A 57671-nucleotide genomic window follows, 5' to 3' on the forward strand; every position below is an offset into this window, starting at 1 on the left:
CTTTGCGCTGCCTCCTTTCCGATCATTTACTCCTTCCTTATTTTCCCCGTTTTTTGGACATCTTTGCATAAAAAATGAGGAAACCCGCAAAACAATCGTGTTTCCTCAAGATATGAAGGAATCGTCTAGCGAAATTTCTCTTCAATGCGCCGCCCGTAGTCGCGCAATGCCTTCGAGTTTGTCTGCCCCCGTTTCTTCATCAGTTCCGCAAACCGAAGCTGTTTTTCCGTCCGCTTTTTCTCCAGCTCCCGTTTTTCCTCATCATCCTCGCAGCAACGAAGCAAGTCCTCGAGCGTCAAAAGTTCTTTGCGCAACTCCGCTTCTTCCCTCACATAGCCGGCGTTTTTCAGCAACAAATACCCGAGCCGCAGCTCCTCTGGAATGCGGGAAAGGTCTTCAATCTCAAGCGGTTTGCCGAAGCCGGGCAAGTTGTCGAACTCGCCGTTTTTCATCGCCTCGCGAATTTTCTCCTCGGCGATGCGCCAAAATCCGTCCATGTTACCTCAGCTCCTGCGCCTGCCGCCTCACGCGCTGCTCGTTTAAGAACCGGACGAGCTCGTCATACGGAAGCGGCGGGGAAAAATAATAGCCTTGCGCCTCATCGCACCGTTTTCCTTGCAAATAAGCCGCTTCGGTCTCCGTTTCGACCCCTTCAGCCAGCACCTTTACACCTATATTATGCCCGAGTCGGATGATCGCCGGCAAGATGACATCTTTTTTTCCTTGAATATGCTGAACAAACGAACGGTCGATCTTCAGCCGATCGATCGGCAAATCCGTCAAGTAGCTGAGCGAACTGTAACCAGTGCCGAAATCATCCATGCTGATCGTCACACCAAGCCCCTTCAGCTTTGACAAAATATCGAGCGCACGCTCCGTATCCATTGTCATTCGTTCCGTAATTTCCAGATCTAAATGGTGCGGCGGCAGCCCGGTGTCGGCGAGCAGGCCGGCGAGCTTATCCACAAATCGGCGGCTTTCAAACTCGTATGGCGACAAATTTACCGAGACAGACAAGTGCGGAAACCGGTCAAGCAGCTGTTTTGTTTGCCGGCAAGCCGTGCGGATGACCCATTCATTGATCGGAATGATCATGCCGGTCTGTTCGGCAACCGGGATAAACAATGACGGCGAAACCATCCCTTTTTCCGGATGGCGCCAGCGAATCAACGCCTCCATGCCGATCACTTGCCGGTCGTGAAGCCGAATTTGCGGCTGATAGTACAATTCAAATTCCTCATGTTCAAGCGCACGCCGCAAGTCGCGTTCCATCGCCATCTTTTCATTGAGACGAATCGCCATCGGCTCCGTGAAAAAGAGAAAATCGCTCGCCGCTTTTTTTCGCGCCTCGTAGCGGGCAATATCCGCCTTGCGAATCAACGTTTTTGCATCCTCCCCATCTTTTGGGTAGACGCTGATGCCGATGTTCACGGTCACATATAGCTCAAGGCCGTTGACAACGATCGGTTCGTCAGCAGCTTCAATCAACCGTTTCGCTGCTTCCTCCGCTTTTTCATTGGCGCTATCCGGCAGCACAGCGATAAATTCATTTCCGCTCCAACGTCCAACCATAATTCCTTTCTGTTCTCGCCAAAGGCGGGCCAGCTGGAGCAAGACCTCATCTCCAACAGCATAGCCGTAAAAATCGTTGATCGTCTTAATGCCGCTCACTTCCAAAAACATGACAGCCGCTTCTTGGCCATTCCGTTTAGCGCCGGCGAGGCATTGTTCGATCTGTTTATACATCGCTTCCTTGTTCGGGAGACCGGTCAGTTCATCATGGCTGGCAAAGTATTGCAGCCGCCTTTCGTTTTGCTTCTGCTCGGTCAAGTCGCGGACGGCAGCAACCATCACATTTTGCCATTCGTAATCGTAACGGCGCTGCAACACTTCCGCCGGAAACACCGTTCCATCCTTTCGGCGCAGTTCGATTTCAAACCGCTTGCGCTCCCCATCCGAGCGAGCTTCTGTCATCGACCCTTGAACTACAAGATCATCTACAGGCAAATGAACCAATTCACTTTCTGTATAACCAAGCAAGCGACACGCCGCCTCATTGACTTCGATAATTTTGCCGCCCGCATAGACGATCAAGCCTTCCGTCGTCATTTCCGCCAGCCTCCGCAGTCGATGCTCGTTGGATGCGAGCGTTTTTTTATAGACAGCCAACGCCTTCCGTTCCATTTGTTGATGCAAAGCGAGCAAATAGGCAACCGCTGACGCCAAAAACATGGCCATCATCGTCCACAGGGCCTTTTTCCGTCCTCGTTGCAAATGTTGCTCATACGTTTTGGCATCAAAATCGATGCCAACAACCGCATCCACTGTCCCGTCCGATTGACGAATCGGCATAAACGCGCTGATGCTCCTTCCCCATTCATCCGTTGTCGGATGCTGTTCCATCGCAAACCGGCCGTGGAACGCCTCTTCGATCTCTGGAAAATGGCGGCGGTAAACTGTCCCAGGTGGAACCGCTTGTTCCTTTTCGCCGTCGATGCGGCCGTTCCGATTGTAGTCAGTCGCTGGCGCTGCCACGAAATATAGCTCACCGTGTTCATTCTTTTTTAACGTATACACGCTCAACACGCGGCCATAATGTTGCCAACGCTCCAGCACCGCCATCACCGTGTGATACGCAGGCAGATGTTCCGCCCTTTCATCGAGCCGTTCGTGCCCCATGGCGGCCAAATCGCCGGCGATCATGCCGGCGATTTGCTTTGTGGCTTCCTCATATTCACGATGTTCTTGTTTTTCAGCATAATGGATATAGATCATCCCTGCCCCTAAAAAAAGCAAGGAAACGGTGGCAAACACAACAGTCAGTCTCGGCGCCGCCAGCCATGGGATGCCTCCCCAGTGCCGTTTTGCCATCCAATGGCCGTATACATAGACACCGCCGACCGTTAAAAAAAGGCCAAAAATATACAAGATATATTCCAGTTGATTCGACATCCTCCATCACCGTCATCGATTCTTCGACGCTTTGCTTTCATTATAAGACGACCATTCTTCGCGCTGCCTCCCTCCACCGTTCCTATTTGTTCGACAGCTTACGACATTCATCTACCGGTCATAGGACTCGGGTATGAGACACCGTTTCCACGCTTACGACCATAAAGCCAGGTCGGCCGAAACGAAAAGATCTATCTATTGGTATAAGCCTTTAGGACGAGGTGCTATATTTGTAACGGCGCTGTAACATTATTTAATCCAACTGTAAAAAACAAGTCTAGTTTCCTCTGCTATACTCTAGTTGAGAGACGTCGAATCGGAAAAGATTTTGTCGGGGGTTAGGGGAAATGAAAAAATGGTATTCTCTCCTGTTCGTATCCATGATCGTTCTATTTTCCTCCTTCTTTGTAAGCACTTCCAGTTCTGACGCAGCCGCCAACAAGACGAGGCTGATCGCCGAGGCCAAAAAACTGGTCGGCACTCCGTATCGGTATGGTGGCACAACGCCAAAAGGATTTGACTGCTCGGGATTTGTTTACTATACCCATAAAAAAGTCGGCGTCACGTTGCCGCGCACGTCCAAAGAAATGTATAAAAAAGGAAAATACGTACATAAATCGAAATTGCAACCAGGGGATTTGGTGTTTTTTGACACTTCGAAACAGACAAAAGGCATCTCCCACGTTGCCATCTACATTGGGAACAATCAAGTCATTCATGCCGTTTCCCGCGGTGTCAAAATCGACAGCTTAAACAGCAGCTATTGGAAAACAAGATATGTCGGAGCCAAGCGTCTGTAGCGGTTCATTGCAAAAGCTCTCTGTCATATTAAGCGCGCTTAATAGGCAGGGGGTTTTTATTATGCCAAAAAAAAAAAGCGGCCCTCCGAAACCGAAGGGCCCAATATATATTCATAGGGGATCGGGGGAATACTTGGAAAACGTTACGCTATTATTCATTTCCTCCCTTTTCGTCTTTTATACATGAAAACAAAAAAATTTTTTATGATCCCCAGCCGCAACAGCTTCTCCCTCTCGTTTCGACAATGTGGACATAAAACCGCCGTTCTTGTCGAATGGTATAGATGATGACTGGTTGTCCGTTCATCGATTTTTGACAAAGGCAGGTGTTTCCGTTGTTCGCTTCCTCACAGCTGGGCGTTGATTTAGGGACGATGAATGTCAGGCTGTTCAGCCAGACGAAAGGGCTTCTGTTTGACGAACCAGCAACAGTCGCCTATAACCGCCAGGCGGACAAGCTCATGGCAATCGGCCAAAAGGCAAAACAAATGATCGGCAAAACTCCGCCCCATGTTGAAGTGACGTATCCATTGCGAAACGGCGTGATCGCTGATTTTGACCGCGCCAAGGCGCTGTTGCAGCAAGTCTTTAAACAATCAAGCAAACAGCTCGGCCTCGCTTTCAAAAAACCAGACGTCGTCATGAGCGTCCCATTCCACGCCACCTCCGTCGAGCGCCGCTCTTTTTACGAAATCGCCAAACATTGCGGAGCAAAGCATATTCAGTTTATTGAGGAACCCGTCGCAGCCGCCATCGGCGCAGACTTGCCGGTCAGCGAGCCGGTCGCCAACGTCGTCGTTCATCTTGGAGCCGGCAAAACGGAAGCGGCGATCATCTCGTTGGGCGGCGTTGTTGCCTGCCGCTCGCTTCGCATCGGCGGCAACCAGCTTGACGAAGACATTATGCAATATGTCCGCCAGCACTACAGTTTGCTAATCGGCGAACAGACGGCCGAACAAGTGAAAATCGAAATCGGCAGCGCCCCGGGAACGGTCATGGAGCAGTCGGTGACGATCCATGGCCGCGATTTTGTCACCGGCTTCCTCAAAGCGGTGTCGTTGAGCCCAACTGAAGTGCAAACGGCCATCAAAGAATCGCTTTGGCAAATCGCCGAAGCCATTCGCGCTGTTCTTGAAGAATGCCCGGCCGAACTGAGCGGCGACATCATCGACCGCGGCGTCGTGCTCACCGGCGGAGGCGCCTTGCTGCATGGCATCGAGCAATGGCTGAGCACGGAACTGCACGTGCCCGTGCATGTCGCGCCCAATCCGGCTGAAGCGGTCGCCATCGGCACAGGGAAGGCGCTTCGGGCGATGCCAAAGCGCCTCGATGCAGCGCTGTAGCTTATTTCCAACTCCCAATCATGGAAGCAACTCAAAGCCCCCGCGTCATCGCGGGGGTTCTTGTTAGACCGGCTATGGACATCCCTGGCGCGCAAGAGGCCGCTCACTGTGGTGTTAGGACGTCTGCCAAATGCGCTCCTCCCCTTGCGCTGCCTGTGCTCCCTCGGCGGCCTCAAGCAGCAAGTCCACAATATGGACGGCGCGGACGCTTCCTGACAGCCCGGCCCGTTCAATGCCAAGTTTCATTTGCAGCAAGCAGCCTGGGTTCGCCGTCACGATCGTCGTCGCTTTCGTTTGTTTCGCCATTTCCATTTTGTAGTCTAAAATTTGCATTGACATCTCCGGTTCCACAAGGTTGTAAATGCCGGCCGATCCACAGCAGCGGTCAGCATCTTTCATCTCGCGGAACTCGACGCCGTCAATCGCCCGCAACAAACGGCGCGGGGCTGCCGCTGTTTTCATAACGTTGCGCAAATGGCACGAATCTTGGTAGGTGACCGTTTGCGGCGCCACGCGGAGCGGCCGTTGATGAAATCCCAGCTCGACAAGCACTTCGGAAATATCTTTCACTTTCGCCGCAAACGCCGCCGCCCGTCCGCGCCATTCGGGATCGTCTTTTAGCAAATGTTCATATTCCAACAAAAACGCCCCGCAGCCGCCGGCGTTCGTCACAATGTAGTCGACGTCGAGCTGCTCAAAAGCGGCAATGTTTCGCTTTGCCAGCTCTTTCGCCATCTCCTTCTCCCCGCCATGCCCATGCAATGCTCCGCAGCACCCTTGGGACGGCGGAATGATGACTTCGCAGCCGGCGAGCTGCAACAGACGCAGCGTCGCATCGTTTGTCACCATAAACATCGTATCCATCAAGCAGCCGGCGAAAAAGGCGACCCGTTTTTTCACCGCATCATCTGGGTTGAAGCGATGCGGCCGGTTTTTCATCTCTTTTGCGGTCGGCACGTCCGGCAACACGCGCTCCATTTGCCGGAACGAGGCCGGAAGCAGGCGAAGCAGCCCGGTTTTGCGGGCAAGCGTCCGCAAGCCGGAGCGCTGATACCAACCGAGAAGCGCCGTCGCCTTCCGCATCCGTTCTTGATGCGGAAACAGTCCGGCAAACACAAGCTTGCGGATGAGGCGAACCGGAAGCGGCATTTTTTTATGCTGGGCGATAATGTCACGCGCCTCTTCCAACAGATGGCCGTAGCGGACGCCGGACGGACAGACTGGTTCGCACGCCCGGCATCCTAAACATAAGTGGAGCGCTCGTTCCACTTCCTCGTCCGGTTCAATCAAACCGTCCACGACCGCTTTCATCAACGCAATCCGCCCGCGCGGCGATTGGGCTTCTTGCCGCCCCGATTCGATGTACGTCGGACATGATGGCAGGCAAAAGCCACAGCGCATACAGTTCATCAGTTCATCCTCATCCATCCGTTCTTGAAACGCTTTCTGAATGAGCGCTCGTTCTATCTTCGTTGTCATCGTGTCACCACCACCCGTTTTCTCGTGCTTTTGGCGAACACTTTGCCCGGATTCATAATATTGTTCGGGTCGAGCGCCTGCTTGACCGCTTTCATGGCAGCGATGCCGGCCGGACCGAGCTTCCATTCCAAATACGGCGCTTTCATCACCCCGACGCCGTGTTCGCCGGTAATCGTGCCACCCAATTCAATCGCTTTGGCGAAAATTTCTTCAAACGCTCGTTCCACCTGCTCCATTTCTTCACGATTGCGGGCGTCGGTCGGACAGGTCGGGTGCAAGTTGCCGTCGCCGGCATGGCCGAACGTACAGATCTTTACTTGATACTTCTCGGCAATTTCGTTGATCGCTTTGACCATTTTGGCGATTTCCGAGCGCGGCACGGTTGCGTCCTCTAAAATCGTCGTCGGTTTCAAACGCGCCAGCGCCGACAGCGCCGCCCGCCGCGCCGTCCGCAGCGCCTCTGCTTCTTCCTCCGAGCGGGCGAGCTGAACGGACACCGCCTGCTCGGCCCGGCAAATATCGGCCATCTTTTTCATATCGCGCTCTACCACTTCCTTCGGTCCATCCTGCTCAATCAGCAGCACGGCCTTGACATTGGTCGGCAAGCCGATGCGGGCAAAATCTTCGACCACTTCCAATGTCGGCTGGTCCAAAAACTCGAGCGTCGCTGGAATGATCTTGTTGGCGATGATTTTCGACACCGAACGGGCGGCCGCCTCCAAATCTTGATAAAGAGCGAGCATCGTCTGCTTCGTCTCTGGCATCGGAATAAGTTTTAACGTCGCTTCGGTGACAATGCCAAGCGTTCCTTCCGATCCGACAAACAGACGGGTTAAGTCATAGCCAGCTACATCTTTTGCCAGCTTGCCACCGGTGCGGATAACATCGCCGTTCGCTAGGACGACTTCCAACCCGAGCACATAGTCGCGCGTCACCCCGTATTTCAGACCGCGCAAGCCGCCTGAGTTTTCGCTGATGTTGCCGCCAATCGTTGAAATTTTCATCGACCCCGGGTCCGGCGGATAAAACAATCCTTTTTCTTCAACGGCTTTCGCCAAATCAAGCGTCACCACTCCCGGCTGAACAGTCGCGGTTAAGTTTTCCTCATCAATTTCCAAAATGCGGTTCATATGGTTAAACAGAAGAACGATCCCGCCTTCGACCGGACACGTGCCGGCGCAAAGGTTCGTGCCCGACCCGCGCGGCACGATCGGGATGCGATACTCGTTGCAAATTTTCGCGATTTCCGCCACTTCCTGGGTAGTTCGCGGCGCAATGACCGCATCGGGGAGCGACTGAAACTGCGGCGTGGCATCATACGAATAGACGAGCCGCCCCGTTTTCGTGTCATCGTAGTTTTCAGCTCCCACGACTTGAATCAACCGTTTTTTCGCCTCATTTGGAATCAATGGTCTCACCCTTTCCACATCGTCTGCATTCGTCGACAGTGGAAAAGGGGCCGGGCTTGGCGCCCGTTTCCATCCCGGCCAAGCCTCGTCCCCCCTTCGTTGCCGTTACGGAATCATCCACGACAATACCGTCGATTGCAAGTAAACAAGAATGCCAATCAAGATGATTAAGAACACGCTATGTTTGACCGTGAAGCGGAACAAGTCGGATTCTTTGCCGGTCAAACCGACGGCCGCACAGGCGACCGCGATCGATTGCGGCGAAATCATTTTCCCGACAACGCCGCCTGATGAGTTGGCCGCCAACGCCAGCACCGGATCCATGCCGATCGATGCCGCCGTCACTTTTTGCAGGTTGCCGAACAACAAGTTCGACGACGTGTCGGAACCGGTGATAAACACGCCGAGCCAGCCTAAAATCGGCGAGAAGAACGGGAACAACGGGCCTGTTTTGGCCAACGCCATCCCAAGCGTCGTGCTCATGCCTGACGAGTTGGCAATGTAGGCAAAGCCGACGACCGAAGCGATCGTCACAATCGGATATTTCAATTCGTTAAGCGTTTCCACAAACGTGCGGCCCCACTCTTTCCACGAGATGCCGATGATGAACTTGGTGACGACCGCCGCCAGCAAAATCGCCGTCCCAGCCGCGCCGAGCAGCTCAAGCTTATACACCGCAGCGATCGGTTGGCCGCTTGGGTTCAAAATTTGGTTGTTGAGCCCCGGCACCGGCGGCATAAACGTCAAGTGGACGCCGATAGCGTTGACCAACTTCAACAAGCCGTTTGTCCCTTCATAATGGCCGGTGAGCGCCGCTTTCACTTGCGGGATGCCCCAAAGCGAGATCAAGGCCGTCAGCACAAGAAACGGCGACCAAGCGCGGAATACTTCCCCGCCGCGATGCGAAATGCGAGCCATTTGACCAGCGGCCGCCACTTCCGACTCCGTTGCAAAGCGGAATGTGCTTTTCGGCTTCCAATATTTCAAAAAGACAGCCAACGCGACGATCGAAACGAGCGAGGACAAAATGTCCGGCAGCTCCGGTCCTAAAAAGTTCGAGGTGAAATATTGCGTCAGCGCAAACGAAACGCCGGAGACGATAATGGCCGGCAACACTTCGACTGTCTTTTTCCATCCTGCCATAATCAAGACAAGATAGAACGGAATGAACACCGATAAAAACGGCAGCTGCCGCCCGACCATTTTCGAAATTTCCATCGCCGGCACACCGGTCGGCCCTTCCATCGAGATGATCGGAATCCCGACCGCCCCGAACGCCACCGGCGCTGTGTTGGCGATCAAACAGATGCCTGCGGCGTACAGCGGGTTAAACCCCAACCCGGCCAGAAGCGCCGCTGAAATCGCCACCGGCGCGCCAAACCCGGCCGCCCCTTCCAAAAACGCTCCGAACGAAAAGGCAATGAGCAGCGCCTGCAGCCGCCGGTCTTCGGTGAGCGAGACAACCGAATTGCGGATAATGTCAAAATGGCCGGTCTTCACCGTCAGCTTATATAAAAAGACGGACGTAATGATGATCCAGCCGATCGGGAGCAGCCCGTACACCGCCCCTTGCGTCACCGACATGACCGCTTTGCCGGCCGGCATCCTGTAAGCGATTACAGCCAACACCAAAGCAAGCAGCAACGTCGTCAGCCCGGCGACATGCCCTTTCATCCGCTTGACAGCCAGCGCCCAAAAGAAATACAAAATCGGAATGAGTGCAACAATGGCCGATAACCAAAGCTGGTCGGCGATTGGCGTGAAGTCCTGCTTCCACATGCGGTTTTCTCCTCCCCTTTGCGCCTGACTTCGCGGCGTTTGCGAGATCGTCCGCCCATCCTTTTCATTCTAGTCTTCTAGTCATCAGATGACCGGATAAGAAACGCCGTCTGTCTCACATTATAAAAGTACTCAACAAAAAAGACAATAGTATTTTTTCATTTTTCTAACTTTTTCTCTTATCCCCTTCTCCTTTCCGTCCGCAAAAAAGCGCTTGTCCTTCCCCTTTATGCTGTATCATAATAGACAGTGCGGATGCATTGCTTTTGAAAACGGGAAATCCATTCTTCCGAACATTGAGGTGGAACCATTGGCATTTAAACGAATCAAAACGAAAAAAATCTATGAAGAAGTGGCCGAAGCGATTTTTGATATGATCAAAAACGGCGAGCTGAAACCCGGTGACAAACTTGATTCCGTCCAGCAGCTCGCTGAGCAATTTCAAGTTGGGCGCGCCGCCATTCGCGAGGCGCTCACTGCCTTGAAAGCAATGGGGTTGATCGAACTGCGGCAAGGAGAGGGGACGTACGTCCGTGAGTTCGATCCGACGATGATGACGTTTCCGTTATCCATGGCGGTCTTAATGAACAAAGAAGATATTTGGCATTTGCTTGAAGTGCGCAAGCTGCTTGAGGCAGGAGCCGCCTCGCTCGCCGCCTCCAAACGGACAGAGCGCGACCTTGAGGCGATGGCACAAGCGCTTCGGCAAATGAAAGAAGGCATCGGCAGCGGTGAGCTTGGGGAGAAGGCCGATTGGGCGTTTCATATGGCCATCGCCGAGGCGTCGCAAAATCCGATGCTCACAAGCATCATGAACAGCGTCTCCGGCATGATCGTTGAAACGATGCGGGAAACGCGCCGCATTTGGCTGTTTTCGAAACAAACGACGACCGAAAAGCTGCTTGCCGAACACCAAGCGATTTTCGAAGCCATTCGCGACCAAAATCCGGACGCCGCCCGGGCGCGCATGCTTGAACATTTGACCAATGTCGAAAACGTATTGCGCCGCTACATTCGCACTCAGCAGCCAAACTGAGTGCGTTTTTTGCAAAAAAGAGCTACGAATCTGAAAAAATGGTTTATAATAGACATATAGTCATCAGATGACCTGCTCACCCATCCCCAAAAAACAGGAGGGAGAAGAAGTGAAAGTATCGTTGTTTGTCACTTGCCTCATCGACCTCTTTTACACGAATGCCGGCAAAGCGACCGTCGAACTGCTCGAGCGGCTCGGCTGCGAGGTTGATTTTCCGGAGGCGCAAACGTGCTGCGGCCAGCCCGCGTATAACAGCGGTTATGTCAAAGAGTCAAAAGAAGCCATGAAACAGATGATGCGCGCGTTCGCCCACGCTGATTACGTCGTCACCCCATCCGGCTCGTGCGCGGCGATGTTAAAAGAATATCCGCACATTTTCCACGGCGACCCGGAATGGGAAGCGGAGGCGAAACGGCTCGCAGCGAAAACGTACGAGCTGACGCAATTTCTCGTTGACGTCCTGAAAGTCGAAGATGTCGGCGCCTCGCTTCACGGGCGGGCGACGTACCATACGTCTTGCCATATGACCCGCCTTCTTGGCGTGAAAGACGCACCGCTCCGGCTGTTGGAACATGTCAAAGGGCTTGAGCTCGTTCCGCTGCCGAACGCCCACCAGTGCTGCGGGTTTGGCGGCACATTTTCTGTCAAAATGGGGCCGATTTCCGAACAAATGGTCGATGAAAAGATCGGGCATATCGAAGAGGTGGAAGCAGACTATTTAATCGGCGCCGACTGCGGCTGTTTAATGAACATCGGCGGCCGCATCGGGCGGCTTGGCAAACCGATTCGCGTCATGCATATCGCCGAAGTGCTCAATCAACAAAAGTAAGAGAGGGGGACTCGGACATGCCGATGAAAATTGAAAACGGTCCGTTTTGGAAGCGGGTCGAGGAAAACTTGCAAAATGATTTTATGCGCGGGGCGGTCGCCGGCATGCAAGACCGCGGCTATGTGCGGCGGCTTGGCGTCATCGAAGAGCTCGGCCATTGGGAGGAGTGGCGCTCGCTCGCCGAACAAATCCGAAAGCATACGCTGGAAAACTTGGACTATTATTTAATGCAGCTCAGTGAAAACGTTGCCAAACGAGGCGGCCACGTTTTTTTCGCCCAGACGGCTGAAGAAGCGAACGACTACATCCGCCGCATCGCCTTGGAAAAACAGGCGAAAAAAATCGTCAAATCAAAATCGATGGTGACCGAAGAAATCAACTTAAACCCGGTGCTCGAAGCCATCGGCTGCCAAGTGGTCGAAACGGACCTTGGCGAATACATTTTGCAAATCGATGACCATGACCCGCCGTCGCATATCGTGGGTCCAGCGCTCCATAAAAACAAAGAGCAAATCCGCGACGTCTTCCGCCGCAAGCTCGGCTATACGAAGTCGTCCGATCCGGTTGAACTCGCCCGCCATGCCCGTGAGATGCTGCGGCGCGACTATTTGACCGCTGACATCGGCATCACCGGGTGCAACTTCGCCATCGCCGAATCGGGCTCGATCACGCTCGTCACGAACGAAGGCAACGCCGACTTGGTGACCGCATTGCCGAAAACGCAAATTACCGTCATGGGGATGGAGCGGATCGTTCCGACGTTTGAGGAGATGGAAGTGCTTGTGAGTATGTTGACACGCAGCGCCGTCGGGCAAAAACTGACGAGCTACATCACCGTTCTCACCGGTCCGCGCGACGAAGGAGACGCTGACGGTCCGGAAGAATTCCATCTCGTCATCGTTGACAACGGACGCTCCTCGATTTTAGGGACGGAATTCCAGCCCATATTGCAATGCATCCGCTGCGCGGCTTGCGTCAACGTTTGTCCAGTATATCGCCATATCGGCGGCCATTCGTACGGCTCGATTTACTCCGGCCCGATCGGCGCGGTATTGTCGCCGCTGTTGGGCGGCTACGACGACTACAAGGAGCTTCCGTACGCCTCCTCGCTGTGCGCCGCCTGTACCGAGGCGTGCCCGGTGAAAATCCCGCTTCACGAGCTGCTCATCAAGCATCGCCAAATCATCGTCGAGCGGGAAGGAAAAGCGCCGGTCGCAGAAAAACTGGCGATGAAAGCGTTCCGCCTCGGGACAGCCTCATCGTCGCTCTACCGCTTCGGCACGAAATTCGCACCGAGCGCCTTCGCTCCGTTTGTAGAGGACGGGCGCGTCACAAAAGGACCCGGGCCGCTGAAAGCATGGACGGAAAGCCGCGAATTTCCGGCGCCGAGCAAAGAACGGTTCCGTGACTGGTTCCAAACACGCCAAAAAGGAGGGAATCCATCATGACGCGTGGCACCATTCAAAACCGCGATGCGTTTTTGCAAACCATCGCCGAGCGCCTTGGAAGAGCCCCGCGCCTGTCCGGCGTCTCCCGGCCGCAATGGGACTGTGCGCCGCAATGGACAGTGTTTGCCGGCTATAGCCAAGACGACTTGCTGAACGTGCTGCAAAAACAATGCGGATTGATCCATACCGATTATATCGAAACGACAAGCGCCGAACTTGCCGGCGCGCTGAGGCGGCAAGTGGCCGCCTACGGCGGCGGCCCGGTCATCGTGCCGGATGACCCGCGCTTTGCCGAGTATGGGCTGTCCGCTCTGCTTCAAGACGAATGGCCCGCCGAGCAAACCGCCGTCCATACGTGGAATCCGGCGCTCGGCCGCCAAAACATTGACGCCGCCGAGCAGGCGAACGTCGGCATCGCCTTCAGCGACATCACGCTGGCGGAATCAGGGACAGTCGTTTTGTTTTCGCGCAATGAACAAGGGCGGGCCATTCACTTTTTGCCGAAAACATATATCGCCATCGTCCCGAAAAGCACGGTCGTGCCGCGCATGACGCAAGCGGCGGCGGCCATTCATGAACAAATTGAAAAAGGCGGCCTCGTCCCGTCGTGCATCAACTTCATCACCGGGCCGAGCAACTCGGCTGACATTGAAATGAACTTAGTCGTCGGCGTCCACGGCCCGATGAAAGCGGCGTATATCGTCGTCACCGACCGCTGACCAAAACGAAACGGTGCCCTTTCTTGATCATGGGGCACCGTTTTTTCTTCAATATTGCCGGCTGACATCGACCGCATTGGCAAGCGGTTCGCCGGTTTCGATGCAGCGAAAATGGTTGTTCGCAACGGTTTGACGTCTTGATCAATTCGGATGGAACGGACTGACAGACACTTTCGCGTGATTTTTCACATCCGTAACGACCAGCAAAATCAGCCTTCCCTTCTTCTCATACACAAAAGCTGACCCCCACCGGTCAACTTGAGTCCATTGACGTTTCTCCAATTCGTCAAGATAATAGTCAGCCACTTCCTCCGCCGAAGAAGACGCAACAACAAACTCCACCCGTTCATCCACCGAACGAATGTCACTCGCCTTTGGGTGCAGGGGAATATCGTCATACCCTGGGACCGTCTGTTGTTGCTCACAACCTGAAAAGAAAATCATGACAAGGAGCAAAACTAGCGGGATGCCTATACGCACTTCATCCCCTCCCGTAGAATACTAGCTTTGGAATTAGCCCGTTGACGGCCAAATGGATTGATCATCCATCGCGATTTCCCATTTAGTTCACCCAATAGTAATCTGTCACATGGAGGAACCGGGTCGTCTTGGCCCCCAAATCCCAATAGCGATGGTACGTATCATTGGTATGATAGTTGACATACGGTTGACCATTCCTGATCTCAACGACAATCGCGCTGTGGTCCAAGATGCCATCACCGTCAAAATCGTAATATATGCTGTCACCCAATTGCAAATCAGTTGCCCTGGAAACGTATGTGCCGCGATGCTCATCTGTCTCATTGTTGCGGGAAAGATGATACGCTTGATCGTGGGCCACGGACCAGCTGTAAGTCCATGCGTCATCCCCGGTCCCTGAAGTTCCTTTGGTATTGTACCACCAAACATACGGTTCCGCCCAAGCTTGCCGAGCGGAGCCTCCTTCGTAGAACGACTGAGACACGAAATTAGCGCAGTCATTCGAAAAAGATCGGTATTTCGGGTTACGCCCATTCCACCATCGATTCGCGTAGTTGACAGCTCCTTGGCGAGAGTAGTAGGTGTAAAAACCTTGAATGACAACATCGCCTCCAGCGATTGAGATAGGTGGAGTCTCTGAACCCGATGCCCCAACCTTCCGCACGTTTTCCTGTCCTCTTTTCGAATACGTATCTTGGTAGTTCATCCCAACAATCAGCCAATCTCCATCACGTTTGATCAATGTAGCCGAATAAGGAATGTTAGCCTCTTTGGTGATCACAGATTCATTCGATCCCGGAAACACGGACTCATACTCAACAGAAACCAGGGCCCGGACCTTAGCCATTTTACCATTGATCTCAACACTTTCAAAAACAGGGTGAACCTCCACATTTGAATATCGAAATCCAGCACGATAAGCAGGTTCCAAGTAGTGCCTTCTTACGTAAGCACGCTCACGGCTTTCCTCTTGTTCGGAAACACTCGGATCATAAAACCGTTTCACGTTCACTTGCGGATCAATCATCAACTGCCATCGAGCCTCTAAAGCATGGACAACCTTCTGCTTCACAGCAGCAAGATCACTATCATTTGAAGGATTTACCACTAAGTTAGCAGCTCCAGCCAAGCTGCCTCCTGAAATGAACAGACTCGTTAGTCCTCCTACGAACACAATCAGTGAAATGACCAATCGTTTCAAGTGTAATGGGTGAAACATAACCTTCACTCTCCCCCTCTACACCATTTTTCATCACCATATCAACACCAAGTCAGTTTATAAAAAAGATATCTCGAAGTCACCCTAATTTATCGATCCCCCTTCCTTAGTGGTTTAATTTTTAATATAAATCAACACGATCATTTTTTCACCGCCAATTTGTGTCGGAACCCCGCCATTTTTTGGCGGAATACCGACACGAAATGGCGGACTTCAAAAAGAAAACTCCCTCACCTATCAGATGAAGACGTTAACAACATATGAAGTTCTGGAATGAACCCTAATTGTTTTGCTTTTTCCACGGCTTCTACCCTCGAAGATACATGCAGCTTCGTGAAGATGCGCGATAAGCGTCTTTCTATCGTTCGTTGGCTCGTGTGATGTTTTTTGGCAATGTCTTTATTGCATGAACAAATTTGGCAACTTTCGTTAGGTTGTGCCGCTCCAGCCTGAGTGTAATCGTGGGCATGGCTTCGCCCCCTTTTCTTTTGAGATTCCACACCGAAAGAGAAAAATGGTGGCTCGAAGCCATCCTCTTGAGGGATTGCCGAGCAATGCCGGCTTTCATCCCTCGATTGAAACCGTAGGCTTTTAGATGGCTTTTTCTGTAAATTTCAACAGGATTTCTAACATTCCTTCTTCTTTTCACAATGATGCTATAGAAAAAAGGCGTCCCATTGTTTTTGAGACACCTTTTTCCTTCAATATTGCCGGCTGACATCGACCGCATTGGCAAGCGGTTCGCCGGTTTCGATGCAACGGAGCGTGTCTAAAATGCTTTGGGCGGCGTCTTCGGCTGACGTGAGCGCCGCGATATGCGGAGTGATGATGACATTCGGATGAACCCAAAGCGGCGAGTGCGGCGGAAGCGGCTCTTCTTCAAACACATCAAGCACCGCGAGGCGGACGTTTCGATTTTCGAGCGCGCCGACAAGCGCCGTCTCCTCGACCGTCGCGCCGCGGCCGACATTGATAAAGCCTGCATTGTGCAGGCAGGCAAAAAACGTCTCGTCAAAGAGATGATGCGTTTCCTTGGTGAGTGGAAGGGCCGCGATCACCCAATCAGCACGGGCAAGCGCTTCCCCCGCCTCTTCATGGCGGTAAACAACCGAAAACGGCGGCGTGTCTCGGCCGCTTCGCGAGACGCCGATCGGGGAAACCCCAAATAAACGAAGCGTTTCCGCGATGCGCCGGCCGATTTCGCCTGTCCCGTAAATGACAACCCGCTGTTCGCCAAGCCGCTTCGGAGCGAACGGCTTCCATTGCCGCTGCTCTTGATGCCATGCATACACGTCATGGCATTGGGCGTCGCGCAGCAAGTAGCTGAGACAATATTCGGCGATCTGCTCGCCGAACGAGCCGACCGTCCGCGTCAGCAACACGTTCTTCTTCCATTCCCGCTTCCACAAAAACGCGTCAACGCCCGCGCCGAGCGAATGCACCCAGCGCAAATTGGCGAGCGAAAACGGCCCGGCCGGACGAAAGCCGACGTACGCATCCGCCCAGGCGAAATCATTGGCCGTCAATTCTTCTTCCGCCACAAAGCGAAACGCTTTATCGGGCCGCTTGTCCGGAAGAAGGGCGGCAAGCTCGGCATAAAGCCTTCCTGTCACAAGAATGCGTTGGATGTCCATGACGTCAAACCACCCCTCAACCGTTCAAATCAATGTACCTTCCTCACGCTCAGCTCTTTTATTCGTGATATAGCCGGCCGCCAATACCACAATTGTCACGCCGGCGGCAACCACATAAACGAACGGGCCGTAAGAAAGATGAAGCCAATGAAGCACCCCTTCATCCCCCGCCATCATCTTTCCGGCCGTCCACGCCAAAATGCCGGAGCCGACATACGCGATCCAGCGGTGTTTTTCCATAAGACGCACGATCGCTTTTGAGCCAAAAATCATGATCGGGATGCTGATGGCCACCCCAAGCGCCAGCATGCCAAGATGCCCTTCCGCCGCCCCGGCGACGGCGACGACATTGTCCAAGCTCATGACCGCATCGGCGATGATAATCGTCATGATGGCTTTCAGCAAACGGTCCGCCGCTTGCACATTGGCCTCCTCCTCCCGCTCAACGAGCACTTTATAGGCGATCCAGACAAGCAGCAACCCTCCGGCGAAGTGAACGAACGGGATGTTGAGCAAAAAGACGATGACCGCCGCAAACAAAATGCGGAGCAGCACCGCCCCCGCCGTTCCCCATACGATCGCTTTGTTCCGCTGGTCATTCGGCAGCCGGCGCGTCGCCATCGCAATGACGACCGCATTATCCCCCGACAAAATGATATCAATTGCAATAATCTTCCATAACGCCAACAGCGCCGCGGCAGAAATAGTCAACAAAAGCCCCCCTCCCCTTTGCCTTTCTTCTTCATCATACTGCAAATTCGACTGGGGGACAACTGTCGAATAGTCTGTCCATGCTCTCGCCCTAACCAATATGGGAAAGGCTCTCTGCATCGTCCGAACTTCGCAGAAAAAGTGAAGGAAGCAAACCATCTTCACTGATGACTGCTTCCCTATCTCTAGCGGAAAAGGTCTATATCACTGCCATTTTTTCAAACACCTATCCTTGAACGCTCCCATGCCTCTACGCCCACTATGCTTTGCCCTTTTCTAAGCTTTCGTTTCATCGCGGAGGGAGTGATGTTTTGCCCTTTCGCTCAACCACGCAGCCACCGCTTCAATGTCATTGGAAAAGACGCGGTCAGCTGTAATGGAGGAAACCATGCGGCGCGCCTCATGGTAAAACCGCCGCGTTGACGGGGCCATGCGCTCGATGCCGCGTTCCTCCACCGCCTGCAAAGCGCAAATGAGCTCAATCGCCAACACTTTTCGAGCGTTTTGCACGATCATGTACGCATGGCGGGCGGCGGTCGTTCCCATGCTGACATGGTCTTCCTGGTTGGCCGATGACGGAATCGAATCGACGCTGGCCGGATGGGCGAGCGTCTTGTTTTCCGATACGAGCGAAGCGGCGACATATTGCATAATCATTGCTCCCGACTGCAAGCCAGGCTGTGGGCTTAAAAACGGCGGCAAGCCTTCGCTAAGCTGCGGATTGACGAGCCGTTCGATGCGGCGTTCGCTGATGTTGGCCAGCTCCGCCACCGCGATTTTCAACAAATCCATGGCGATCGCAACGGGCTGGCCGTGAAAGTTGCCGCCAGAGAGCACCGTCCCGTCCGCAAAAATAAGCGGATTGTCCGTAGCAGCGTTCATTTCGATTTCAAGCGTTTCCTTCACATAACGAAGCGCCCTAAGCGACGCTCCGTGCACTTGCGGGAGGCAGCGGATGGAGTACGCATCTTGCACGCGCCGCTCCCCTTGCCTTGTTGTGAGTTGGCTGCCAGCTAAGTAGCGGCGCAGCCGTTCCGCCACCTCGGCCTGTTCCTGAAACCCGCGGGCTGCGTGGATGCGGGCGTCAAACGCGTCCACAATGCCATAAAGCGCCTCAGTCGTCAGCGCCGCGATCCATTCACTGTCATACGCCAGTTGTTCCGCCTCTAAGTAAGCAAGGGCTCCGACGGCCGTCATCGCCTGCGTGCCGTTAATAAGCGCCAGCCCTTCCTTCGCTTGCAAAGAAAGCGGCGAAATCCCTGCTTTTGAGAGCGCCTGATGAGCAGACATCCGCCGCCCTTCGTACATCACGTCACCCTCGCCGACCAGCGCCAGCGCCAAATGGGCGAGCGGCGCTAAATCGCCGCTCGCGCCGAGGGAACCTTGCTGCGGCACGATCGGATGGATGCCGGCGTTCAAAAACGCGAGCAGCTGCTCAATGACCGCCGGACGCACGCCGGAATACCCTTTCAACAACGCATTCGCCCGCAAAAGAAGCATCGCCCTCACGACATCTTCGGCAAATGGCTCGCCGACCGCGCAGGCGTGCGAGCGAAGAAGATTGATTTGCAGCTGTTCAAGGTCGCTTCCTTCAATGCGCACATCGGCGAGTTTGCCAAAACCGGTATTCACGCCATAAATCGTCCGGCCGTTGGAGATCGCTTGCTCCACTGCCGCGCAGCTTTTCTCGACAGCCCTCATGCTTTCCTCCGCAGCCGCCACCCGCTCCCGCTCATAGACAACACGTCTTACCTCATCGATTGTCAATGTATGTCCGGTCAATACGATCATCATTCCATCCCCTTCGTTTGTTTTCCTAATCGAACGCCTGGGCAAATAAAAAGGAGGCGGCCTGCCATATGGCAGTGTTCGCCTCCTCATGACTCATCGCTCTAGGCATGGAGCGTGCTTATATATGATTGATTCCAAGCCCCGCCGCCTCGTGCTCAAGCCCGCGCACCGGGGCACCGATCGTCCCGTACAAGGCGACAGCGATCCATTCCCCTTCGTTCGGTTGTTCATACGGCATGCCGCGCACGACGGCGAAACGAAGGCCAGCGGTTCTCAACAAATCTCCCAGCTCTACCTGCCCTCTCGTCACGCCATGCACCGCCTCTAAAATCGCATGGTATAAGGCGTGCATCTCGCGGTACAAGCCGCCGTCCACCACTCCATGCCGCTTTGCCGCCGTCTCAATCGCCGCGACGATTTTTTGCGGCTCCATCGCCCCGACCCGCCCTTGGCAATAGCGCCAAGCGAGCGCCTCAAGCTGGTTGAGGATCAGGTCTTCCTCTCCCTCGTCCAGCATCGCCAGCAGCAATGCCAGCCGGCCGATGCGCGCTTGTCGTGTTTCCATGGCTTCTACACACCTATTGGTCTTTTTTTCTATTGTATGATGACAATGAAAGCGATGTCAATGATAAATTTCCATTTTTTAGTTCATTAAAACAGTAACAGGCTGAACGATCGCCTTTATGCTTCTGGATGGAAAATAGTTAGAAACATCTGCCTCGTGGCGAACTATGGGCGACTCCCTCTTCTCGTCTTACCATGATCAATTCCGGTTTCCATTTTTTTGATTATATGATATCATATAAGTATCAAATTGACACTATTAGGGGGATAGGTTATGAGAGAACAAGAAGCATGGCGCATGGATGGATTTATCGGCATCGGATGCATCGCTCTTTTCGTTCTGGCTGGTTTTGTCAGCCTCATTCAAGCGCAGCTCTTATTGGCCGTTTTCTGCTTCGCCCTTGCCGCCTTCTTGGCGACTGGCATCACGATCGTTCAGCCGAATCAAGCAAAAGTGATCATTTTTTTCGGCCGCTACTTTGGCACGATTCGCGACAGCGGGCTGTTTTTCACCGTGCCGCTCACCGTTCGAAAGAAAGTATCGCTGCGCGTGCGCAACTTCACGAGCAAGAAGCTGAAAGTGAACGATGTTCAAGGCAATCCAATTGAAATCGCCGCCGTCGTCGTCTTTCGCGTCATCGATTCAGCCAAGGCGGTGTTTGACGTTGATGATTATGAACAATTTGTTGAGATTCAAAGCGAAGCGGCCATCCGCCATGTCGCAACGAAATATCCATACGACACGTTTGAAGACGACAACGAGATCACGCTGCGCGGCAATGCGGATGTCATTTCCGATGAGCTTGCCCAAGAATTGCAAGAACGGCTGCGCATTGCCGGAGTCGACGTGATGGAAGCGCGCCTCACCCACTTGGCCTATTCGCCGGAAATCGCAGGCGCCATGCTCCAACGCCAGCAAGCCGCCGCCATTTTGGCCGCCCGGAAAAAGATCGTCGAAGGCGCCGTCTCGATGGCGCGCATGGCGATCGAACAGCTTGACAAAGAAAACGTTTTAGAGTTAGATGATGAACGAAAAGCCGCAATGGTGAACAACTTGATGGTGGCAATCGTCTCCGAACGCGCCGCCCAGCCGGTGATCAATACCGGCAGTCTATACTAATGGTTGTGGAGTGCAATGACAAAGAAAAAACAATTCCCTTTGCGCATTGATTATGACCTGTACGCCATACTAGAGCAATGGGCGCAAGACGAGTTTCGCAGCGTCAACGCCCAAATCGAGTATTTGCTGCGGGAGGCGGCAAAGCGCGCTGGACGGCTCGGAAAAGGAAAAAACGATCCAAAACAAGGAAGCTAGCCGATGACGGCTGGCTTCTTTTGTTTTTCAGTCATGGGCATTTGTTGCCGAAATATAATGATAGTAGAGCTCTTTTTCGAAAGAGGGACGACCTAATGGCCCACCTGCTGTCGCCGCTTACAGCCATTACGAAATTTTATGGATCGTCCCGCCGCGCTTTCAACAACTTAGCCGCCTTTGGCGCCATGCGGAAGGAGGATGAGCATGGAAAGCTACTATGCTGTGCTCGAAGCGATCGCCGGCGCACCAGGCGACGGCGTGTTAGCCATCATCATCAGTGTGGAAGGCTCGGCTTATCAAAAAGAAGGAACATGCATGTGGATTGGCGCAAACGGGGAAACGGTCGGGCTGCTGAGCGGCGGATGCCTCGAAGAAGCGGTGGCGGCCTACGCGCGTGAGGTATTGGCGAACCGCCAGGCAACCGCTGTTTCGTTTGACTTGCGGACTGAGGATGATTGGTCGTGGGGGCAGGGCGCCGGCTGCAACGGCCTCGTCCACATTTGGCTCGAGCCGGTCACAAGCGACGCAAAACTCGATTGGCTGGCGCTCAAGCGTTGCCTTGACCGCGGCGAACATGTACTGATGGTCCGAAGCATCATGTATCCAGACGAGCGGCCGTTTTTCCAAAGCGAAACAGGCGAACAATTCGGCGGTTGCCGTCGGACGCCGCATCGGGAATGGCGCGAATGGCTTCACAAAACGCCGTTTTATCAAGGGCGAAGCGGTTTGTACGAAGTGGACGGGGAAACATTTTACGTTCAGCACTTTTGGCCAAAACCGCGCCTTGTCGTATTCGGCGCCGGATCAGACGCCCCGCCGCTCGTCTCAGCCGCCAAAGCCGCCGGGTTCTCCGTCACCGTAAGCGATTGGCGTCCGGCGTTTTGCCATCCATCCCACGTGCCGGACGCCGATGCCTTCGTCATGGGCTTTCCCCATGAAACTGTTCCGCGGCTTCGCCTAAACGAGCGCGACTTTGTTGTCATCATGACCCACCAGTTTGAACGCGACCGCGAACTCGTTTCCTTGTTAGCCGACATGCCACTCGCTTATCTCGGTGTGCTCGGTCCGCGGCGGCGCACGGACCGCCTCTTTCCTTCCGGCTCGACGCCTCCATTTGTCCGTTCGCCGGCAGGGCTTTCCATCGGCGCACGCGGTCCGTATGAGATCGCCGTCAGCATCACTGCCGAATTGATCAGCGTCCTTCGCAGGCGGTCAACGGAGAGAGTATGATGAGTCGCCCAACCATCGCTGGCATTTATTTGGCGGCTGGAGAAAGCCGGCGGATGGGAACGGATAAACGCGCTTTGCCCTGGGGGGAAAGCACGCTGGGCGCTGCCGGCCTTCAGGCTGCGCTTCATTCTTGCCTTGCGCCCGTCATCGTTGTCGTCCCTCCAGACGATGCGCTCGCGTGGCTTCCGGCTGAACTTCGGAATCATAAAAAGTGCCGCTTCGTCCGCTGCGCAGCCCATCATGGCGGTCAAGCGCATTCGCTTGCCTGCGGCCTGCAAGAAGCAGTCGCTAGCGGGGCCGACGCCGCCGCTGTGCTGCTCGCCGATCAGCCGTTTGTCACGTCTGAAACGATTGAGGTGCTGGCCGGCCTTTATCGCCGCCACCGTCCTGATTACGTCGCCTTCGCCCGCTTCGGCACGCCGATGCCCCCAGTCATTTTTGGAAAACAAATGTTTCCTTCCCTGCTTTCTCTAAAGGGCGATGCCGGCGGGCGTGCGCTCCTTCGCGACCCCCACTGGCGCGGCCTTTTGTATGAAGGCGGCGAAACAGCCAGCCTCGACATTGACACGAAAGATGATTATAAACATGCCGTCATCGTTCGAGAAGAAAAGGAGGGACGCCCCCATGGCCGTCGGTAAAAGCATTATCCGCAAAGAAGCGTGGGATAAAGTGACCGGCCGGGCGAAATATACGAACGATTTCAAAGAACAGGGGATGCTTCATGCCTCTTTGGTGACAAGCCCATACGCCCACGCGCGCATCCTCTCGCTGGAGGCACGCCGCGCGCTCGCCGCCCCCGGCGTCCATGCTGTTGTGACCGGTGAAGGGCTTCCGCTCACCGGTGAAGACATGCGCGATCGTCCGCCGATCGCCGTCGACAAAGTGCGCTACTATGGCGAAGTCGTCGCCGTCGTCGTAGCCGATACGCTCGCGCAAGCCGAACAAGCAGCCCGCCTCGTCCGCGTCGTTTACGAACCGCTTCCAGCCGTCGGCTCGCCGCGCGAGGCGTTGAAAGAAGGCGCTCCATTATTGCATGAACATCTCGACCGCTATGAAAAAAACAAAACGACTCATCCTGAGCCAGGGACAAACGTCGCCCACCGGACGAAAATCCGAAAAGGCAACATTGAACAAGGGTTTGCTGAAAGCGACGTCATCGTCGAAACAAGCGTATCGTTCGCCCCTTCCGATCATATCGCGATGGAAACACGCTGCGCCACGGCAGAAATTTGGCCGGACGGCACGATCCATATTTCCGCCTCCTCACAGTCACCGTTTATGATCAAGAAGTTGCTTCATACGTATTTTGGCGAAGAAACCGGCAAAGTCATCGTCCATACGCCGCTTGTCGGCGGCGCCTACGGAGGAAAAGCGCCCGTCCAGCTTGAGCTGCTTGCCTACCTTGCCTCCAAAGCGGTCGGCGGCCGAAAAGTGAGCGTCTGGAACAGCCGCGAGCATGACATGGTCACTTCGCCCGTCCATATCGGTTTGGAGGCAACCGTCAAAATCGGCGCGACAAAAGAGGGCTTGTTCAAGGCCATGGAAATCTTATTTCTATTTGACGGCGGGGCTTATTCCGACAAGGCGATCGATGTCAGCCGCGCCGCAGCCGTCGATTGCACCGGCCCGTACCATGTCGAAAACGTCTTTTGTGATTCATTGTGCGTCTATACGAATCGCCCGTACGCGACGCCGTTTCGCAGTTTTGGCCATTGCGAACAGGCATTTGCCGTCGAGCGGGCCATCGATGAATTGGCACGAACGCTTCAACTTGACCCATGGGAGGTGCGGCGCAAAAATGCCATCCGCCCGGGGCATACGACCCCGACGCAAGTGCGGCTCACGAAAAGCAACGTCGGCAACATATCAGCCTGCCTCGACCGGTTGCGCGAGCTGATGCGCTGGGACGAGTGGCAGCGCGTCGAAGTGGACGCTTATACGGTAAGAGCAAAGGGAATCAGCAGCGGCTGGAAAACATCGACGATCGACACAGATGCTAGCTCGGGCGTCATCTTAACGTTCAACTCCGACGGCAGTGTCAACGTCATCTCCGGCGTCGTCGAAATCGGAACCGGAACGAAAACGGTGCTCGCGCAAATCGTTGCTGAACGGCTGAAGATGGACGTCGATTGTGTCCATGTCAAAATGGATATTGATACGCAAACGACGCCGGAACATTGGAAAACAGTCGCCAGCCGCGGGACGTTTATGGCCGGACGTGCGGCGCTTGCCGCTGCCGACGACGCCATCCGTCAGTTAAAAGACATCGCCGCCTGCGTCTTGCGGGCCTCGCCGGACGATTTGGAAGTCGGGTTCGGGCGCGTCTTTTTGCGCGATGACCCGGCCATCTTTCTTCCGATCAAAGACATCGCCTATGGCTACAAGTTTCCGAACGGCAACGCCATCGGCGGGCAAGTGATCGGGCGCGGCCGCTACATTTTGCGCCACTTGACCCCGCTTGATCCGGAGACCGGCGCCGGCAAACCGGGACCGGAATGGGGCGTATGCGCCGAGGGAGTGGAAATTGAGTTCAACCGCCGCGACTACACGTATCGCATTGTCAAAGCGTATGCGGTCATTGATGCCGGCAAAGTGCTCAACCCAAAGGCAGCGCTTGGCCAAGCGATGGGGGCGATGAGCATGGGGCTAAGCTTTTCCAGCCGCGAAGGGTTTCTTTTTGACAACGAACAGCGCGTGTTAAACCCACAGTTGCGCACATACCGGCCGATTCGCTTCGGCGAACATCCAGAGTACATCGTTGAGTTTGTCGAAACGCCGCAAATCGATGCCCCATACGGCGCTCGCGGCATCGGCGAACATGGCTTGATCGGCATGCCCGCCGCCTTGGCAAACGCCTTGTCTCTCGCTGCCGGCGTGCCGCTCAATGAACTGCCGCTTGTGCCTGAACTCATTTGGCGGACACAGAAAGGGGACTCCTATGGTTCCGTTTGACTTTGCCTACTACCGGCCGCAGTCGATCGCCGAAGCGACAGCGCTGTTTGCGGCGCTCGAGCGGGATGGAAAACGACCGCTCTACTACGGCGGCGGCACGGAAATCATCACGTTGTCTCGGTTGAACCTTGTCCGCACCGCGGCCGTCATTGACATAAAATCGATCCCTGAGTGCCGGGCGCTTGAGGCGAGCGCCGATCCTCTCGTGCTTGGAGCGGCGCTCGCCCTCGGCGAGCTCGAAGAAGCAAATCCGTTCCCGTTATTGACAAAAGCGGCGCGAGAAGTCGCCGACCGGACAGCGCGCAACCAAATTACGCTCGGCGGCAACATCTGCGGACAAATTTTTTACCGTGAGACCGCACTGCCGCTATTCGTCGCCGAGGCGGATGTCATCATCGCCGGACCATACGGCATCAGGCAATGCCGCTTCCTTGACTTGTTTCATCAACAGCTGCAGCTTGGCCGCGGTGAATTTGTCGTCCAGTTCAAGGTTGACCGTGCCACCGCCACCCTGCCCCATTTCCACCGCAAGCGCCGCAAGCAAGGGGAAGTCGGCTACCCGCTTGTGACGATTGCAGCGCTGAAAAAAGACGGGACGGTTCGCGTTGCCCTAAGCGGCATCTGCCCGTTTCCGTTTCGCTCGGCTGACGTTGAGGCGCACCTCAACGACCGGAACCGCCCAGTTGGTGAACGAATCCAAGCAGCGGTTGACGCCTTCCCGCGCCCGATTTTGCACGATATTGAAGGCTCAGCAGACTACCGGCTGTTCGTGGCCGCCCAGCTGCTTGAAGATATGCTTCGTGAGCTCGGAGACGGAGAAACCGTCTAAACAGGAGGTGAGCATGCGGACATGGAGGAAACGACAAAGCGGGAGCTTGTGCTGCACGTTAATGGAGAACGAAGATCGATCGTCACTCGCCAAGCCGAAACGCTGCTGTTTGTTTTGCGCGATGGGCTGGGGCTGACCGGGGCCAAGCCAGGCTGTTTGAACGGCGACTGCGGCGCCTGCACCGTCTTAGTCGACGGCACGCCGATCAAATCATGCATGATGCTGGCTATCGAAACGGTCGGCAAAGAGATCACCTCGATCGAAGGGCTTGATGATGCCCCCATTCAGCACGCCTTCGTCCGCCACTTCGCCTTTCAGTGCGGCTATTGCACTCCTGGGTTCATTATGAACGCCCACGCGCTCATCGAGCGGCACCCAAACGCCGATGAGGCGACGATTCAAGAATGGCTGGAGTCGAATATTTGCCGCTGCACAAGCTATCAAGAAATTGAAGCGGCGGTCAAAGAAGTGCTCGAAGCCAAAAAAGCAAAACCAACAGATCCTTGACGAGCAATGGATATCCCGCACCCAATCGGGATATTCTTTTTTGATGCGGTATACATCTCATCGAAAAGGCTGGTGATTTACTAGGGCAACAGCTTCCCGGAATCGCTTCTCAAGTAGAAAATCCTTGTAGCATCAGCCCCTATTTTCACACGTTCACCCATCGATCAAGGAAAACAGCGGTTTTTCACCGGCCTTCTAAATAGCTATTGACAAAAATATAACGTTAACGTTAATGTTATGTTTGTAAAACAGATCGTTCACTGTGATCACGGGAAAGCGAGGGGCCCCGAATGGAGCGATTCAAAATCGATGACGTCGCCAAAGCAACCGGCCTAACAAAACGGACGATTCGCTATTATGAGGAGATTGGCTTGATCAAGCCGCCGGCGCGCAGCGAAGGCGGCACACGCCTTTATACAGCTGAGGACATCGAACGGCTGAAAAACATCGTTGCCGCGCGCGAAGTGCTCGGCTTTTCGCTGCAGGAGCTGCAGCATTTTTTGGCGCTGAAAGAAACGATGGAGACGCATCGGGCGGAATATCGACATGCGGCTGCTGGGAGCGAAAAACGGCGTGAACTGGAACAAATCAGCGCTGGATTGCGTCGGCAAATCGCCATGCTGGAAGAGAAAATGAAGAAGATGGCCATGCTGAAGCAAGAGCTGGAACAAATGGCAGAGCGGGTAGACGCCCTCTTGCAAGAAAGGAGAGAAGAATAGTGGAGGAAGGGAGAAAAACAAAGGCGCGATGGATTACCGTCGCCGCCGCCTTTTTAGCGTTTATGGGCATCGGGATCGTCGACCCGATTTTGCCGGTCATCGCCGAAAGCATCGGCGCCACCCATTGGCAAGTCGAAATGTTGTTTACCGCCTACATTTTGACGATGGCGGTCATGATGATCCCGGTCGGTCTTGTTGTCAACCGTATCGGCGATAAACAAATGATGGTGATCGGGCTTGGCCTCGTTACGATTTTTTCGTTGTTGTGCGGCTTTGCTTCTACTATCCCGCAGCTGTCGCTCTTTCGCGCCGGCTGGGGATTGGGCAATGCGACGTTTTTCGCCACAGCCATGACGTTGTTGATCGCGTTGACGCCGCAGGCAAGCACCGCGGTCGGCCTGTATGAAGCGGCGATCGGCCTCGGCATGGCCGGCGGTCCGCTCGTCGGCGGACTGCTTGGCCAACATTCATGGCGCTATCCGTTTATCGGCACGAGCGTCTTGATTTTCATTGCCTTTTTACTCGTCACCTTTTTCGTCTATGATCCGAACAAAGGAAAGCCGAAAAAAGCGGTCGGCCTGCAAGAAATGCGGCGGTTGCTTTCGTTCCCGCCATTTTTAAAAGGGGCGGTCGGCGGCATGCTTTACTATTACGGCTTTTTCGTCGTATTGGCGTATTCGCCTTTGATCATTGGACTGTCGGCCATCCAAATCGGCCTCGTTTTCTTCGGCTGGGGGCTCTGCCTTGCTTATGGCTCAGCGGTGCTCGCCCATCAGCTTGAGAAACAATATGAACCAAGGGAAATTTTGCCATACGGTTTGCTGATGTTCGCAGCCTTATTGCTGCTTCTTGTAGTCGCCAAGCCGACATGGCTTATGGTAACGCTCATCATTTTGTCTGGGCTCGTCTCCGGACTCAACAACGCTTTGTTTACAAGCTATGTGATGGAAACATCGCCATATGAGCGGGGAGTGACGTCCGGCACGTACAACTTCGTCCGCTGGCTCGGAGCGGCCATCGCTCCGGTGCTGTCCGGCATCATCGGCCACACCATTTCCTCAAAAGCACCGTTTATGGTCGCCATGGCGCTGGCGCTCATCGCCTTTCTGTTCCTTTCTTGGCGCAAGCGCAAGACTTCGGCACCCAAAACGGCATAGCCGTAAAAAAAACAGGCGATCACAATCATTTCGCGTCTAAAATCAGAAAACGCCCGTTCCAGACGGGAACGGGCGTTGTTCACAATTCGCTTCCCGGCCGCAGCCATTTTGTCATCGTGTTCGCGGCGGCGAAGCATTGCCCTTTTTCACGAAACTGCTTCCATCCTCCTGCTTATGGCGCTCGCTGTTCAGCTATGAACCGTCCGCTTCTCGCTGATAAGAACGCCGCGTTTTTTCATCTCGTCCATATACACATCCCCCGGAACGATTTGCTCCGGCGGATAGACGCCGCGCTTTGTGATCACCCCGCGGCCGATGAGCTGAGCGACAGCAGAAATCGTGTAGGCCGTCGTGCGCGCCATCGCCGTTACCTTGTTTTCGCGGTCATTAAACGTGACGGTCTCGTATTCCAATACCGTTTCCTTCCCGCCTTTTCGGCCGCCGACGATGACCCGAAGCAACACCACATCATCTTTCCCTTTCAAATCAAGCAGCGGCTTCAGGACGGAAAGCAGCACATCGCGCGGTTTGACTTTGCATCCATTGACCTCCACTTCCACATCGTGGCGCGTCAAGTTCAAATCGACGAGCAGCTTAAATTTTTCTGCATGGCCGCGGTAGCGGATCGTTTTGTACTCGAGCCGCTTCAAGTTCGGAAACGAGCGCGAGAGCGTCGACGTCCCTCCTGAGGTATGAAACGCTTCAAGCGGCCCAAACCGGTCGAAATAAATCGGTTCCACTTCGGAAAGCGACGGCACTTCCTGCTTTTGGCCGTCGCGGATAATGAGAGACGGATCGGTGTAATGGTCAAGCAGCCCTTCCAAGGAAAACACATGGTTGTACTCCAGCGGCGGTTCGGGGCGGACAGGAATGCCGCCGACATACAGCAAGATGGATTCCACCTCATCGAGTTGACTCGCCCCATAGCCGGATAAAATGTTGATCATTCCGGGTGCGACGCCAAGGTCGGGGATGATGGTCACCCCAGCGGCTTGAGCTTGTTCATGCAGCTCAAGCACCCGGTCGGTGATATGGCCGATATGGCCGCCTAAATCAACGGAATGAACACCCGTTTCGATCGCTGTTTTCGCCACCGTTTCATTGAAGCGGTAAAACAAGGCATTGACGACGACATCATGCCCTTGCATGGCCGCTGCCAGTTGTTGCGGATCGCCGGCATCCACCCGCACAGCGGCAAGCTTTTTGGAATGAAGCTGCCGCACCGTCTGCTCCGCCTTGGCCAAATCGACATCCGCCAACGTCACCGCCTCAACATCTTGGCTTTGCACTAAATCGCGCGCCGCTTCTTTGCCCATCAGCCCCGCTCCAAGCACGAGCACTTTCATCGTTCTTTCCCCCTCTGTCACCGATTCTTTGCCATACGCTCACATGACAGCCGCTTTTTTCACATCTTTGCCGCGGCCGCTGCTTCGATTCACGATATAGGTTCCACGTTGATCTTCGCTTCTCTTTTGCCGACCATGTTGCAAGCGACAGCCCGGTTCAATCATCGGTATCGATTTGCGCCCGTTGCAGCTTGCCGCTGAAATCGACATAAATGCTCCGCCATTCGGTGAATACGTCAAGCGCCGCGACGCCGGAGTCGCGGTGGCCGTTGCCCGTCCCTTTCGTGCCGCCAAACGGCAAATGAATTTCCGCTCCCGTTGTGCCGGCGTTGACATACACGATGCCGGTGTCCAAATCGCGCATCGCTCGGAATACATGGTTGACATCGCGTGTGAAAATGGCGCTTGACAGCCCATAATCGACGCTGTTGTTGACGGCGATCGCTTCTTCCAAACTGCGGACGGACATGATCGACACGACCGGGCCGAAAATTTCTTCGCGGGCGATGCGCATATTCGGCGTGACATCGGTGAAAATCGTCGGCGCGTAATAAAAGCCGCGCGCATAGTCGCCCTCGCGCAATATATAGCCACCCACAAGCAGTTTCGCCCCTTCTTCTACGCCAATGCGCACGTAGCGGTCGATTTTTTGCAGCGCCTCTTCATGGATGACGGGTCCGACTTTGACCGTTTCATCCAACCCGTTGCCGATTTTCAATGTTTTCACGGCTTCAAGCAGACGCCGCTCAAGCTCCTGTTTCACCCGCTCATGGACGATGACCCGGCTGCACGCCGTGCACCGCTGGCCTGATGTACCGAACGCACTCCAGATGATGCCGTCAACCGCCAATGTCAAATCGGCATCATCCATGACGATCACCGCGTTTTTCCCACCCATTTCGAGCGACACTTTTTTCAACAGTCGTCCGCATTTTTCCGCAATCATCCGCCCGACTTCATTCGATCCGGTAAATGAGATGACCTTGACATCAGGATGCTCGACGAGCGCATTGCCGACTGTCGGCCCGTCACCGTGGACCACATGAAACACTCCCGGCGGCAAGCCCGCTTCTTCAAAAATGCGAGCTAATTCCTGCGCCATGATCGGTGTCTCGGGCGCGGGCTTCCATACGACCGCATTGCCGGCAACAATGGCCGGGAACGACTTCCAAGTGGCGATGGCAATGGGAAAATTCCATGGAGTGATGATGCCGACCACTCCAACCGGCGTGCGGACGCTCATCGCAAACTTGTCTTTCAGCTCAGACGGCGTCGTATCGCCGAACAACCGCCGTCCTTCTCCCGCCATGTAAAACGCCATATCAATGCCTTCCTGCACTTCGCCGCGCGCTTCCTCAATCACTTTGCCCATTTCCATCGTCAACAGCCTTGCCAATTGTTCTTTCCGCTCCTTTAGCAGCATGCCGACTCGATATAAAACTTCCGCGCGTTTCGGCGCCGGCACGAGGGCCCACTGTCTTTGCGCTTCTTTGGCTGCTTGAACGGCCTCGTCAATATCGTTTGGCCCGGACATCGCCACCTCGGCAATCGTTTCCCCCGTCGCCGGATTGATCACCGGCGCAAATTGCCCGGTGCTTGGCTCCTTCCATTCTCCATTGATATAGTTTTGGATTTTCACTGTATACTCCCCCCATTTTTCCAGATGATTTATTGAGATAATTTATACATTGAACGCCGAGCGATGATCGTCAGGACTTCCTCTTGGCCCGCAAGTCCTGGATCGTGGCGGCCACCGAAATGTGGTCCGGATCGGCCAACACCTCAATCACCGTCGGCTTCTTGGCCTCAAGCGCCAACAGAAGCGCTTCCGTGAACTGTTGTTCCGTCTGTACTTGGAACCCGCGGCCGTTTAGGCATTCTGCCAAACGGGCAAACGACACGCGGCCTAAATCGGTGCCGATGACCCGCCCCGGAAACTGCAATTCTTGATGCATGCGGATGGTGCCGTACATATGATTGTTAAACACAATGCTGATGATCGGAATATCGTATCGAGCGGCCGTTTCCAACTCCTGCACCGTCATCATAAAGCCGCCATCCCCGGATAAAGAAACGACGGTCCGGGCGGGAAAGGCCAGTTTCGCGCCAATGGCAGCCGGCATGCCATATCCCATCGCTCCTGACGTCGGGCCGATGTACGTGTGCCCATCCCCAAACGGGAAAAAAGCATGAAGCCAACCGGCGAAATTCCCGGCATCGTTCGTAATGACCGCATTTTTTGGCAAATGGCGCGCCAAACTTGCCATCACAGCTTCATAGAGATTGCGATGTTCCACCGGCAGCCTGGCCGTTTGTTCGTACCGTTTCCTCCGTTCAGCCGCCCATTCTTGCCAAGACGGCCGCACCGCGAGATCGAGCAAACGGGACAGCACTTCCTGACAGTCAGCCCAAACCGCGAGATCCGGTGCATACACTTTTCCGAATCCATCGCTGTCGATATCGATGTGAATCAGCGTCTGATTGGGAGAGAGCAAACGGTAATCTTGTGTCGTCACTTCCGATAGCCGCGTTCCCAACGCCATCACCACATCCGCCTGCTCGGCCGTTTCCATGACCGCTTTGGGCGCCCCTAGACCTAGGTGTCCGACATAGCACGGATGGTTGTGGGGAAACACGTCATGCCGCCGGAACGCCGCCATGACCGGAAGTGCATACTTTTCCGCCCATAAGCGCAGCAACTGCTCGGCTCCCGACCATTTGACGCCGCCGCCGGCAATCACGAGCGGCCGTTTGGCGCGCTTCAGAATCTCTTCAATGTTCTGTATATCCTCTTGCCTTGGTGCCGGCTTCGGCACATCAGTCTCGGCTATCACTGCTTCCGCTATCGTTTTGGAAAAGACATCTTCTGGCAGTGAAACGACGACGGGGCCGGGCCGCCCTGTTTTCGCGGTGCGAAACGCCCGTTGCACCAGCTCTGGCACCCGCTCGGCTTCGCGAATTTCGACCACCCATTTGGCAATCGGACGAAAAAACGCTTCCATATCGACTTCCTGAAATCCTTCACGCCCTAGGAAGCGGCTGTTCACTTGCCCCAAAAACACGACCATCGGAGTGGAATCTTGCCTCGCGGTATGGACGCCAATCGCCAAATTCGCTCCGCCAACCGCCCTTGTAGCCAGCACGACGCCGCACTTTTGCGACGCTTTCGCATACCCTTCCGCCATAAAGGAAGCACCCCCTTCATGGCGGGCGGAGATGAACTCGATGGATGGCTCATCATAGATGGCATCAAGCAGGGGCAAATAACTTTCCCCCGGCACACCAAACACATAACGGATTTGTTCCTGTTTGAAACATTCGACGATGGCTTGAGCCACCGTGATGTGACGCATCGTTCTCTTCATGGCGCCGATTCCTCCCAATCCACTTGCTTCCATCGTTCAACGGCTTGCTCTAGACGCTCCATCGGCGCTGACAGCGATACGCGGACATATCCTTCCCCTGCGGATCCAAACGCTGTTCCCGGTGTTACGATGACTCCCGCTTCTTCCAGCAGTTTGGCGGCAAATCGTTCGGACGAGTATCCGTCATAGACCGGGATCCACAAGAAAAAGGTCGCTTTCGGCCGCTGCACGTCGATGCCCAGTTCTCGAAGTCTCTCGGCCATCATATTCATGCGTTGTTCATAAATGCGGCTATTTTCTCGAATAAACGTCCGTCCGTTCGTCAAAGCGGCCACCGCCGCCTTCTGGATCGGAATAAACTGGCACGTATCCGTGTTGCTCTTGATCACCGAAAGCGCTCGAATCATGTCCCGGTTTCCGACTACGTATCCGATGCGGCAGCCGGCCATGTTATAGCTTTTGGACAACGATCCAAATTCCACCGCCACTTCCTTTGCCCCGTCCACCTGCAAAATGCTCGGCGCTTGAAAACCAGCAAACGTCACGAACGAGTAGGCCGCATCATGAGCAATGAACATCCGGTGGCGACGGGCAAGTGAAACGGCTTCGGCCAATACATCCAAATCGACAGCGGCGGCCGTCGGATTGCTCGGATAATTGAGAAACATGATTTTCGCTTGGTCATAAACGGACGAGGGAAGCGCATCAAACCGAGGAATATAACCATGTTGCGCATCGAGCGGCAGCGATCGGCTCTGGCCGCGGGCAAAATGGACGGCCGTCCGGTAGACAGGATAGCCCGGATCAGGCACTAAGGCGAGCTCGCCGGGATTGAGAACGGCTTGCAGCAAATGGACGATTCCTTCTTTCGAGCCGATTAACGCCAACACCTCGGTCTCCGGATCGAGCTTGACGCCATATTCCCGTTCATAAAAACACGCGACCGCTTCCCGATACTCCCTGCAGCCGCCATACGGCGAATACGTATAGTGTTCTGGCGCATCGAGCGCTTCTTTCAACGCTTCGATGACAAAGGAAGGGGGCGGCAAATCGGGGGCGCCGATCCCTAAATCAATGACATCGACCCCGAGCTTTAGCAGTTCTTCTTTTTTCTTCTGAAATCGGGAGAACAAATATGGCGGCATCGTCTGCACAATATCGGAAAATGTGTTCAATCCCATCCCTCCTCATGGCCCTTCGTTTCAGTTTATGCGCACGCCCATCACCCTCATGCCCGTCTCACGTTCAAGAAGCAGCCTATAATACCAATGGCTTTCTCACATCAAGACATCATCAAAATCTTTTTTCTCGAATAGCAGGCTTTTTCACGAAGCTGCTAGAAGGCCGGTGATTTACTGGAGCAACAGCTTACTGGAATCGCTTCTCAAGTAGAAAAAGCTTGTAGCATCGACCCTATTTTCACACGTTCACCCATCGATCAAGGCAAACAGCGGTTTTTCACCAGCCTTCTGGAAAAACGCGATCCAACCATCTGAAACCCGACCCTTTCGCCATAAAAAGAAGCGGCCGGCATCATCCACGGTTCGATGACGCAACTGGCCGCTGTCTATGGAAGCGAAGCGCCGGCGAAGGCGTCGCGATAGACTGCGCAGTTTTCCCCTCATGATCATTCTATGATTCAAAATTTGCACCTTATGCCATTATCATAATCCATCTGAAACGATTTGTAAATATATTTTTTGAAAATTATATATTTTAAAAATAATAAAGAACCACACCAATTTGCACAACAAACAAGAGGGGCGATGAACGTTCGCCCCCCTCCGCTGCTTCGATCAGCACTGAGCGCTTTCCAGCTCATGCTTTTTCCGTTGATCGAACTTCCATATCCTCTCCACCATGCCGAGCATCGCAGCCCGCTTCTTGTCATTGATACAGCGATGACCCTTGCCGAATAAATTGTTGCGCTTTTTCTTTCATCCCCTCCTCTTTGATTTTCCGTTGCAGTTCATGTGAAATGTTCATGGAACAAAATTTCGGCCCGCACATCGAACAAAAATGAGCCGTTTTCGCCGCCTCAGCCGGCAATGTTTCATCATGGTATTCGCGGGCCCGTTCCGGATCGAGGGATAAATTGAACTGATCGTTCCAACGAAATTCAAAGCGCGCTTTCGAGAGCGCATCGTCACGCTGCTGAGCGGCTGGATGCCCTTTTGCCAGATCAGCCGCATGGGCGGCGATTTTATAGGCCACGACCCCGGCGCGTACGTCCTCTTTATTCGGCAGCCCTAAATGCTCTTTCGGCGTTACGTAACAAAGCATCGCCGTTCCATAAGCGCCGATGATCGCGGCGCCAATCGCTGACGTAATATGGTCATACCCGGGCGCGATGTCGGTGACAAGCGGCCCTAACGTATAAAACGGCGCCCCGTGGCAAATTTCCTGTTCCTGCTCGACATTTTCGCGAATTTTATGCATTGGAATATGTCCGGGCCCTTCGATCATCACCTGCACATCATGCTTCCAGGCGATTTTCGTCAGCTCGCCGAGCGTCTTGAGTTCCGCAAACTGCGCCTCATCGTTCGCATCGGCGATGGAGCCGGGACGCAAGCCGTCGCCAAGGGAGATCGCGACATCGTATTGTTTCAAAATCTCGCAGATTTCTTCAAAATGCGTATACAAAAAGTTTTCTTCATGGTGGGCCAAACACCATTGGGCGATGATCGAGCCGCCGCGCGAGACAATTCCGGTCGTCCGGTTGGCGGTGAGCGGAATGTAATGAAGCCGCACACCGGCGTGGATCGTCATGTAGTCGACTCCTTGTTCAGCCTGCTCGATGAGCGTCTCGCGGTACACGTCCCATGTCAGCTTCTCCGGCACCCCTCCTACCTTTTCGAGCGCCTGATAAATCGGCACCGTTCCCACGGGGACCGGCGAATTGCGGATGATGTACTCGCGCGTTTCATGAATGTGTTTGCCGGTCGATAAATCCATGACCGTATCGGCGCCCCAACGCACCGCCCAAAGCAATTTTTCCACTTCGTCTTCAATCGATGAAGAAACAGCCGAGTTGCCGATATTGGCATTAATTTTCACATGGAAACGACGGCCGATGATCATCGGCTCACTCTCGGGGTGATTAATGTTCGCCGGAATGATCGCCCGTCCGGCCGCTACTTCCTGGCGAACGATTTCGGGGTCGATTCGTTCACGGATGGCGACGAACTCCATCTCTGGTGTGATGATTCCCCGTTTGGCGTAATGCATTTGTGTCACGGTTTTTCCGGGCTTTGCCCTCAATGGACGGCGCACGAACGGCAGCGGGCGGACGCCGGCGGTCGCTGATGGCTTCACTTCTTCGACATCGCCGCGCTCGACAATCCAGCGGCGGCGAAGAGGAGGCAAGCCTTTCTCCACGTCCGGTTCAAAATCGGGATCCGTATACGGGCCCGTCGTATCGTAGACGCGCACCGGTTTGTTTTCCACCATTCCTTGCGGCGTTTTCGTTGGCGACAAAGCAATTTCTCTCATCGGCACGCGCACATCCGGACGCGACCCTTCGATGTACACTTTGCGGCTTTCCGGAAACGACATAAACGAGCGGATGTTTTCCATGCGGCTTTCCTCCTTTGAAATGGTGGTTGAGACCTGCAGCCGCACCAGCAAAAGAGAGGCAAAAACGGGGGATATTTACGCAAAAACGGGTTCCGCAAAACGAACGGAACCCGATCAAGGCAAAAAGGCCAAATGAACAGCCTGTGCGTCCATCTGTTCCCGCTGCCTGCTTCCCTACGCTGGCATGACCCAGATCAGGTTCAAAGGGTCAAAGAACTTCATCGCGTTCTTTTCTCAGCCCGGCTCTCGGACTCCCCTAGCAGATAAGCGTATCACAATGATGACTGACTTTTTTTATTTTATCAGGCAATTGGCAAAGATGCAAACCATTTTATTCCAAACGTTGACTCCCACACGTCGTTTGAAAGCCCCTCTTTCTCGAAGAAAGCGTCCTTTTCCTCACTCACACAGAAAATTTCTTCAGCATTGCCCGCATCTCGTCCGCCATCTGACCGAGCGATGTCGACGAAGAGGCGATTTCCTCGACGGAAGCCATTTGTTCCTGCGTCGCTGCCGATACGTTGGCCGCACCGGACGCTGACTGTTCGACAATATTGGTCATCTGTTGGAGTGCGTCGTTCACTTGGCGGGCATGCTCCGTCATTTGCTCGATGGCGGACGATACTTGTCCAATTTGTTTGCTCACTTGGCCGACCTCCTCGCGAATATGGGCAAATGATTGGCCGCATGCCGCCGCCACGTTCAATCCTTTCGCCACTTCGGAGATCACCTGTTCGGCAGACGCAACCGCCCGCTTCGTTTCTTCTTGAATGTAACCGATCAGCTCGGAAATTTGTTGCGCTGAGCGCGCTGATTGTTCTGCGAGCTTCCGCACTTCATCCGCGACAACCGCAAACCCTTTCCCTTGCTCGCCGGCGCGCGCCGCTTCGATCGCCGCATTGAGCGCCAACAAATTCGTCTGCGACGCAATGCCGGTGATCGCTTCCGTAATCTGTCCAATCTCGTTGGAGCGCTCCCCAAGCCCTTTCACCACCTGGCCGAGCGTTTGCACATGATCGTAAATGAACTGCATTTGCTCGGACATTTGTCCGATTGACTGCTTGCCGTCCTCTGCTTTCGCCGATGTTTTCTCAGCCCGGTGCGCCACTTCTTTCGTATGGAAAGCGACGTCGCTCAATGTTTGGGAAATATCATGCACGGACGCGGCGGTGGTGCGGACAGCATCGGCCTGCTCCTCCGCACTTGCCGCAAGCGTTTCCATCGTTGTCGCAATTTGCTCTGTCGCTTTCGTCGTCTGTTCGGCGACGGCGGCAAGCTGCTGAGAATATTGCGCTACTTCTTCGGCATGATGTTGGATTTGCCCCATCACACTTTGCCAAGCGTTTGCCATATCGTTTAACGACGCCGCAATCGGCCGCAGCTGCTGCACGCGATCAAGCGGTATGCGCGCCGTCAAATCTCCGCCTGTCATCTTGCCTAAATGTTCGTTAATAACGGCAATCGGGGCAACAAACCGTCGATAGTTGAGCGTTGCCGAAACGAAGCCGAGCATCGCGCCAAACAGCACCGTAGCAACAAGCGTCCACCAAAATGCCGCCCCGCGAATGCCGTTGACCAGGCATGTGGCCATGCCGATCGCCGCTGTGCCAGGGATGACGATGAACATGGTGCGGATGATATAACTTGCTAATGACAAAACGCTCTCCTCCTTTTGCCATGATGCAAACACCTTTCTTATTTCTTTACCACATAAATAGATTCGTGAATGAACGTTCATTTTCCTTCCTAGCCCTAATCATGAATAGGGGTGGTTGCAAAGTTTTCTGATCTAACAAGGACCCGCTCAAAAACATCATGCTTTTGATCGCCTATAATCGGTGACGAAAATAAGAAAAGGCGCCCCGTTCGATTGGGGCACCACCTGTTGTTTTCCGCTTTACACCGCCGGTTTTTCCGTTGTCACATACGTTCCAGCGATAAAATCGTGAATGGAGCGTTTGTCTTCTCTCGCCGCGACCATAATCGCACTAATGATGAGACCAATGCCGAACGTGATAAAGTATACGAGTCCGCCAACGAACGAGCGCAAAAACATCGTGCCGATGCCGACTTTTCCGCCGTTGACTTTCGCAATCCGGATGCCAAGCATCCGCTTGCCGACCGTATATCCGTACCAAACAGCCGGAACGATTAACGCGTAAAGGATGTTCGCTAATGACGTAAACCAGTTCGTTTCCCAACTGCCAGTGATGAAATAGCCGATGATCGAAATCGGAATACCGACGACAATCGCATCCAACAAGTTAGCCAACAGCCGCTTCCAAAATCCAGCCGGATTTGTCACCGCCATATGCCTTCCCTCCTGTTGCCTTTTCTATATTGTATTCTCCATTAACAGTATAATTGTCTTCATTTTACCGTAAATGGCGTATAAAAGAAAATCGGTTTTTTCGACATCACATCGATTTTTTGCTTCGATGCGGTGGTCCCTGCTGCACACGCTCAAGATGATGGAATCGATCTTCTTGCAGCAATTTCTTTAGCCCAGCTTCGCCACCACAGCCGAAAAATCGTCTGGAAGCGGCCCTTTTTGCGCAAAATGGCGGCGCAGATGGTCCAAAAGCACTTGCTCGTCCAATAAAATATGCGGCGCCAGCGCATCGCGGAACGCTTCAATCTTTTGCCGGACGGAACCCGTTTCCCCTTCGATCGCCCCGTCGGAATACAACACAAGCGTCGCCCCCGGCTCGTAGCGCAACCGGCCGCTGTCGACAAAAAGGCGCGGAAGCAGCCCGATCGGCGCGCAGCCGCGGTCCAACTCCGCCACCGTTCCATCCGGTTGGAACAAAAACCCCGGCGGATGGCCGGCTGATGCATATTCAATCATCCGTTCCTTGACATCCACCAGAACATATACGGCGGTGAAATAATACGTCATCCGCCCGTTTTCATGGTACAACTGGCGCATATGGCGGTTCAACTCGCGAAACACTTCCGTCGGAACGATCCCTTTGCGGATGACGCCGTTTAAGAGCGAGCGGACCGACATGCAAATGAGCGAAGCCGCTGCCCCATGACCCATCACATCCATTAAAAAAATGCCGTACCGCTGTTTGTCGATCGGATACCAGGCGTACATATCGCCACCCAGCTCCCGCGATGGGATGTACGTTCCGGCAATCTGGATTCCTTTGGCCGACAACGGCTTGCTCAACACGCGCTTTTGCACCTCGCGGGCCAGCCGCAAGTCATCTTTCATCGCTGCGATGTATAGGTTCTCGTAAGTTGGACCGGCAAATAAAAACAAGTAAAACGCGATTTCTCCATCATGGCCGGGCACAGCCCGCACCGTCGTCTGCCTGACATAGACCGAACCGTTTTTCCGCCGCCAGCGCACCCACCCCCTCCATTCTCCACTTTCCCCAGTGCTCGCTTGAATCACCTCATAAAGCCAGGCCTCGTAATAACCCGCGTAAAGCGTATGCAACGGCTGACCGACAATCTCTACATCATGACCAGTGATTTTTGTGAACGCCGGATTGACAAACTGAACGACAAACTGGCCATCGGTGACGAGCATCGCCTGTTCCATCGCTTTGTACACTTGTTCAGCGAGCTGTCGTTCATTCTCGTTTCGCTTTGCTTCTGTCAGATCAGCGACAAACCCGCTGACGAGCCTCACTTCCCCGAATTGATCAAGCACAGGAAACGTCCGTTCAAGCACCCAACGGACAGAGCCATCCCGCTGATTGATGATGCGATACGTCTGGGCGCCCGCATCCGCTCCTGAAAGAAGCGACCATTTTCTTTCCGCCTTGGCGCGGTCATCTGGGTAAGCCACCTTTGCCCATATGTCTTGATCGTGGTAAAAGTCGTCCGGAGGTAGGCCGTACAGCTGCTCGCATGATGACGAAATGAACAAGAGCCGCCTTCGTTCCGGCGTTGCGAGCCAATACACATAGTCGCCCGGCCCAACGAACACATTCATTTTTTCCAAGCCGAGAAGCAACTCCCGCCACGCGAGGTGGTCATAACGTTGAACATGTTCCCAAAACCCATCCACCATAGAACGTCATTCTCCACTGAAATAATCCATGGCTTCCTTCTCTGTGGCAAATAGTTTGATAAACGAAGAAAATTTGACAATATGGAAAATTTCTGCAAGCGACCCTTCCACTCCGGCAATGACCAACTCTTTTTGTCGGGCTCTCGCCTCCATGACGCTGTCAGCGATGACACCGAGTCCGGCGCTGTTTATGTAGTTGACCCCCTCCATGTTGACGATCAATTGATCCGCCTGTTTGTCCAGCAGCCTTTCCAGCGCTTGACGGAACGATTCGACGTTGTTTAAGGTAATATCTTCTGCCCATGTCAGCGCGCAAATTGCCCCTTGTCTCATCCTCATCTTGCTTCCTCCAATGGTCACTCATTTTTTTGCATTTGCACATGCAAAACAAGACGTTGTTTCCCGCTCGCTTCACGTATACATCGTCGACAATATGGGTGATCAGCTGCAGCCCTCTGCCGCGCGGCCCTGTGTTGACGACATCGGTTTGGGCTACGGAGAAGCATCCTCCTCGCTGTTTGACAATGATCATAAACTGTCTCGCTTCCATTTTCCAAAATATCCTAAATGGCAGTTTTCTCGTTTTTTGACAATATTCATACGCATTCGTGCACGCTTCCTCTGTCGCGAGCCGAAGAAAAAGGCAATCACGCGGCAAAAACCCCATTCTCTTCGCCAGTTCCTCGGTAATGTCCATCGCTTTTAAAATGTCCGCCGTTTTCATGATCGCCATCGTTCGGATCATGGTCCTGGGCTTCATCGGCATTTCCCCTATCTTTGTTATGCTTATACACCGGCCAAAGCAACATGGCAGCTTTTCCACTATCGCACGTTCCAGCGCTGGGGAAAACGGATTCGAATGCTATTTTTCTCCTTTATTGTTCCATCTATCGAAAAATAGTTCTTATTTACTACAATTCATTATAATACAAAATGGGGCTCATTCCAATTTCCTACATCCAAAAAAAAAGACATCATGGCACCCATCGTCCAATGATGTCCCCCTTAACGGCGCTGCCGGCGGTGGTTTAGTTGATACACAAGGGCAATCAACTGTGACCGATCGTTGACGCCAATTTTTTGAAAAATGTTTGTAATATGATTTTTCACGGTATGGACGCTAATGAACAGCCGTTCTGAAATTTCGCGATTGCTGCAGCCTTGAATGAGCAGCTCCAATACATCCATCTCCCGGGCCGTCAACTGCTTGGACAACATGTCGATATTGACCGTCCCATCATTCCCACCGTGAGCCTTGCCGCTGATCATCATCGCCCCAATCGCGGCCAACGCCGTCATATACACTTCCGCCTCTTTCGCTTCCCTTTCTTTCTTTATATGAACGGCGAGAACGCCATAGCGGCCATCGCTGACGAAAAACGGCACTTCCATCACCGATTTGCCCTCAACATCAAGCAGCGCCGGCACCTCGCTTTTCGCCTTCTCGCCGTGACAGCCATAGCGACGGCAGACATCATCCCGATAACGAACAGCCATTTCTACGTCCATCGCTCCTTCGCGGACAACGGCTGTTTGGCCATCGCTAGACCATACCACGCAGACGAAATCGCCGTAAGCGAGCTCCGCGGCAAATTCGGCCATCATCCGGATGATGTCTTCCTCGTTCTGCACCACACGCATGGCCCGTCCAATTTCCATCAACATCGACAGGCGCATCAAGTGGCGGTCCATTTTCATATCAACCTCTGTACATTTAGCCAGGAGCAGCCAATGTTGAACGAGGGCGGAACCGACCGAACGAAGCGCCGCCGGCAGTGAAGAGGACGCCTCGCTGCCGATCATGATCCATCCTTCCACTGCTTTCCCGTACGTCGCCGGATACGCAATCATCGCTTTCGGACGGATGCCATGGCGAACAAAAAAGGAAAAGCGTGGATCCAAAGCGGCATCTTGAACGTAAACCGAACGAAGCGGCGGCTCCGAAGACGAAAGCGGCGGAAACAACGCATCGATCATCTTGCCGCGCAGCTTTCCGGCCTTTTCCCCGCTTGCCGCCGCCACCATCCATCCTTGCGGACATTTGGCGATATACAACGCCATATCGACGCGTTCATCGAACGCCCGCAACTCAAAAAGCAGCTTGTCCACGTCCGCTAGGGCGGAGCTGTCCGCAACCACTGCTTCGAGCCGTTTTCCGTATTCACAGCATTGTTGCTTGCGGCGCTCGCCGCTGATTAATTCCCCGCATATGACCGCCATCTTTTCTATATCTTTTAACTTCGCTTCGACCGCCCGCGCCGGCAACGCCGCCACCTGTTCGATCGCTGACATCCATTCTCCAGTGTCCATCAGCGGTTGTTCGCAAATGAGCCATTTCGTTTCTTCCTCGATAAACACGCCTGCCCAAATCCAATATTCCGCCTTCTCATCGACAAACACGGGAGCGACGATGCTCTTCATGCCAAAACGCCCGACCGGCACGACCGATGGACGCTGCCATCCGTCCATGACAAGCTCCTGCGGGCAGAAAAACGATGGCGCTTCCCTTTTAGCGGCAAACAAAACGAACTCCGCCAACTCGGTCATATTCGATACTTTCGTCACGGGAGCGCCGTGATCATCGACGATCAGCATGCTCAACTCCGTCAATGCCGCGTATGCATCTTGAATATATTGCAACGATTCACGGATCACCACGCCTTCAACTCTCCTACAATACATTTTTATCCTTATCTATTATGGACAAACCATTTGCAAGAAATCAAGCATGAGCCCCCTCACAACAAAAATAAACCGGCGTGGGAGCCCTACGGACGACCCACGCCGGAACAAATCTTTTGAAACGGACAGAGGGCGACAAGCGCAGACCATTCGGAGAAAAGGCGTCACCAGTCAATGCGCAATTCAAGGGTGGCGAGGCAATCAGCCAGCTGCCGCTTAATCTCCGCCAATGCAGCCTCCGTCTTGGCTTCTGCACGCAACACAAGAATCGGCTGGGTGTTCGACGGCCGCACCAACCCCCAGCCGTCTGGGAACTGAATGCGGGCGCCATCCACATCGACAACAGGGAAACGGCCGGCAAATTTCTCTTTTACTCTGGCAATGGCAGCCGCTTTTTTCTCTTCCGGGCAAGCAACTCGCGTCTCCGGCGTCGCCGCGTACCGCGGCACATCGGCAAACCACTCGGACAGCGGGCGCTCATCGTGCGACAGTAATCGAAGCAGGCGCCCAGCGGCGTACAGCGCATCGTCATAGCCGTAAAACTCATCATTGAAGAACAAATGACCAGACATTTCACCGGCAAACGGGATCTCCGGACGACGGCGCAACGTCGCTTTGACGTGCGAATGGCCGGTGCGATGGAAGAACGGTTTCCCGCCGAGCCGCTCAATTTCCTCAACAAGCGCTTGCGAACATTTCACTTCAACGGGCGCGTCGGCTCCCGGATGACGCTTAAGAATCTCGCGCCAGAACAGCACCATCAGTTGGTCGCCCCAACGGATCGCACCCGTTTCATCCACAACCCCGATCCGGTCGCCGTCGCCGTCAAACGCGATGCCAAGATCAGCCTGCTCCTTGCGCACCATCTCAATCAAGTCCGTTAAGTTCTCCGGCACGACCGGGTCCGGATGATGGTTCGGAAACGTCGGATCGGATTCACAGTAAAGCGGGACGACATCGCACCCCCATTCTTTGAGCACTTGTGGCGCAATGATCGATGGGGTGCCGTTGCCGCAGTCGACGACGACCTTCAGCTTGCGCGGACCGAGCTTAATTTTCTCCTTCAACATCTTGATATAGGCCGGAGCAAGGTCAAGCGTTTCCTCGCGCCCGCGCGCTGTTTCAGGACGCGGCTGTTCCTGGCTGAGCCGCTCCATCGCCCGCCGCAGCGCTTGGATGCGCTCGCCATAAATTGTCGTTTTTCCCATGGCAATTTTAAATCCGTTCTCATCCCCTGGGTTATGGCTGGCGGTGATGATCATGCCGCATGGAATATTCGTGTAGTATAAGCTGTAGTAAAACATCGGCGTCGTCGAAAGCCCAATATCGACGACATCGCAGCCGCCATCGAGCAGCCCATCTTTGAGCGCCCGATGCAAGCCAGGCGATGACAGACGATTGTCATGACCGACAACCGCCCTCTTCTCGCCTTCCTTTTGCATCATGTCGGCAAAGGCCCGTCCGAGCCAATACGCGAACGACTCATCGAGCTCCTCACCGGCTCGTCCGCGGATGTCGTATTCTTTAAACACGTGTGCCGGCCATGCGAACGGTTTCGTTGTTGACGTATTCATCGACAACCACCTCCACCGAAATCGATTGAGCGATTGCTGCTGTTAACAAGTACGACAATGTTGACTCCGCCCCCCGATTCGGGTTTGGGCCGTTCGGGCCAAGCCCGTCGCAGCAACTGCCGTCGCTTGGGTCCGCAAGCGGCGCGTTGCCGTCGTTTTGTCCGTAAAACCAAGCGAGGCAGCGGCGGACGACGCCGCGATAACGCTCGTCGTCCGTTGCCCAATACGCTTCGCGCGCCGCCAAAGCGAGCTTCATCACATCAAGCGGCTGTTGATCCCAATCAGCGCGGTAGCGGCGGCTGCACCAGCCGCGGTTGCCGACCGGACGGATGACACCTCCCGGTCCGCTCATTTTTTCAATAAGGAAAGCAAGGCTTTTTTCCGCCACTTCCTTCACCTCATCCCGCGGCGCGCGCCGATATGCCGTCCAAAGCGCCCACGGCAGCACCCCGTTGGCGTACGTCAACTCCGGCTCGTACCAGCGCCAGCTGCCATCCGCGTGCGTTTCGTAGGCCTCAAGCAGCCGCCGCTCAAACCGCCCCGCCAGCGCGGCCAACTCTTCCTTGTCAATGCCGGGCACCCCCTCCTCTTTAAGCAAAACGCCGCACGCTGCCAACCCCCAGGCGATGCCGCGCAGCGAGCGAAGCTCCCATGCCGCCGGCAGCGCCCGCCTCAACATGTCCGCAGCCGCCTCGCGCCGCGCCGCGTCATCCAATTGCCTATACGCGATCGCCGCCGCCCAAAACGACCGCCCGAAGCAGTCGTCTGACGGCGTTTCCTCTTCTTTTGTCCGGTCAAAGAAAAAGTTGTTATGGAACGTGCCATCATCGTTTTGCGCCCAAAGCAAAAAGGCCAAATATCGGTCAAGCAGGCGATACAGCCGCTCCTTCGTTTCTTGATCGTCGAGCAACGCCAGCCACTCGAGGCACGCCCATATGGCGCGGGCGTTGTCATCGGTCGAATACCCTTCGCGCCGCCGCGGAATGCGGCCGAGGCTATGCTCAAGCAACCCGGTGTCGTCAGTCATGCGCTCGAGATGGTCGAACTTAATGACTGACGGTGCCAATGGTCTTCACCTCCCCACGTTTCGCGGCGCACATGCGCGCAAACAAGGCGACATGCTGTTCGCCGACGCGCGGCCAATGCGTGTTTGCCCCGATTTGGCGCACCTTTTCCTCCCATCGCTTCAGCGCCGCCTCGTCGGCCAACAGCTGCCCGAGCCGCTCTTCCCAGGCGGTCGTATCGCCATACGGCAACAACAGCTCTTCACAACCTTGCAACAAATCGCGCGCATGCTCATACGGCGTCGAAACGACCGGACGGCCGACGCCGACCGCATAGGCAAGCGTGCCGCTTGTAATTTGCTGCATGCCCGGGTACGGGGTGACGTACAAGTCGCATGCCGTCAAATAATCAATCAGCTCTTCCTCGCTGAAATACCGGTCCTCCATGCGAACATGGCCATCGAGCCCGAGCCGATGAATCAACGCTTTCAGCTCATCGCGATACGCCTCCCCTTCCCGCTTTTTCACTTCTGGGTGCGTCTGTCCGGCAATGACATACAGCGCTTCCGGCACCTTGCGCACGACGCCCGGCAATGCGGCCAAGACCGATTCAATCCCTTTGCCGCGGCTTAGAAGCCCGAACGTCAACATCACTTTGCGGCCGCTGAATCCGAGGCGGCGGCGAAGCGAATCGCGATTTTCGCTGCTTGGGCCTGGAGCACCGTGCGGAATGTAGACAATTTTTTCTTCCGGCAAGCCAAACGCTTTGACCAAATACGGGATCGCCTGCCGGTTCATGACGATGATGGCGTCGCTTGCCGCAGCGATTTTTTCTTGAATCGGGCGGTACGGCAGCGGCGGTTCGGCAAACACCGTATGGAACGTCGTCACGAGCGGCTTTTCGAGCGCCGCGATGAAATCGAGAATGTATTCGCCCGCCTCGCCGCCGAAAATGCCAAATTCATGCTGCAGGACGACAACATCGATGTCGCTTTCATTCACCCGTTTGGCCATCTCGGCATAAGCGGCGCGGTTTTGCGCCGGAAGCGGCCAATACGCCGGGTTGTGACGGTAGGCGTCATCGCCGTCGCTTTCGTTGTACAACACGATGACGCGGTCGCCATCGGACGGTCCGCGGACGCCGTCAATACTTTGCCGCAAATGTTCCGTAAACGTCGCCAGCCCGCACCGCCGCGGCGGATACGTGCTGACGTACGCGATTCGAATCATGCTTGCACCGCCTCCTTAAACTGGTTGATGATTGAATCCTCGAACACTTCTCCCGCCGTCGTCACCGTCCGGTAGCCGAAAATGCTGTTTTGCAACCGGCTGCGGTCGCGGATGACAGAGCGGTCCCAAACGATGGTTTGCGCGCAATGGACGCGGGCGCCGATTTGGCAGTGGTCACCGATGACCGCATTCGGGCCAATGACGGCCTGCGGACCGATTTTCACATGGTCGCCGATGAGCACAGGCGGCACAAACAAGACGCCAGACCCAATCTCCACGTTTTCACCGACAAACACGCCCGGTTGAATTTCACGTCCTTTGAGCGGAACCGGAAACTCCCGGCTCAGCGCATCCCAATGCACTTGGCGATAGCGGGCCGGCGTTCCCATATCGCGCCAGTATCCGTCACTGACGATGCCATAGACACCGACATTCCTTTCGATCAGCAGCGGGAATGTTTCGCGTTCAATCGACACTTCCCGCTCCGCCGGGATATAGCGCATCACCTCTGGCTCCAAAATATACATGCCGGCGTTGATGCGGTTCGATGGCGCTTCTTCCCGGCGCGGCTTTTCGACAAAGCGCAAAATTCTCCCGCTGTCGTCTTGTTCGACCACCCCATAGGAAGAAGGATCGTCTACTTCCGTTAAAACAATGGTCGCCAAACCGCCATGTTGACGATGGAAATCAAGCAGCGGGATCAATTGCGGCAAATGCACGATGTCGGCGTTAAACACGAGAAACCGTTCATCAAGCCAGCGCTCGGCGTTTTTGATCGCCCCAGCCGTTCCGAGCGGAGACGGCTCAAGCGCGTATGTAATGTTCACATTGAAACGTTTTCCGTCGCCGAAATAACGGCGGATCACGTGAGAGCAGTGATGGGCAGCGATGACAAATTCGTTGACTCCTTGGTCGCGAAGATGAATGATGAGGTGCTCAAGCCATGGCCGATTCGCAATCGGGGCCATCGGTTTGGGGATGTTTTCGGTCAATGGACGAAGACGTGTGCCTAATCCTCCTGCCAGCAACAATGCTTTCATTTCGTCATCCCTCCATACGATTTTTTTCACAAAACTAGACACGATTCTTGATGGATGAACGAGAAAATGAAAGTGATTCATAGATTGCTAGCACTCGGCTGCGATGGTTGCTAATAATAATATACATAATATTCCTTCTGTTGCGCAAGCGAAATGATTGTCGGATGGTGTCGATGAGGAATGATTGATGCTTGCAAATTTCAAAACTTTCATTTTCTCGTTCTTCTTTTTCTTTGCGGTATAATGAACATCGTTAATGCTATATATATGTGAGGGAGGAGGAGAATACGCCATGATTTCTTCATTTTTCCGTTACCGTGTCGGCATCGCCGGTGCCGGCGCATTCGCTGAATTTCTCGCCGGCGCGCTCGCCCCGCTTCCTTCCTTCCATCTCGCCGCTGTCGCCGGGCGGACGGACGAAAAACGCCAGCGCGTCATCGACGCCTATCGCCGCCGTCAGCCGCAGGCGGGCGACGTGCGCGAATACCGCGAAGCTGAACAATTGATCGTTGACCCGCACGTTGACATCGTCATTCTCACCACCCCGCCGCATTTGCACGCCCCGCTTGCCGAGCGGGCGCTTGAGGAAGGAAAACATGTGCTCCTTGAAAAGCCAGGCGGCCTCACCGCCGAGGCGCTGCGGGCGAACATCCAGCTCGCCGCCCGCCAAAACCGGGCGTTGGCGGTCAATCTCGTCTTGCGCTACCATCCGCTCACAGAAGCTGTCAAGCAACTCATCCACCGCGCGCTTCTTGGCCCAGTGGACTACGCAAGCCTTCACAACGCGGCTCACCGCGTCGCGGAAGGCCATTGGTTTTGGGACGAGCGGCGAAGCGGCGGCATCCTGATCGAGCACGGCGTCCACTTTTTTGAAGTCGGTCGCGATTGGTTTGGCGAAGCGGTTTCCGCGCACGGATTCGCGTTAAGGGAAACAGACGGCACACGGCCGCGCGTCGGCGCTACGGTGATTCATGAAGGCAACGGACGGCGCATCCCCGTCCATTATTACCACGGCTTTACGATGGACCCTGCCGCTTCGGAATCGACGCACTGGGACATTCATACGGCACGCGGGCGCATCGTGCTTGAAGGCTGGATTCCGACGCAGCTGTCCGTCTCCGGCCTCGTCACTGACGAGGAGGCAGCCTGCATTGACGCCTGGCTTGACGCCATCCCGACAAAGCCGTCGGCTGACGCTATCGAACAACTGCAGCAAGCGGCCGACCGGCTGTTGCCGCCCACGGAACCTTCAGCCGCTCCGCGCCGCCCATACGAGCGCACTGTGGTGCTCTCGGACCGCCACGGGTGGTACGAAGCGATCGCTCAAACGCGCTTTCTTGATTTTTGCCGTTTGATCGAAAACCCGAGCTGGCGCGTCCTCGTCACCGCCGAAGACGCCGCCGCCGACCTCTCCTTGGCCGAAACGTGCACCGTGACGGATAAAGCAGTCGACCCACTTGACATCCGCTAACTGCTGACACCAAAAGAGCCTGGTGCGGCCACATGGCAAACGGCCGCAACCAGGCTTTCTTCACCTCAATCGTCGATAGATCTCGGTCTCATCAGAACGTCCAAAACACCCTTCTGCGCTTCCCCCTCAACCAACAACGCCTCAACAGTCGGAATGTCCGCCGGCGCCCACTCAAGCGAGCGCAATGCTTGAAGCGGCACCCACCGAAGCTCAGCATGCTCCCGCGCCCGCGGCTCCCCATCGACTAAGCGGGCTTCATACGTCCGCAAATGCACGATGGCGTGTTCATACTCATGGAACACATCAGCCAACAACTCACCGACCGAAATGGTGCAGCCAAGCTCCTCGCGAATTTCCCGAACTAAAGCGTCTTCGGGCCGCTCCCCCTCTTCCACTTTGCCGCCCGGAAACTCCCACACGTTGGGCAGCGACATGTTCGGCGCGCGCAACGCACATAACACATCCCTCTGTTCATTGAAGATGGCTGCCCCGACAACATGAATGACCCGTTTCATTCATGACCCGCCCTTCTCATCCATATACGCCATTTTAGCAAAAACCGTCTCGCTTTCCAAAACAGTGGAACCCCTTTAGTCGTTATGTTAACTTTAAAGAAGAGCAGAACCTTTTCACCAGGTGCTCCGTATTCTCAACTGAAATCGCTGACAAGGGGGAGAACGTGTTGTTCAAAAAACTGTTAAGTTCGATCGGCATCGGTGCCGCCACTGTTGATACGAAGCTCGCCAAAGCGCAATATGTCCAAGGCGAAACCGTCGAAGGGGTTGTCGACATTCGCGGCGGCAGCGTCGAACAGCACATTGATGAAATTTATTTGGCATTAGTCACAACGTACATCCGCGAAATCGATGATAAGAAATTTGAAGAAAAAGCCGTGCTGGCGCGCTACAAAGTGAGCGGCCCGCTGACGATCGCGCCGAACGAAACGAAAACGATCCCGTTTCAATTCGCCTTGCCGTACGACGTACCGGTCACGCTCGGTTCTTCGCGGGTATGGCTGCAAACCGGCCTTGACATTAAAATGGCGCTCGACCCGCAAGACCGCGACTATCTCACCATCGAGCCGCACCCGCTTGTCGCCGCGTTTCTCGAGGCGGCCCGCCAATTAGGTTTCCGCCTTCGCCATGTGCAATGCGAACAAGCGCCGCGCTATTGGCAACGGCGGCTGCCGTTTGTCCAAGAGTTTGAATTCAAGCCGGCAAGCGGACCGTTTAAAGGCCGACTTGACGAACTGGAGGCCATTTTCTTTGTCTCCGAGCATGGGGTTGAAGCCATTTTAGAGATTGACCGCAAAGCGCGCGGGTTTGCTGGATTGCTTTCCGAGGCGCTTGATATGGACGAAACGCTTGTCCGGTTCACCTATGGGCCGAGCGATGTCGCTTCATTGGCGCAACGGTTGGCGAATGCAATTAGCCGGTATAGCTGAGCTAAAAGGGGCAAAAAACGAAGGGGCCACTCGGCCCTTTTGTACTATGTGCTATACGGATGCAGTGAAAAGCTTGTCTATCTTCCCTGCAGTCGACCCAACTGTTCTGCAAAAACCACATTACTACAATTTCAAATTGCACCACACACTCCTTTTGTTTTATTTGATTCATACGGCTAGGATTCAGTGAGCTTTTTGCTTTGCAACCGATGTCAGCCCCATCGCGGCTGGCTTCTTTTTCGACCTTGCCATAAGCGCAAAAGGCAATGCAACGTTTGGATAATTCAAACTATTCTAATATAACAATCTATTCGTTAATCACTAATATTCATGCTAAAATAGTGTTTGTTCACCACTGGAAAACACTTGTGCATGTACGGTGAATTTCATTCTTGATCATCCATGAGTGTCAGGAGGAACGTTATGAAGCAACTCATTGTAAGGTGGAATCAGCTTAGCCTTGTCAGACGTATCCTTGTCGGTATCATCATCGGGATTGTCCTCGCCATGGCCGTCCCGGAATCAACAAAATGGGTGTCCATTTTTGGTTCCTTGTTTGTCAGCGCTCTAAAGGCCGTCGCACCCGTATTGGTGTTCTTTCTCGTGGTCTCCGCCATTTCCCGCCATCAAAGCGGCCAAAAAACAAATATCCAACACATTCTTGTCCTATACGGGGCCAGCACGTTCTTAGCCGGTCTTACCGCCGTCGTGGCCAGCTTCATCTTTCCGGTTCATTTATCTTTAGCTGAAGGGATGAAAGATATCTCTCCCCCTAGCGGCATAACAGAGGTACTTCAGTCATTGTTGCTTAATATTGTTGATAACCCTATTCATGCACTGATCAATGCGAATTATATCGGTATCCTGACTTGGGCGGTGCTGCTTGGCATCGCATTAAGACCTGCGCCGGAGACGGTCAAAAACGTCATCGCCAGTTTTTCTGACGCCATTTCAAACATTGTCACATGGGTCATCAATTTGGCACCCATCGGAATCATGGGGCTTGTTTTTGACGCGATGGTCACCAACGGGCTTTCCGCTTTCATCGAATACGGAAAGTTATTGGCCGTTCTTCTTGGGACGATGTTTTTCGTGGCATTCGTCATGAATCCGCTGATTGTCTTTGTGAACATTCGCCAAAATCCGTACCCGCTCGTGTGGAGATGCATTCGGGAAAGCGGAATAACCGCCTTCTTTACGCGCAGCTCGGCCGCAAACATTCCGGTGAATATGAATTTGGCTGAAAAACTCGGATTAAACAAAGATACGTATTCGGTCTCGATCCCTCTCGGTGCAACGATTAATATGGCTGGCGCCGCCGTTACGATTTCCGTGTTGACGCTTGCTGCGGTTCACACATTGGGGATTGAAGTCGATCTAGGTACAGCGCTGATTCTTAGCATTCTTTCCACCATCGCCGCTGCAGGGGCATCCGGCGTCGCGGGCGGCTCGCTTCTCCTTATCCCGTTGGCATGCAGTTTGTTTGGCATCCCAAATGATATTGCCATGCAAGTAGTAGGGGTTGGTTTTATCATTGGCGTGTTGCAAGATTCATGTGAAACGGCCCTGAACTCCTCTTCCGATGTTCTTTTCACCGCAACAGCGGAATATGCGAAGAGACGCAAAGAAAAAACCGCCGTCATCATCGAAGCTGAATTTCATGCAAAACGAGCGGGTGGCAACTGAAACCCTTCTTGTATAAAGCCCGTTTCCCTCTCACTTGGGGGGAACGGGCTTTTCCTGATTTATGATGATTTGACAAGCAACGCACAGCACTCGACATGCGCCGTATGCGGAAACATGTCCACCGGTTGGACAGTTTTCAACACATAGCCGAACGGGGCTAGCTCCGCAATATCAGCCACAAACGTCTCCGGATTGCAGGAGACATACACCACCCGCTTTGGTTGCGCCCGGCCGATTTTGCGCATCACTTTTCCGCCTGCGCCAGAACGTGGAGGATCCAAAAGCAGCAGCTCCGGCCGCCCGAACTGCTCCAACACGTCATCAATCCCGCGCCGCGCATCCCGTGCCAAAAAGTACGTATTGTCAACGCCGTTGTCTTTCGCGTTTCGTTTCGCCGACTCGATCGACGTTTCCACAATTTCAATGCCCGCCAACGCCTTCACCCGCTTGGCGAACGGCAAGGAAAACGTGCCGACTCCGCAGAAGAGATCGATCATTTTCTCATGGGGCTTGGGCTCGCCCATCTCCAACGCCAGTTCAACCAATTTGGCCGCCTGCACCGGGTTCGTTTGGAAAAACGTATCAAACCAAAGACGGTAGCGGAACCCGCACAATTCATCGTAAATGAAATCCCGTCCGGCCAGCACGTGCGTTCGTTCCGCCTGGGTGCGGTCGGCCCACGCCCGATTCTCCAGCCAAAGCAAACTTTTTACGTCCGGGATCGCCTTCGTGATCCGCTCCGTCAAATCAGCCGCCGCTTCTTTCAACTCCCCTTCCGGCGCCTCGGTCGCAAAGAGCGCCACCATCACCTCTCCTGTCGCAAACGACTCGCGCACCATGACATGGCGAAGCAGCCCTTCATGGGTGTCTTTGTGATACCCAGGCAGCTGATGATCGCGCGCCCAACGCGCCACTTCCATAGCGGCTTTGACGATCTTCTCGCCGGCAATGAGACATGTCTCCAACGAAATCACTTGCCGGAAATTCCCTTGCTCGTGCAGTCCAAGCAGGCCCTCAGGAGAGAACGTAAACTCCATTTTATTGCGGTAATGCCACGGATGTTCCATCCCGATCGTCTCGCGCACAACGTCCGGATCAAATCCGTGCTGGGCAAGCAGCGCCTTCACCTGTTCGGTCTTATGCCGCAGCTGTCCCTCATAGCGCCAGTGCTGCCAGACACAGCCGCCGCAGCGGTCAAAGTGCGGACACGGCGGATCGAGCCGCTCTGGATGCCGCTCGATCACTTCTTCCACTCGGGCATGGGCCCTCCGGCGTTTCGGCCAATCGATCAAAACCCGCACCTTTTCACCAGGAAGCGTGGACGGAACAGTGAGTTTGAGCTTTTTTCTCCTCCCTTCTTCTTCCTGCCAAACGACCGCTTGTCCCGCTCCTTTTTTATCCAACTGATGAATGTCCGTAATGAACGATTGTTTTCCGCTGTCTGTCAATGGCTTTCCTCCTTCCGAGATGAACGATGTTGTCACCCTTTATGTATTGTACACGATCAGTGGACGAATCCAAAGAAACTTCGCGCAGGGGAAAAGATTGGGAATGAAAAGCATTGGAAGACGGAAAAACGGAATTCACGAGAACATCCGCCGGAAGCCCACTGCTTTAGCTGTGGGAGGAAGGCGGGGTTTATATTTTCAGTATATATTGAATTTTTCGTTCAATATAAGTACACTGGATTTAGAAAGGTAGGTGAATCAAGAATGCTCTGCACTCTCAAGATTAAATTAATGCCAACTCTTGAACAGTTTCATGCGCTGCTGGAAACAATGAAACGGTTTAACCAAGCATGCAACTATATTAGCGAGATTGCTTTTCGCTCCAGAACCTTTTCCAAAACGAAAATCCAGCGGCTTTGCTACTATGACGTCAGGGAAAAATTTGGCCTCTCTGCCCAAATGACCGTTCGTGCCATCGGCAAAGTGTCGGAAAGCTATCGTTTGGATAAAAAAACCTTGCATAACTTTAAAGAAACCGGTGCCATCGTGTATGATGAAAGAATCCTGTCCTTTAAAGGGTTAGAGTATGCTTCCATCCTTACCTTGCAAGGAAGAATGGAAATCCCTATGGTCATTAGCCGCTACCATCAAGGTTTGCTGTGTGGCAACCGTGTTCGGGGTCAAGCCGATTTAGTCCTTCAAAACGGTATTTTTTATTTACTGCTCGTGGTGGACGTTCCCGAAGGCCAGCCCAATTCCGAAAACGGATTTATCGGTGTGGACCTTGGCATCATTAATATCGCCGTCGATAGCACCGGTGAGGTATTTTCCGGCTCGAAGGTCAACGGGCTGCGCCGCCGCCATGCGAAACTTCGCGCCAAACTCCAAAAGAAAGGCACCAAGTCAGCGAAACGCCTGCTTAAAAAGCGTTCCAAGAAGGAAAAACTATTTGCCCGTGATGTGAACCACTGCATTAGCAAGAAGATTGTTGAAAAGGCAAAGGCACTCGGATGCGGCATTGCCCTTGAAGATTTAAAGGGCATCCGCCAACGCACCGAGAAAACGGTTAAAAAGCAACAGCGTCGTCAACACTCTTCTTGGTCTTTTTATCAGTTGAGAAAGTTTATTGAGTATAAAGCGGCGATCGCTGGCGTGCCGGTGGTATTGGTTCATCCAAAAAATACTTCCCGCACCTGTCCGGTTTGCGGACATGTGGCCAAAGAAAACAGACCGTCAAGGGATCAGTTTTGTTGTCGAGCTTGTGGGTACGCTGCCCCTGCCGACAACGTGGCTGCGGAAAACATCCGCAGGGCTGCTGTCAACCAGCCGAACGCGGCAGCCAATTAGGCTAGTTGCAAGCCCACGGCTTTAGCCGTTGGGTAGTTGACACAGTCGTTCGCAAGATTATGGATGACGGGTGGGAGAACATTGTCAACCAAAAACTTCCCGCATATCTCGAAGGATAAACGAACCGTTTCCGCGCCGAAGCACGATGTGTTTCACGCCATCGCCGATCCAATCCGCCGCCAGATGTTGCAGATGCTCGCGGACAACGAATTGTCGATTGCCGCGATTGCCAAATCCTTCCCGATCAGCCGCACAGCTGTCAATAAAGCAAGGTTGGGCAGCTGTCGGAAAACGGGACGTGAAACAAGGTACAGGCTGGAGCCCGAACCTCTCGTCGAACTGAAAACGTGGCTTTCCTTCTTTGAAGGGTATTGGGATGAACGGCTTGCGGCTCTCAAGCGTGTGGTGGAAGCGGATGAGGAGCCATCATAATGGCAAAATCGCATGAATTCACAGGGGTCAAGATGGTTCGAGGATGCCCATCCTAGAGAATGTCTAACGAAAGTGTTCCTTAATCCATATAGATGATGATGAAAAAAGGGTGTCCCGCTGCGTTCGGGACACCGTCGACTCCAACCAATCAACCTGTTACAATGCCTTCCCTTTCTTTTCTTCCCATCTCTTATATCCATTTTCCCAGAATTCCGCGTTCTTGATTCCGTATTTCGACGCGTTGAACTCCGGATCTTTCCCTTGCTTCAGCTGTTCTTCGTAATCTTTCAAGGCCATATAGGCCGGTTTAAACAACAACAAGATCGCAATCAAGTTGAGCCACACCATGATGCCAAGCCCGATGTCGCCCATCGCCCACGCCGTCGTCGCCGTTTTGACCGTTCCATAGAACGTGGCCGCCAAAAAGATGAGCTTCAAGGCAAAGAAGGCCGTTCCCCTCTTTTCACTGCGCACCAAATAGGCGAGGTTCGTCTCGGCAATATAGTAATACGCGTACATCGTCGTAAACGCGAAGAAGAACAGAGCGATCGCAATAAAGGCCGACCCGAATCCCGGGAAGAGCGTGTCCACCGCCGCCTGCGTATACCCTGCGCCCGGTTCCACCCCTTTCAAATGCTCGACAATCGTCTCTCCCGTTTTTTCATTGATCACATTGTATTGACCTGTAAACAAAATCATCAGCGCCGTCGCCGTCACGACCAAGAACACATCCAAATAAATCGAAAACGCCTGCACAAGCCCCTGCTTGGCCGGGTGGGACACTTCCGCCGCCGCTGCCGGGTGGGCGCCCGTCCCTTGCCCCGCTTCATTCGCATAAAGGCCGCGTTTGACCCCCCACATCACCGCCGAACCAAGAATGCCGCCAAACACTTGATCAGCGCCAAACGCGCTTTTGAAAATCAAACCAAACACATCCGGGACTTTCTCAATATTGGCCGCAATAATGGCAATCGCGACCAACAAATAGCCAACTGCCATAAACGGCACGACAATTTCCGCCGTTTTCGCGATCCGCTTCACTCCGCCAAAAATCGTAAAGCCAAGAACGGCAATCACGAAAATTCCCGTCACCAATT

The 57671-nt window shown here is 54.2% G+C and carries 49 protein-coding genes, 2 pseudogenes and 1 riboswitch (1 of these 52 running past the window's edge); of the genes and pseudogenes, 20 read left to right on the plus strand and 31 right to left on the minus strand.

All coding sequences use genetic code 11. The features are described 5' to 3' along the window. Positions 1 to 125 precede the first annotated feature (125 nt). Entirely contained in the window at positions 126 to 497 is a 372-nt protein-coding gene (locus tag GZ1_RS06680; RefSeq protein WP_013144260.1) for a DnaJ family domain-containing protein, read from the minus strand. A 1-nt stretch (position 498) separates the two neighbouring features. Then, entirely contained in the window at positions 499 to 2952 is a 2454-nt protein-coding gene (locus GZ1_RS06685) for a putative bifunctional diguanylate cyclase/phosphodiesterase (RefSeq protein WP_060788164.1), read from the minus strand. A 347-nt stretch (positions 2953 to 3299) separates the two neighbouring features. On the opposite strand from GZ1_RS06685, the gene GZ1_RS06690 reads away from it, so the two are divergent. Continuing rightward, positions 3300 to 3752, plus strand: a complete 453-nt coding sequence (locus GZ1_RS06690) for a C40 family peptidase (protein WP_015373921.1) — start codon at positions 3300 to 3302, stop codon at positions 3750 to 3752. Between the two features lie 335 nt (positions 3753 to 4087). Further along, positions 4088 to 5095: a rod-share determining protein MreBH gene (gene mreBH / locus GZ1_RS06695; RefSeq protein ID WP_060788193.1), complete on the plus strand. Its 1008-nt coding sequence runs from the start codon at positions 4088 to 4090 to the stop codon at positions 5093 to 5095. Positions 5096 to 5209: 114 nt separating this feature from the next. Here the strand turns inward: mreBH and GZ1_RS06700 are convergent, their stop codons facing one another. The 3 genes from GZ1_RS06700 to GZ1_RS06710 form a co-directional block, all read right to left on the minus strand. Further along, positions 5210 to 6574, minus strand: coding sequence for a (Fe-S)-binding protein (locus GZ1_RS06700; protein WP_060788165.1), 1365 nt, complete (start codon positions 6572 to 6574; stop codon positions 5210 to 5212). Further along, positions 6571 to 7983: a glycolate oxidase subunit GlcD gene (gene glcD / locus GZ1_RS06705; RefSeq protein WP_060788166.1), complete on the minus strand. Its 1413-nt coding sequence runs from the start codon at positions 7981 to 7983 to the stop codon at positions 6571 to 6573. Before glcD ends, GZ1_RS06700 begins: the two co-directional genes overlap by 4 nt. A gap of 105 nt (positions 7984 to 8088) precedes the next feature. Next, entirely contained in the window at positions 8089 to 9762 is a 1674-nt protein-coding gene (locus GZ1_RS06710; protein WP_020754360.1) for an L-lactate permease, read from the minus strand. A gap of 310 nt (positions 9763 to 10072) precedes the next feature. Between GZ1_RS06710 and GZ1_RS06715 the strand changes: the two genes are divergently transcribed. The 4 genes from GZ1_RS06715 (at position 10073) to GZ1_RS06730 (ending at position 13794) form a co-directional block, all read left to right on the plus strand. Further along, on the plus strand, positions 10073 to 10798 hold the full coding sequence (locus GZ1_RS06715) for a FadR/GntR family transcriptional regulator (protein WP_033024674.1): 726 nt from the start codon (positions 10073 to 10075) through the stop codon (positions 10796 to 10798). Between the two features lie 109 nt (positions 10799 to 10907). Beyond that, on the plus strand, positions 10908 to 11627 hold the full coding sequence (lutA, locus tag GZ1_RS06720; RefSeq protein WP_015373915.1) for a lactate utilization iron-sulfur protein LutA: 720 nt from the start codon (positions 10908 to 10910) through the stop codon (positions 11625 to 11627). A 17-nt stretch (positions 11628 to 11644) separates the two neighbouring features. Further along, positions 11645 to 13075, plus strand: coding sequence for a LutB/LldF family L-lactate oxidation iron-sulfur protein (locus GZ1_RS06725; protein ID WP_020754364.1), 1431 nt, complete (start codon positions 11645 to 11647; stop codon positions 13073 to 13075). Then, the gene (locus GZ1_RS06730; protein WP_020754365.1) at positions 13072 to 13794 is read left to right on the plus strand and encodes a LutC/YkgG family protein; all 723 of its coding nucleotides are present in this window, start codon (positions 13072 to 13074) and stop codon (positions 13792 to 13794) included. The genes GZ1_RS06725 and GZ1_RS06730 overlap by 4 nt, the downstream gene beginning before the upstream one ends. A 141-nt stretch (positions 13795 to 13935) precedes the next feature. On the opposite strand, the gene GZ1_RS06735 is transcribed toward GZ1_RS06730, so the two are convergent. The 7 genes and pseudogenes from GZ1_RS06735 to hutP all read right to left on the minus strand — a co-directional run bounded on the left by GZ1_RS06735 (position 13936) and on the right by hutP (position 20194). Then, the gene (locus tag GZ1_RS06735; RefSeq protein ID WP_020754366.1) at positions 13936 to 14274 is read right to left on the minus strand and encodes a hypothetical protein; all 339 of its coding nucleotides are present in this window, start codon (positions 14272 to 14274) and stop codon (positions 13936 to 13938) included. Positions 14275 to 14356: 82 nt separating this feature from the next. After that, a complete protein-coding gene (locus GZ1_RS06740) occupies positions 14357 to 15493 on the minus strand; it encodes an amidase domain-containing protein (protein ID WP_033005045.1) in 1137 nt (378 codons plus the stop codon). A 230-nt stretch (positions 15494 to 15723) separates the two neighbouring features. Then, positions 15724 to 15900 (minus strand): annotated as a pseudogene (locus tag GZ1_RS19840) (response regulator transcription factor); the annotation flags it as partial. Between the two features lie 294 nt (positions 15901 to 16194). Beyond that, on the minus strand, positions 16195 to 17127 hold the full coding sequence (locus tag GZ1_RS06745; protein ID WP_060788167.1) for a D-2-hydroxyacid dehydrogenase: 933 nt from the start codon (positions 17125 to 17127) through the stop codon (positions 16195 to 16197). Positions 17128 to 17151: 24 nt separating this feature from the next. Continuing rightward, positions 17152 to 17838 (minus strand): TerC family protein, encoded by a 687-nt coding sequence (locus GZ1_RS06750; protein ID WP_060788194.1) that lies wholly within the window; start codon positions 17836 to 17838, stop codon positions 17152 to 17154. Positions 17839 to 18114: 276 nt separating this feature from the next. After that, positions 18115 to 19629: a histidine ammonia-lyase gene (hutH, locus tag GZ1_RS06755; RefSeq protein ID WP_060788168.1), complete on the minus strand. Its 1515-nt coding sequence runs from the start codon at positions 19627 to 19629 to the stop codon at positions 18115 to 18117. A gap of 118 nt (positions 19630 to 19747) precedes the next feature. Further along, a complete protein-coding gene (hutP, locus tag GZ1_RS06760; RefSeq protein WP_060788169.1) occupies positions 19748 to 20194 on the minus strand; it encodes a histidine utilization transcription antiterminator HutP in 447 nt (148 codons plus the stop codon). A 273-nt stretch (positions 20195 to 20467) separates the two neighbouring features. Here hutP and GZ1_RS06765 point away from each other — a divergent pair, with 273 nt between their 5' ends. The 9 genes from GZ1_RS06765 to GZ1_RS06805 all read left to right on the plus strand — a co-directional run bounded on the left by GZ1_RS06765 (position 20468) and on the right by GZ1_RS06805 (position 28902). Beyond that, positions 20468 to 21313 (plus strand): SPFH domain-containing protein, encoded by an 846-nt coding sequence (locus GZ1_RS06765; protein ID WP_060788170.1) that lies wholly within the window; start codon positions 20468 to 20470, stop codon positions 21311 to 21313. A 15-nt stretch (positions 21314 to 21328) separates the two neighbouring features. Next, positions 21329 to 21508, plus strand: coding sequence for a type II toxin-antitoxin system antitoxin (locus GZ1_RS06770; RefSeq protein WP_013522935.1), 180 nt, complete (start codon positions 21329 to 21331; stop codon positions 21506 to 21508). 204 nt (positions 21509 to 21712) lie between these two features. Continuing rightward, positions 21713 to 22738, plus strand: a complete 1026-nt coding sequence (locus tag GZ1_RS06775) for an XdhC family protein (protein WP_033006560.1) — start codon at positions 21713 to 21715, stop codon at positions 22736 to 22738. Further along, positions 22738 to 23376 (plus strand): xanthine dehydrogenase accessory protein PucB, encoded by a 639-nt coding sequence (pucB, locus tag GZ1_RS06780; RefSeq protein WP_033006561.1) that lies wholly within the window; start codon positions 22738 to 22740, stop codon positions 23374 to 23376. The genes GZ1_RS06775 and pucB overlap by 1 nt, the downstream gene beginning before the upstream one ends. After that, positions 23363 to 25690 carry a xanthine dehydrogenase family protein molybdopterin-binding subunit gene (locus tag GZ1_RS06785; protein WP_060788171.1) on the plus strand — a complete coding sequence of 776 codons (2328 nt, stop codon included), beginning with the start codon at positions 23363 to 23365 and terminating at the stop codon, positions 25688 to 25690. The genes pucB and GZ1_RS06785 overlap by 14 nt, the downstream gene beginning before the upstream one ends. Next, positions 25677 to 26519 (plus strand): FAD binding domain-containing protein, encoded by an 843-nt coding sequence (locus GZ1_RS06790; protein ID WP_060788172.1) that lies wholly within the window; start codon positions 25677 to 25679, stop codon positions 26517 to 26519. The genes GZ1_RS06785 and GZ1_RS06790 overlap by 14 nt, the downstream gene beginning before the upstream one ends. Before the next feature lie 21 nt (positions 26520 to 26540). Further along, positions 26541 to 27026, plus strand: coding sequence for a (2Fe-2S)-binding protein (locus GZ1_RS06795; RefSeq protein ID WP_020756509.1), 486 nt, complete (start codon positions 26541 to 26543; stop codon positions 27024 to 27026). 290 nt (positions 27027 to 27316) lie between these two features. Beyond that, positions 27317 to 27745, plus strand: a complete 429-nt coding sequence (locus GZ1_RS06800) for a MerR family transcriptional regulator (protein ID WP_015373901.1) — start codon at positions 27317 to 27319, stop codon at positions 27743 to 27745. Continuing rightward, the gene (locus GZ1_RS06805; protein WP_015373900.1) at positions 27745 to 28902 is read left to right on the plus strand and encodes an MFS transporter; all 1158 of its coding nucleotides are present in this window, start codon (positions 27745 to 27747) and stop codon (positions 28900 to 28902) included. The genes GZ1_RS06800 and GZ1_RS06805 overlap by 1 nt, the downstream gene beginning before the upstream one ends. Positions 28903 to 29090: 188 nt before the next feature. Here GZ1_RS06805 and GZ1_RS06810 read toward each other — a convergent pair whose 3' ends face one another. The 16 genes and pseudogenes from GZ1_RS06810 to GZ1_RS06880 all read right to left on the minus strand — a co-directional run bounded on the left by GZ1_RS06810 (position 29091) and on the right by GZ1_RS06880 (position 48746). Continuing rightward, positions 29091 to 30248 (minus strand): saccharopine dehydrogenase family protein, encoded by a 1158-nt coding sequence (locus GZ1_RS06810; protein WP_060788173.1) that lies wholly within the window; start codon positions 30246 to 30248, stop codon positions 29091 to 29093. 157 nt (positions 30249 to 30405) lie between these two features. Beyond that, positions 30406 to 31887, minus strand: a complete 1482-nt coding sequence (locus tag GZ1_RS06815; protein ID WP_060788174.1) for an aldehyde dehydrogenase family protein — start codon at positions 31885 to 31887, stop codon at positions 30406 to 30408. 70 nt (positions 31888 to 31957) lie between these two features. After that, positions 31958 to 33613, minus strand: coding sequence for a thiamine pyrophosphate-binding protein (locus GZ1_RS06820; protein ID WP_060788175.1), 1656 nt, complete (start codon positions 33611 to 33613; stop codon positions 31958 to 31960). Further along, on the minus strand, positions 33610 to 34788 hold the full coding sequence (locus GZ1_RS06825) for an aminotransferase class I/II-fold pyridoxal phosphate-dependent enzyme (RefSeq protein WP_157074359.1): 1179 nt from the start codon (positions 34786 to 34788) through the stop codon (positions 33610 to 33612). Before GZ1_RS06825 ends, GZ1_RS06820 begins: the two co-directional genes overlap by 4 nt. Before the next feature lie 712 nt (positions 34789 to 35500). Continuing rightward, on the minus strand, positions 35501 to 37189 hold the full coding sequence (gene thiC / locus GZ1_RS06835; RefSeq protein WP_060788177.1) for a phosphomethylpyrimidine synthase ThiC: 1689 nt from the start codon (positions 37187 to 37189) through the stop codon (positions 35501 to 35503). Between the two features lie 154 nt (positions 37190 to 37343). Continuing rightward, positions 37344 to 37457, minus strand: a riboswitch (TPP riboswitch). A gap of 135 nt (positions 37458 to 37592) precedes the next feature. Next, the gene (locus tag GZ1_RS06840) at positions 37593 to 38846 is read right to left on the minus strand and encodes a methyl-accepting chemotaxis protein (protein ID WP_060788178.1); all 1254 of its coding nucleotides are present in this window, start codon (positions 38844 to 38846) and stop codon (positions 37593 to 37595) included. 240 nt (positions 38847 to 39086) lie between these two features. Then, entirely contained in the window at positions 39087 to 39500 is a 414-nt protein-coding gene (locus GZ1_RS06845; RefSeq protein ID WP_015373893.1) for an RDD family protein, read from the minus strand. 189 nt (positions 39501 to 39689) lie between these two features. Further along, entirely contained in the window at positions 39690 to 41216 is a 1527-nt protein-coding gene (locus tag GZ1_RS06850) for a PP2C family protein-serine/threonine phosphatase (protein WP_020754985.1), read from the minus strand. Between the two features lie 6 nt (positions 41217 to 41222). Further along, positions 41223 to 41555, minus strand: coding sequence for an STAS domain-containing protein (locus GZ1_RS06855; RefSeq protein WP_033005556.1), 333 nt, complete (start codon positions 41553 to 41555; stop codon positions 41223 to 41225). 106 nt (positions 41556 to 41661) lie between these two features. Then, positions 41662 to 41940, minus strand: a pseudogene (locus tag GZ1_RS19555) (ATP-binding protein); the annotation flags it as partial. Beyond that, positions 41864 to 42025: a hypothetical protein gene (locus GZ1_RS19560; RefSeq protein ID WP_223810967.1), complete on the minus strand. Its 162-nt coding sequence runs from the start codon at positions 42023 to 42025 to the stop codon at positions 41864 to 41866. The gene GZ1_RS19560 and the pseudogene GZ1_RS19555, both read right to left, overlap by 77 nt. A gap of 196 nt (positions 42026 to 42221) precedes the next feature. Then, positions 42222 to 43874, minus strand: a complete 1653-nt coding sequence (locus GZ1_RS06860) for a helix-turn-helix transcriptional regulator (protein WP_015373888.1) — start codon at positions 43872 to 43874, stop codon at positions 42222 to 42224. Between the two features lie 188 nt (positions 43875 to 44062). Beyond that, complete coding sequence (locus GZ1_RS06865; RefSeq protein ID WP_060788179.1) at positions 44063 to 45472, minus strand: phosphomannomutase/phosphoglucomutase; 1410 nt, start codon at positions 45470 to 45472, stop codon at positions 44063 to 44065. Continuing rightward, positions 45423 to 46538, minus strand: a complete 1116-nt coding sequence (locus GZ1_RS06870; RefSeq protein WP_060788180.1) for a hypothetical protein — start codon at positions 46536 to 46538, stop codon at positions 45423 to 45425. Before GZ1_RS06870 ends, GZ1_RS06865 begins: the two co-directional genes overlap by 50 nt. After that, entirely contained in the window at positions 46519 to 47706 is a 1188-nt protein-coding gene (locus GZ1_RS06875) for a glycosyltransferase family 4 protein (protein ID WP_060788181.1), read from the minus strand. Before GZ1_RS06875 ends, GZ1_RS06870 begins: the two co-directional genes overlap by 20 nt. Continuing rightward, positions 47703 to 48746, minus strand: coding sequence for a nucleotidyltransferase family protein (locus tag GZ1_RS06880; protein ID WP_060788182.1), 1044 nt, complete (start codon positions 48744 to 48746; stop codon positions 47703 to 47705). The genes GZ1_RS06875 and GZ1_RS06880 overlap by 4 nt, the downstream gene beginning before the upstream one ends. Before the next feature lie 292 nt (positions 48747 to 49038). Between GZ1_RS06880 and GZ1_RS06885 the strand changes: the two genes are divergently transcribed. Then, on the plus strand, positions 49039 to 50217 hold the full coding sequence (locus GZ1_RS06885; protein WP_060788183.1) for a Gfo/Idh/MocA family protein: 1179 nt from the start codon (positions 49039 to 49041) through the stop codon (positions 50215 to 50217). 65 nt (positions 50218 to 50282) lie between these two features. Here the strand turns inward: GZ1_RS06885 and GZ1_RS06890 are convergent, their stop codons facing one another. Then, positions 50283 to 50732, minus strand: a complete 450-nt coding sequence (locus GZ1_RS06890; protein WP_020754997.1) for a (deoxy)nucleoside triphosphate pyrophosphohydrolase — start codon at positions 50730 to 50732, stop codon at positions 50283 to 50285. Between the two features lie 164 nt (positions 50733 to 50896). On the opposite strand from GZ1_RS06890, the gene GZ1_RS06895 reads away from it, so the two are divergent. Together GZ1_RS06895 and sstT are read left to right on the plus strand one after the other, a co-directional pair. After that, positions 50897 to 51661: a sporulation protein gene (locus GZ1_RS06895; RefSeq protein WP_020754998.1), complete on the plus strand. Its 765-nt coding sequence runs from the start codon at positions 50897 to 50899 to the stop codon at positions 51659 to 51661. A gap of 423 nt (positions 51662 to 52084) precedes the next feature. After that, positions 52085 to 53347: a serine/threonine transporter SstT gene (gene sstT / locus GZ1_RS06900; RefSeq protein ID WP_033005564.1), complete on the plus strand. Its 1263-nt coding sequence runs from the start codon at positions 52085 to 52087 to the stop codon at positions 53345 to 53347. Between the two features lie 59 nt (positions 53348 to 53406). Here the strand turns inward: sstT and rlmD are convergent, their stop codons facing one another. Then, positions 53407 to 54795, minus strand: a complete 1389-nt coding sequence (gene rlmD, locus GZ1_RS06905) for a 23S rRNA (uracil(1939)-C(5))-methyltransferase RlmD (RefSeq protein ID WP_060788184.1) — start codon at positions 54793 to 54795, stop codon at positions 53407 to 53409. A gap of 264 nt (positions 54796 to 55059) precedes the next feature. Between rlmD and GZ1_RS06910 the strand changes: the two genes are divergently transcribed. Together GZ1_RS06910 and GZ1_RS06915 are read left to right on the plus strand one after the other, a co-directional pair. Then, a complete protein-coding gene (locus tag GZ1_RS06910; protein ID WP_015863580.1) occupies positions 55060 to 56142 on the plus strand; it encodes an RNA-guided endonuclease InsQ/TnpB family protein in 1083 nt (360 codons plus the stop codon). 81 nt (positions 56143 to 56223) lie between these two features. Beyond that, a complete protein-coding gene (locus GZ1_RS06915) occupies positions 56224 to 56574 on the plus strand; it encodes an ArsR/SmtB family transcription factor (protein ID WP_050572306.1) in 351 nt (116 codons plus the stop codon). A gap of 156 nt (positions 56575 to 56730) precedes the next feature. On the opposite strand, the gene GZ1_RS06920 is transcribed toward GZ1_RS06915, so the two are convergent. Next, on the minus strand, positions 56731 to 57671 hold the 3' portion of the coding sequence (locus GZ1_RS06920) for an alanine/glycine:cation symporter family protein (RefSeq protein ID WP_060788185.1). Its footprint extends 529 nt past the window's final position; 941 of the gene's 1470 nt are visible here — the last part of the coding sequence; its start codon lies off the right edge, out of view; it ends in the stop codon at positions 56731 to 56733.

The sequence above is a fragment of the Geobacillus zalihae NBRC 101842 genome (assembly GCF_001544135.1).
GTDB lineage: Bacteria > Bacillota > Bacilli > Bacillales > Anoxybacillaceae > Geobacillus > Geobacillus zalihae.

Coding starts and splice junctions, on each gene's coding strand:
- GZ1_RS06680 (WP_013144260.1), bottom strand. CDS start 497: ATGGACGGATTTTGGCGCATCGCCGAGGAGAAAATTCGCGAGGCGATG.
- GZ1_RS06685 (WP_060788164.1), bottom strand. CDS start 2,952: ATGTCGAATCAACTGGAATATATCTTGTATATTTTTGGCCTTTTTTTA.
- GZ1_RS06690 (WP_015373921.1), top strand. CDS start 3,300: ATGAAAAAATGGTATTCTCTCCTGTTCGTATCCATGATCGTTCTATTT.
- GZ1_RS06700 (WP_060788165.1), bottom strand. CDS start 6,574: ATGACAACGAAGATAGAACGAGCGCTCATTCAGAAAGCGTTTCAAGAA.
- GZ1_RS06710 (WP_020754360.1), bottom strand. CDS start 9,762: ATGTGGAAGCAGGACTTCACGCCAATCGCCGACCAGCTTTGGTTATCG.
- GZ1_RS06725 (WP_020754364.1), top strand. CDS start 11,645: ATGCCGATGAAAATTGAAAACGGTCCGTTTTGGAAGCGGGTCGAGGAA.
- GZ1_RS06730 (WP_020754365.1), top strand. CDS start 13,072: ATGACGCGTGGCACCATTCAAAACCGCGATGCGTTTTTGCAAACCATC.
- GZ1_RS06740 (WP_033005045.1), bottom strand. CDS start 15,493: ATGTTTCACCCATTACACTTGAAACGATTGGTCATTTCACTGATTGTG.
- GZ1_RS06745 (WP_060788167.1), bottom strand. CDS start 17,127: ATGGACATCCAACGCATTCTTGTGACAGGAAGGCTTTATGCCGAGCTT.
- hutH (WP_060788168.1), bottom strand. CDS start 19,629: ATGATCGTATTGACCGGACATACATTGACAATCGATGAGGTAAGACGT.
- hutP (WP_060788169.1), bottom strand. CDS start 20,194: ATGGAAACACGACAAGCGCGCATCGGCCGGCTGGCATTGCTGCTGGCG.
- GZ1_RS06765 (WP_060788170.1), top strand. CDS start 20,468: ATGAGAGAACAAGAAGCATGGCGCATGGATGGATTTATCGGCATCGGA.
- GZ1_RS06770 (WP_013522935.1), top strand. CDS start 21,329: ATGACAAAGAAAAAACAATTCCCTTTGCGCATTGATTATGACCTGTAC.
- GZ1_RS06775 (WP_033006560.1), top strand. CDS start 21,713: ATGGAAAGCTACTATGCTGTGCTCGAAGCGATCGCCGGCGCACCAGGC.
- pucB (WP_033006561.1), top strand. CDS start 22,738: ATGAGTCGCCCAACCATCGCTGGCATTTATTTGGCGGCTGGAGAAAGC.
- GZ1_RS06785 (WP_060788171.1), top strand. CDS start 23,363: ATGGCCGTCGGTAAAAGCATTATCCGCAAAGAAGCGTGGGATAAAGTG.
- GZ1_RS06790 (WP_060788172.1), top strand. CDS start 25,677: ATGGTTCCGTTTGACTTTGCCTACTACCGGCCGCAGTCGATCGCCGAA.
- GZ1_RS06795 (WP_020756509.1), top strand. CDS start 26,541: ATGGAGGAAACGACAAAGCGGGAGCTTGTGCTGCACGTTAATGGAGAA.
- GZ1_RS06800 (WP_015373901.1), top strand. CDS start 27,317: ATGGAGCGATTCAAAATCGATGACGTCGCCAAAGCAACCGGCCTAACA.
- GZ1_RS06810 (WP_060788173.1), bottom strand. CDS start 30,248: ATGAAAGTGCTCGTGCTTGGAGCGGGGCTGATGGGCAAAGAAGCGGCG.
- GZ1_RS06820 (WP_060788175.1), bottom strand. CDS start 33,613: ATGAAGAGAACGATGCGTCACATCACGGTGGCTCAAGCCATCGTCGAA.
- thiC (WP_060788177.1), bottom strand. CDS start 37,189: ATGGAAAACATCCGCTCGTTTATGTCGTTTCCGGAAAGCCGCAAAGTG.
- GZ1_RS06845 (WP_015373893.1), bottom strand. CDS start 39,500: ATGGCGGTGACAAATCCGGCTGGATTTTGGAAGCGGCTGTTGGCTAAC.
- GZ1_RS06850 (WP_020754985.1), bottom strand. CDS start 41,216: ATGGTGGATGGGTTTTGGGAACATGTTCAACGTTATGACCACCTCGCG.
- GZ1_RS06855 (WP_033005556.1), bottom strand. CDS start 41,555: ATGAGGATGAGACAAGGGGCAATTTGCGCGCTGACATGGGCAGAAGAT.
- GZ1_RS19560 (WP_223810967.1), bottom strand. CDS start 42,025: ATGTTGCTTTGGCCGGTGTATAAGCATAACAAAGATAGGGGAAATGCC.
- GZ1_RS06865 (WP_060788179.1), bottom strand. CDS start 45,472: ATGAATACGTCAACAACGAAACCGTTCGCATGGCCGGCACACGTGTTT.
- GZ1_RS06875 (WP_060788181.1), bottom strand. CDS start 47,706: ATGATTCGAATCGCGTACGTCAGCACGTATCCGCCGCGGCGGTGCGGG.
- GZ1_RS06880 (WP_060788182.1), bottom strand. CDS start 48,746: ATGAAAGCATTGTTGCTGGCAGGAGGATTAGGCACACGTCTTCGTCCA.
- GZ1_RS06885 (WP_060788183.1), top strand. CDS start 49,039: ATGATTTCTTCATTTTTCCGTTACCGTGTCGGCATCGCCGGTGCCGGC.
- GZ1_RS06890 (WP_020754997.1), bottom strand. CDS start 50,732: ATGAAACGGGTCATTCATGTTGTCGGGGCAGCCATCTTCAATGAACAG.
- sstT (WP_033005564.1), top strand. CDS start 52,085: ATGAAGCAACTCATTGTAAGGTGGAATCAGCTTAGCCTTGTCAGACGT.
- GZ1_RS06910 (WP_015863580.1), top strand. CDS start 55,060: ATGCTCTGCACTCTCAAGATTAAATTAATGCCAACTCTTGAACAGTTT.